41 protein-coding genes, 1 tRNA gene and 1 pseudogene are annotated in these 52058 nt (G+C 67.9%); 19 read left to right on the forward strand and 24 right to left on the reverse strand.

Annotation, left to right across the window (positions count from 1 at the left end; genetic code table 11):
- The first annotated feature begins 263 nt into the window (after positions 1 to 263).
- The gene (locus ACZ43N_RS32820) at positions 264 to 1451 is read left to right on the forward strand and encodes a PTS fructose transporter subunit IIC (protein ID WP_468102690.1); all 1188 of its coding nucleotides are present in this window, start codon (positions 264 to 266) and stop codon (positions 1449 to 1451) included.
- 1272 nt (positions 1452 to 2723) lie between these two features.
- On the opposite strand, the gene ACZ43N_RS32825 is transcribed toward ACZ43N_RS32820, so the two are convergent.
- Positions 2724 to 5237 carry a serine/threonine-protein kinase gene (locus tag ACZ43N_RS32825; protein ID WP_468102691.1) on the reverse strand — a complete coding sequence of 838 codons (2514 nt, stop codon included), beginning with the start codon at positions 5235 to 5237 and terminating at the stop codon, positions 2724 to 2726.
- A gap of 388 nt (positions 5238 to 5625) precedes the next feature.
- Between ACZ43N_RS32825 and ACZ43N_RS32830 the strand changes: the two genes are divergently transcribed.
- Positions 5626 to 7143, forward strand: coding sequence for an AAA family ATPase (locus ACZ43N_RS32830; RefSeq protein WP_468102692.1), 1518 nt, complete (start codon positions 5626 to 5628; stop codon positions 7141 to 7143).
- Positions 7144 to 7621: 478 nt separating this feature from the next.
- Here the strand turns inward: ACZ43N_RS32830 and ACZ43N_RS32835 are convergent, their stop codons facing one another.
- The 13 genes from ACZ43N_RS32835 to ACZ43N_RS32895 all read right to left on the reverse strand — a co-directional run bounded on the left by ACZ43N_RS32835 (position 7622) and on the right by ACZ43N_RS32895 (position 17320).
- On the reverse strand, positions 7622 to 9028 hold the full coding sequence (locus ACZ43N_RS32835; protein ID WP_468102693.1) for a tyrosine-type recombinase/integrase: 1407 nt from the start codon (positions 9026 to 9028) through the stop codon (positions 7622 to 7624).
- Positions 9025 to 9195, reverse strand: a complete 171-nt coding sequence (locus ACZ43N_RS32840; protein ID WP_468102787.1) for a helix-turn-helix transcriptional regulator — start codon at positions 9193 to 9195, stop codon at positions 9025 to 9027. The genes ACZ43N_RS32835 and ACZ43N_RS32840 overlap by 4 nt, the downstream gene beginning before the upstream one ends.
- A complete protein-coding gene (locus ACZ43N_RS32845; RefSeq protein ID WP_468102694.1) occupies positions 9195 to 10562 on the reverse strand; it encodes a replication initiator in 1368 nt (455 codons plus the stop codon). The genes ACZ43N_RS32840 and ACZ43N_RS32845 overlap by 1 nt, the downstream gene beginning before the upstream one ends.
- A gap of 102 nt (positions 10563 to 10664) precedes the next feature.
- Entirely contained in the window at positions 10665 to 10976 is a 312-nt protein-coding gene (locus tag ACZ43N_RS32850; RefSeq protein ID WP_468102695.1) for a SpdD-like protein, read from the reverse strand.
- Between the two features lie 19 nt (positions 10977 to 10995).
- Entirely contained in the window at positions 10996 to 11151 is a 156-nt protein-coding gene (locus ACZ43N_RS32855) for a hypothetical protein (protein ID WP_123541968.1), read from the reverse strand.
- 16 nt (positions 11152 to 11167) lie between these two features.
- Complete coding sequence (locus ACZ43N_RS32860; protein ID WP_159773066.1) at positions 11168 to 11347, reverse strand: mobile element transfer protein; 180 nt, start codon at positions 11345 to 11347, stop codon at positions 11168 to 11170.
- A 12-nt stretch (positions 11348 to 11359) separates the two neighbouring features.
- Positions 11360 to 12079 (reverse strand): DUF2637 domain-containing protein, encoded by a 720-nt coding sequence (locus tag ACZ43N_RS32865; RefSeq protein WP_468102788.1) that lies wholly within the window; start codon positions 12077 to 12079, stop codon positions 11360 to 11362.
- An 88-nt stretch (positions 12080 to 12167) separates the two neighbouring features.
- Positions 12168 to 13499, reverse strand: a complete 1332-nt coding sequence (locus tag ACZ43N_RS32870) for an FtsK/SpoIIIE domain-containing protein (protein ID WP_468102789.1) — start codon at positions 13497 to 13499, stop codon at positions 12168 to 12170.
- Between the two features lie 65 nt (positions 13500 to 13564).
- Entirely contained in the window at positions 13565 to 13912 is a 348-nt protein-coding gene (locus ACZ43N_RS32875) for an SCO3933 family regulatory protein (protein ID WP_055517769.1), read from the reverse strand.
- Positions 13913 to 14117: 205 nt separating this feature from the next.
- Entirely contained in the window at positions 14118 to 14939 is an 822-nt protein-coding gene (locus ACZ43N_RS32880) for a protein phosphatase 2C domain-containing protein (RefSeq protein WP_468102696.1), read from the reverse strand.
- Positions 14936 to 15796: a sigma factor-like helix-turn-helix DNA-binding protein gene (locus ACZ43N_RS32885; RefSeq protein WP_468102697.1), complete on the reverse strand. Its 861-nt coding sequence runs from the start codon at positions 15794 to 15796 to the stop codon at positions 14936 to 14938. The genes ACZ43N_RS32880 and ACZ43N_RS32885 overlap by 4 nt, the downstream gene beginning before the upstream one ends.
- A gap of 175 nt (positions 15797 to 15971) precedes the next feature.
- Positions 15972 to 16367, reverse strand: coding sequence for an ATP-binding protein (locus ACZ43N_RS32890; RefSeq protein ID WP_468102698.1), 396 nt, complete (start codon positions 16365 to 16367; stop codon positions 15972 to 15974).
- Between the two features lie 98 nt (positions 16368 to 16465).
- Positions 16466 to 17320 carry a helix-turn-helix domain-containing protein gene (locus tag ACZ43N_RS32895; RefSeq protein WP_468102699.1) on the reverse strand — a complete coding sequence of 285 codons (855 nt, stop codon included), beginning with the start codon at positions 17318 to 17320 and terminating at the stop codon, positions 16466 to 16468.
- A 635-nt stretch (positions 17321 to 17955) separates the two neighbouring features.
- Between ACZ43N_RS32895 and ACZ43N_RS32900 the strand changes: the two genes are divergently transcribed.
- The 4 genes and pseudogenes from ACZ43N_RS32900 to ACZ43N_RS32915 all read left to right on the forward strand — a co-directional run bounded on the left by ACZ43N_RS32900 (position 17956) and on the right by ACZ43N_RS32915 (position 22255).
- Positions 17956 to 19752: a hypothetical protein gene (locus ACZ43N_RS32900; protein WP_468102700.1), complete on the forward strand. Its 1797-nt coding sequence runs from the start codon at positions 17956 to 17958 to the stop codon at positions 19750 to 19752.
- A 98-nt stretch (positions 19753 to 19850) separates the two neighbouring features.
- The gene (locus ACZ43N_RS32905) at positions 19851 to 20165 is read left to right on the forward strand and encodes a hypothetical protein (protein ID WP_468102701.1); all 315 of its coding nucleotides are present in this window, start codon (positions 19851 to 19853) and stop codon (positions 20163 to 20165) included.
- Positions 20166 to 20885: 720 nt separating this feature from the next.
- Positions 20886 to 21375: pseudogene (locus ACZ43N_RS32910) on the forward strand (DUF4265 domain-containing protein).
- Positions 21376 to 21619: 244 nt separating this feature from the next.
- A complete protein-coding gene (locus tag ACZ43N_RS32915) occupies positions 21620 to 22255 on the forward strand; it encodes a hypothetical protein (RefSeq protein WP_468102702.1) in 636 nt (211 codons plus the stop codon).
- 285 nt (positions 22256 to 22540) lie between these two features.
- Here ACZ43N_RS32915 and ACZ43N_RS32920 read toward each other — a convergent pair whose 3' ends face one another.
- From ACZ43N_RS32920 to ACZ43N_RS32940, 5 genes are read right to left on the reverse strand one after another with little or no spacing between them, the layout of a single operon-like run.
- Complete coding sequence (locus tag ACZ43N_RS32920; RefSeq protein ID WP_468102703.1) at positions 22541 to 23311, reverse strand: DUF6339 family protein; 771 nt, start codon at positions 23309 to 23311, stop codon at positions 22541 to 22543.
- Positions 23308 to 24228, reverse strand: coding sequence for a hypothetical protein (locus ACZ43N_RS32925; RefSeq protein WP_468102704.1), 921 nt, complete (start codon positions 24226 to 24228; stop codon positions 23308 to 23310). Before ACZ43N_RS32925 ends, ACZ43N_RS32920 begins: the two co-directional genes overlap by 4 nt.
- Positions 24228 to 26066: a hypothetical protein gene (locus ACZ43N_RS32930; RefSeq protein WP_468102705.1), complete on the reverse strand. Its 1839-nt coding sequence runs from the start codon at positions 26064 to 26066 to the stop codon at positions 24228 to 24230. Before ACZ43N_RS32930 ends, ACZ43N_RS32925 begins: the two co-directional genes overlap by 1 nt.
- Positions 26063 to 27079, reverse strand: a complete 1017-nt coding sequence (locus tag ACZ43N_RS32935; protein WP_468102706.1) for a PD-(D/E)XK motif protein — start codon at positions 27077 to 27079, stop codon at positions 26063 to 26065. Before ACZ43N_RS32935 ends, ACZ43N_RS32930 begins: the two co-directional genes overlap by 4 nt.
- Complete coding sequence (locus tag ACZ43N_RS32940; RefSeq protein ID WP_468102707.1) at positions 27076 to 29658, reverse strand: Z1 domain-containing protein; 2583 nt, start codon at positions 29656 to 29658, stop codon at positions 27076 to 27078. Before ACZ43N_RS32940 ends, ACZ43N_RS32935 begins: the two co-directional genes overlap by 4 nt.
- 354 nt (positions 29659 to 30012) lie before the next feature.
- On the opposite strand from ACZ43N_RS32940, the gene ACZ43N_RS32945 reads away from it, so the two are divergent.
- The 6 genes from ACZ43N_RS32945 to ACZ43N_RS32970 all read left to right on the forward strand — a co-directional run bounded on the left by ACZ43N_RS32945 (position 30013) and on the right by ACZ43N_RS32970 (position 38076).
- Positions 30013 to 31050, forward strand: coding sequence for a hypothetical protein (locus ACZ43N_RS32945; protein WP_468102708.1), 1038 nt, complete (start codon positions 30013 to 30015; stop codon positions 31048 to 31050).
- Between the two features lie 866 nt (positions 31051 to 31916).
- A complete protein-coding gene (locus ACZ43N_RS32950; protein WP_468102709.1) occupies positions 31917 to 35021 on the forward strand; it encodes a restriction endonuclease in 3105 nt (1034 codons plus the stop codon).
- Positions 35022 to 35303: 282 nt separating this feature from the next.
- Entirely contained in the window at positions 35304 to 36605 is a 1302-nt protein-coding gene (locus ACZ43N_RS32955) for a restriction endonuclease (protein WP_468102710.1), read from the forward strand.
- Positions 36606 to 36662: 57 nt separating this feature from the next.
- Positions 36663 to 36740, forward strand: a tRNA-Arg gene (locus tag ACZ43N_RS32960).
- 662 nt (positions 36741 to 37402) lie between these two features.
- Entirely contained in the window at positions 37403 to 37666 is a 264-nt protein-coding gene (locus tag ACZ43N_RS32965) for a CopG family transcriptional regulator (RefSeq protein ID WP_468102711.1), read from the forward strand.
- Positions 37663 to 38076 (forward strand): DNA-binding protein, encoded by a 414-nt coding sequence (locus tag ACZ43N_RS32970; RefSeq protein WP_468102712.1) that lies wholly within the window; start codon positions 37663 to 37665, stop codon positions 38074 to 38076. Before ACZ43N_RS32965 ends, ACZ43N_RS32970 begins: the two co-directional genes overlap by 4 nt.
- Before the next feature lie 442 nt (positions 38077 to 38518).
- Here ACZ43N_RS32970 and ACZ43N_RS32975 read toward each other — a convergent pair whose 3' ends face one another.
- On the reverse strand, positions 38519 to 38941 hold the full coding sequence (locus tag ACZ43N_RS32975; protein ID WP_468102713.1) for a hypothetical protein: 423 nt from the start codon (positions 38939 to 38941) through the stop codon (positions 38519 to 38521).
- Between the two features lie 441 nt (positions 38942 to 39382).
- Between ACZ43N_RS32975 and ACZ43N_RS32980 the strand changes: the two genes are divergently transcribed.
- The 5 genes from ACZ43N_RS32980 to ACZ43N_RS33000 all read left to right on the forward strand — a co-directional run bounded on the left by ACZ43N_RS32980 (position 39383) and on the right by ACZ43N_RS33000 (position 44253).
- Entirely contained in the window at positions 39383 to 39784 is a 402-nt protein-coding gene (locus tag ACZ43N_RS32980) for a hypothetical protein (protein ID WP_468102714.1), read from the forward strand.
- Positions 39785 to 40193: 409 nt separating this feature from the next.
- Positions 40194 to 40943: a ZIP family metal transporter gene (locus ACZ43N_RS32985; protein ID WP_468102715.1), complete on the forward strand. Its 750-nt coding sequence runs from the start codon at positions 40194 to 40196 to the stop codon at positions 40941 to 40943.
- Positions 40944 to 41140: 197 nt separating this feature from the next.
- Positions 41141 to 41950: a molybdate ABC transporter substrate-binding protein gene (modA, locus tag ACZ43N_RS32990; protein ID WP_468102790.1), complete on the forward strand. Its 810-nt coding sequence runs from the start codon at positions 41141 to 41143 to the stop codon at positions 41948 to 41950.
- Positions 41947 to 42822, forward strand: a complete 876-nt coding sequence (locus ACZ43N_RS32995; protein WP_468102716.1) for an ABC transporter permease — start codon at positions 41947 to 41949, stop codon at positions 42820 to 42822. Before modA ends, ACZ43N_RS32995 begins: the two co-directional genes overlap by 4 nt.
- A gap of 78 nt (positions 42823 to 42900) precedes the next feature.
- Entirely contained in the window at positions 42901 to 44253 is a 1353-nt protein-coding gene (locus tag ACZ43N_RS33000; protein ID WP_468102717.1) for an ATP-binding cassette domain-containing protein, read from the forward strand.
- A gap of 138 nt (positions 44254 to 44391) precedes the next feature.
- Here the strand turns inward: ACZ43N_RS33000 and ACZ43N_RS33005 are convergent, their stop codons facing one another.
- The gene (locus ACZ43N_RS33005) at positions 44392 to 44769 is read right to left on the reverse strand and encodes a (2Fe-2S) ferredoxin domain-containing protein (protein ID WP_468102791.1); all 378 of its coding nucleotides are present in this window, start codon (positions 44767 to 44769) and stop codon (positions 44392 to 44394) included.
- Between the two features lie 114 nt (positions 44770 to 44883).
- A complete protein-coding gene (locus ACZ43N_RS33010; protein ID WP_468102718.1) occupies positions 44884 to 47901 on the reverse strand; it encodes an ATP-binding SpoIIE family protein phosphatase in 3018 nt (1005 codons plus the stop codon).
- A 324-nt stretch (positions 47902 to 48225) separates the two neighbouring features.
- Here ACZ43N_RS33010 and ACZ43N_RS33015 point away from each other — a divergent pair, with 324 nt between their 5' ends.
- Positions 48226 to 49308 carry a lysylphosphatidylglycerol synthase transmembrane domain-containing protein gene (locus ACZ43N_RS33015; protein WP_468102719.1) on the forward strand — a complete coding sequence of 361 codons (1083 nt, stop codon included), beginning with the start codon at positions 48226 to 48228 and terminating at the stop codon, positions 49306 to 49308.
- Positions 49309 to 49525: 217 nt separating this feature from the next.
- On the opposite strand, the gene ku is transcribed toward ACZ43N_RS33015, so the two are convergent.
- Positions 49526 to 50569: a non-homologous end joining protein Ku gene (ku, locus tag ACZ43N_RS33020; protein ID WP_468102720.1), complete on the reverse strand. Its 1044-nt coding sequence runs from the start codon at positions 50567 to 50569 to the stop codon at positions 49526 to 49528.
- A gap of 133 nt (positions 50570 to 50702) precedes the next feature.
- Here ku and ligD point away from each other — a divergent pair, with 133 nt between their 5' ends.
- Complete coding sequence (ligD, locus tag ACZ43N_RS33025; RefSeq protein ID WP_468102721.1) at positions 50703 to 51584, forward strand: non-homologous end-joining DNA ligase; 882 nt, start codon at positions 50703 to 50705, stop codon at positions 51582 to 51584.
- A gap of 144 nt (positions 51585 to 51728) precedes the next feature.
- Here ligD and ACZ43N_RS33030 read toward each other — a convergent pair whose 3' ends face one another.
- Positions 51729 to 51971 (reverse strand): hypothetical protein, encoded by a 243-nt coding sequence (locus tag ACZ43N_RS33030; protein ID WP_468102722.1) that lies wholly within the window; start codon positions 51969 to 51971, stop codon positions 51729 to 51731.
- Positions 51972 to 52058 lie beyond the last annotated feature (87 nt).

Here is a 52058-nt window from a genome sequence, read left to right on the forward strand (position 1 = left end):
GACTTTGGGGGGGGTGGGGGGGAGCCCACGGAAAACGCCCCGGAAGGCTTCGCCGGCGGTCTTTGGGGGGTGTTGCCCCCCCCCTGGGCTCCCGACACCGACACCAGGGCATGCTTCGAGAAGAGGCCACCCCCACCCGCACGGCTGCGCCCGCCCCGCTCTCACGGCGGGGCGGGCCGCGGATGCCGACCTCACACCGGCCCATCGCATCGATCCCCCCACCGCCCCGTCCCGGGGGCGGAGCGCACACCTGGAGCTTCACCTTGTCTCATCCCCGTAACCGCACCACCGACCCGGCTGCCCCCATGGACGGGGGTGACGTGCGGGGCCGACACGCCGGCAACCGACTCAGCAGGTGTCTGGTATCCGGCACCCCGTACCTCGGCGCCCTCATCGCGCTCGCCGCCGGGCTGATCGTCCTCAGCTTCGCCATCAGCGGCCCTGACGTCAGCGAGTGGGCCCCGTCGGCCCTGCAGAACGGCGACTGGACGCAGTCCCAGAAGTGGGCCGCGATACTGTACAGCACCGGTCTCACCACGATGATGTCCCTCCCGCCGGTCATCGCGGCCTACGTCGCGTACAGCACGGCAGACCGCTCGGCGGCCGTCCCCGGCTTCCTCGGCGGCGTCGCCGTCGTCATCATCGAGGGCGGCATCCTGGGCGGTGTGATCGCCGGCGTGACGGCCGGTGCGGCCGTCCTGGCTCTGAAGCGGATCCCCGTCACGCGGGCGCTGCAGGCCACCACCACCGTGCTGTTCCCGCTGCTGGCCACCGTGGTCACGGCGTTCGTGACCTTCGCGGTCGTCGGGTCGCTGCTCAACTCCCTGACACAGTGGCTGTACAGCGAAATGACCACGCTGGAATTCCAGAGCACCCTCATCGTCGGCCTGATCCTCGGCCTGATGGCCTGCTCCGACCTCGGAGGGCTGATCACCAAGACGGCATTCGCCTTCGGCGCGGTGCAACTGAGCGATCCCGACCCGTCGAAGTTCACCCCGCACAACATGACCGTCATGGCCGCCATCATGGCCGCCGGCATGGTGCCCCCGCTGGCCATGACCCTCGCCACCCTGGTGCGCCGCAACCTGTTCACCGAGGCCGAGCGGCGTTACGGCAAAGTCTCCTGGCTGTTCGGCGCGGCCTTCATCCCCGAGGGCGCTGCCCCCTTCGCCCTCGCCGACCCGCTGCGGGTGATCCCGGCCTCCATGGCGGGCGGTGCCGTCACCGGCGCCCTGGTCATGCAGCTCGGCAGCACGGTCAGTTACCCGAGGGGCGGTGTCTTCGCCGCTGGTCAACTCGGCGAGCCGCTGTTGTTCGCCGCCGCCGTGGCCGCAGGCGTCCTCACCACCGCCGCCCTCACCATCGGCCTCAAGAGCCTGCGCCGCGCCGCCCCGGTCACGGCCCCGAAGGGCACCTCAGGCGCCCGGCAGGCCGTACCCGTCTCCGGCTGACCGATCGCTCCGCGCCCAGGGCCCGGCCGACCTCATGCCGCACAGCGGCAGTCGGCCGGGCTCGCGTGTCACTGGTGCCGAGCCGTGGTCCACGGGCGCCATGGATCGTCGACGCGGCGTTGGACGCCGACTCGCGCACCTACGCGACCGGACCGCGCACCCCGGTACGGTGTCCGCAAGTGGTGGGCCGGCCGCCGGCCTGCTCGCCGCGAAGCTGCCCTACGCGTTGCGGCGCCACCTGGCCGCCAGGGAGCCATGACGAGCGATCTGGCGCTGCGCAACCCACGGAGACCGTGTCACCGTGCAGCTCCGGGGCACGCCGCTGTCGGACGCGGACGGCAGGATCCACCGGACCGTCACCCCGGCGGCGGTGACGTACATCTCCGGGCGGACCGATGCGAGGAGGCGGAGCTTGTGGGACCGCAAGCTCGCGCAGCTCCCGTTGCCCGTGGCTGTCGCGACAGTGAGGCACGGTTCGTCACCTGCAACCAGGCCATGAGCCGTGCCATGAGGCTGACGCCGGACCAGGCGACCGCCACGCGGTGGCCCGCTGGGACATCCCTCTTCCCCCCCACGCTGAGAACGGTCCGCCGCGTCGCGGTCCGGCCCTGAACGGTCCCCCAGAAGTGGGGCGCGCCCCGCGCCGCCCGACACGGCTCCCCCGCGCTCGGCTGCGCTCGCCCCAGCTGAAAGGTGGAATTCGTCCCGAGTTCCAGTGCCACCCGCCGTGCCCTCGGAGACCGACCCGGTCCTGCACCCCCGCGACATCGCCGCCGGGGTGCGGTCCAGTACCTGCCAGCCAGCGAGCGCCTCCTGCAGCGCGCCGATGTCCTCGCCGTCTGGCGCAGCCAGCGGATGCCCGGCCGCCAGCCGGCCGAGGCAGTCGCGCACCTGGCCCTCGTGCAGCAGCATTTGGTGGTCTGCGCGGCCCAGGTCCACTGCGGACAGGACCCCCAGAAGGGTGGTGCTTTCTCGGCCGCCGCGAAGTAGAACAGCCGCAGCCGGTCCTCCAGGGCGAAGGCGTTGATGCCGATGGCGCCGTCGAGACGGGGTGGCGCCTGCGGCGTGCCAGCAAGGTCGGACACGGAACAGAGCTCCTTGGAACGCCGCCCGGGAACGTTGTCTGCTCACACGGCGCACCCGTCGCGGGCTTCAGCGGCCCCACCTTGCCGCACACGTGGGCTCCGCTGCCCATCACCTGGAACCCCTTGGCACAGAGCATCGAGGAAGCCGCGAGCCACCGGCCGCTGCGGACGCGACCGGTGACCTGGTTCAGCGACGCTTCTTGCCCTCCTGGTGATTACGACCGCCACCCTTACGCCGCGCGGCCGACTGCGCTTGGCGTACCTGTGCCAGGTACGCCTTCTCGCACTCGTCGTACGCCAGCGCGGCGGGTCGGGCGATCTCCTCGTCCGGATGGTCCGACAGCAGCTGAAGGGCATGCGATGCGGTGGCAGGGTCGGCACGGGCGACATCCGACACCAGCGCGGACGCACCGCCCGGCCAACCGGTGGCCATCTGCTCGAACCCCTCGTGCAGGGCGCCGAGTTCAGGAGTGGGAAGGCCGCCGTCCGCTCCTTCCGGCGGCGTCTCGTCGTCCTCCGGGATCTCGCCGAGGGCGAAGGACGCACGCCAGGCCGGGGCCGCGAGGGCGTGGAGCCGGTCCAGCCTCCACAGCAGCCGGGACGAGAGGGGCACGGCCTCTTCCTCGACCGCCTCCCCCGCCGCCCGCAGCACCTCGGCGGCCCAGGCGCCGAGCACCGGGTCACCGACATACCCGGCGAGCAGCCCGGGCGGGGCGTCCGGCAGGGTTTGCGCCACCAGCCTGCGGTGCCCCAGCAGATCCACGGACAATGGGGGTCCCCCCGCTCGAGCAGAGCCGAGAGTGGGGGAGGGTGCCGCCAGTGCCGCCAGCAGCCTCGGCCAGCGCGCCTCGGGCCCCTCGCCGCCCGCAACCCACTGGCGCAGTACCCGGTGGGCGGCGGGATCGTCCCACTGCTGCGCGGCGGGGACCAGCCGTGCGGCCTCCATCGCGATCACCGCCTCCACGGTGGGGAAGCGCTCCGCCACGCTCGACGGTGTCCACCGCTGCTCCTCCCTGTCACCTGCGGCGGACCCGTCTGTCTCCCGCGCCGACTCCCCGGTACACGGTGGCCAGCCGCCGCCGTACGCCAGGAGCAGCGCCTCGCGAAGCACCGCAGCGGCCAGCGGGGTCAGCCCGTACGCGTCGCCGCGCCGCCACACCACACCGGCCGCGGCCAGCAGATCCAGGCGGCCGGCCAGCCGCCGAGCCTCCGGCGCCAGCTCGGCGGAGTCCCGTTCGTCCAACGGGCCCAGCTGCAGCAGTCGTTCGAGCTCGGGCAGCGACGGCAGGCGGTACGCCTCCGCCGTGTACCCGGACTCCTCCGACTCCGTGGAGTCCCCGGGTCCGCGCACCGGCGCGGCGAGTGACGCCTCCGGCGCTACCACCCAGTCGGCCGCCACAGCCGCATCCCGCGCCACCGACCGGGTCTCGCCCGCCGCGCAATGGAGTGCCACCAGATCGCCCAGGATCTCGCCCTCGAAGTCCTCCCCGAGGTCCGGATCCGTGCCCAGCCGCGCGCACAGCTCCACCAGGGCGCGCACCGCGAGAGCCGCCAGTTCGCCCGCGTTCCGCTCACGCCATGCCTCCAGGGACGGCCCGGGCAGCGGCCTGCCTTCCTCGTCCAGGACGAGAAAACCGGTCGCGAGCGCGAAGTCGACCCCCTCCGCGTCGGCGTCCGCGGGCGGGGACGCGGCGAGCTGCGCGGCGGGCGCGAGCAACCCGCTGCCGCACAGCACGGACACGAAGCCGTCCCGGTTTGTGGGTAGCGGGTGCGGCGGTGCGAAGGGTTCCTCCCCCCGCAGCATGTCGTACTGTTCGACCACCTTGCCCACCGCGGTGTACAGCGCCATGTCGTCCGGACGCGGACCCGGAGCGGGAAGTGCCGCCGTCGGCAGTTCGGCCGGCCCGAGCGACCAGCGGCGGGCCACGCGCAACCCGGCTTTCGTGACCGCCTCGGTCCACTCGTCCACTCCATCGGCATCCATCAGACGCGCCACCTGCTCTGAGCCCAGCAGGTCCGGCACCCATGGCGCCTCATCCGACTCGGCCAGACACAGGGCGAGGCGCTGCCCCAGCACCATCGCGGCCACCGCCTGCCGCTCCATCGCCAGTCCGCGCCGGTAGGGGCCGAGCGCCCACGCCGCCGGGCCTGCGCGCAGGGAGCCCGCGTCCGACTCCGGGGTCTCCGTCGCGTCGGGCAGGGACAGCAGCCCGGCACGCTCCGCGTACGGCAACCGCGCCAGTTCCCCCAACTCGCCGCGCACCGCCTGCGCGTCCCGAACGTCGACACCGCGCGACCGCAGCAGGCCGCCCCAGAAGCGAGGGAGCGTCAACTCACGCGGGTCGCACATCACCCGCAGGTGCTCCTCGGCGCACTTGTCGATCGCCTCGCGCAACCGCGCGTGCCGCTTGGTGTTGAGCCGCCCGTCCGCTCTGGTGCGGTCCGCCAGCACGCGCAGTACCGCGAGTGCCGCGCCCTCCTCGCCCGGTGTGACGGACAAGAACTGTGGCAGCGCCTCGAGCAGCACGGCCCGTACCAGATCGGGGGTGGCCTCGGGCAGCCCGTCGCGTACCTTGGCGCCGCTCAGGGCTAGCAGGTACACGACCGCGTCCGCGGCCACTGGATCAAGACGTTCGCCATGCTCCGTGCCCCAGGAGAGAAGAGCGCAGACGGCCAGACCGGATTCCGCTTCGTGTGTCACCCGAACACCGTACAGAGCCGTCCACGGCGTGGACTCGCTCCTGTCCGTCGCAGACTGATCGCGGAACGTCAGCCTTCGGGCCTTCTCCGGAGCGGGAGCGTGCAAGAACTCCGCAGTCCGCTTCGGGCTGCCGTGGTCCGGCGTGCCGCATCGCGACAGCCCTCGGGCTGAAGCCCACCCTCTCCACGACGACAGTGGCCTCGGCAAATTCGCCTCGATCACAGGCAGCCCACCCTGCGGGTCGTAGCGGAGCCGGACGGACACGGCCGTCGCTCGGGAAGACCATGTGTGCGGGTCACCCGCAGCGTGGCACTGCGGGTGGAGAGGAGAGTTAAGCTTGACCCATACTAATATTGTTCAGGTATACCTGAACAGAAATGGGAAAGACGTGGGTGAACAGATCGACAAGCCGGGGCGGCTGCTGGACCGCGATCACGAGTGGGCACTCCTGAACGATTTTCTCGCCGATCCAGCCACCGAGCTGCGACTGGCCGTCGTCTCGGGGCGCCGGAGAAACGGGAAGTCGTTCCTGCTGGAGGCACTCGCTGAAGCGGTGGGCGGGCTGTACCTGACCGCTGTGCAGGAGGAAGGCCGGGTTCCCGCGCTGCACCGGTTCACCGAGACGATCGCCGCGCACGCGGGTGTGCGGCCCGGGGCGATGCGACTGGACGACTGGCGGGATGTGCTCACCGCCGCGCTGGATGTGGTGAACCGGGCCTCGGGGGCGCCGCTGATCGTCATCGACGAGCTGCCGTACCTGCTGCAGCACTCCCCGGAGATCCCCGGATTCCTGCAACTGCTCTACGACCAGTCGCAGTCCGGCAAGGCACCAGGCGGCCGGATCGTGCTGTGCGGCTCGGCGATGAGCGTGATGTCCGAGTTGCTGTCCGGGACCAAGCCGCTACGCGGCCGAGCCGTTCTGGACCTGCGCCTGCCGGCCTTCGACTACCGCACCGCCCGCACCCACTGGGGGATCGCGGACCCGGCGGTGGCACTGCAGGTCGACTCCGTGCTGGGCGGCGCCCCCGGCTATCGGCCGCTGGCCGCTGGGCGACCCCCGCAGAGTGAGGCCGAGTTCGCCCCCTGGGTGGAACGCACCCTGCTGGACCCGGGGCGGGCCCTGTACTCCCGGGTGGAGGCGGAGTTCCTGCTGCGCGAGGACCCGCGGATCACCCACCGCACGCTGTACTACGACGTACTGTCCGCGGTCGCCCGGGGCGCCTCGACCCCGGCGAAGGTCGGCTCGATGCTGGAACGGTCCCGCTCCGCCATGGTCGCCCCGCTGGAGGTGCTCGAGTCCACCGGCTACGTCCGCAAGGAGCAGGACCTGCTCAAGGCGCGGCACCCGGCCATCAGCGTGGCGGACCCGGTGATCCGCTTCAACCAGCTGATCACACTGCCCATGGTGGACCTGGTGGAACGGCGGCACGGTGCCCAGGTGTGGCAGTCGTCCCGACCGACGTACCACTCGAAGATCCTCGGCCCGCATTTCGAGGAGACCGCGCGCGAATGGGCCCGCTCCTTCGCCATCGACGAGACGGGGCTGTCCCTCGGCGCGGTAGGCACGGCGGAGATCGCCGACCCGACCGCCCGGACCAAACACGAGGTCGACCTACTCGCCATCGCCCCCGGCGAGCGCCCTCAAAACCCGCGAGCCGCCATCGCCCTGATCGGTGAGGCCAAGGCCACCGTTCAACCCCGAGGACTCAAGGACCTCGAGCGCCTCGAACACATCCGGACCCTCCTCGCCGACCAGGGGCACCGGCCCGATGACGCGACCCTCGTCCTGTTCTCCCTGCACGGTTTCCATCCCGATGTCATCGACGCCGCCGGTCACCGCCGTGATGTCCTGCTGGTCGACATCAGCGCGCTGTACGGCGACGGACCCATCCACGGCCTGACATGACATGAGCCGGGGTTGCGTGACTCACGGGGGCGCCATGGGCCCAGCCCTGGTGGCCGACCGGGGCGGGATCGACGCTGACCGGAACGCGAAAGCGCGGCCGCCGTCCCGAATGGGACATTTCATTGCCGCGGGACATACGCGGGACGGCGGGGCTGACATTTCGTCAGACAACTCGCTGACCTGTGAAAACTTTTGGGAACCGTCCGGCCTCCGGAGCCGTGTGCGCAGGTTCGAATCCTGCCGGGGGCACCTTGCATGAGGTGCCCAAAGACCCCGTCACCAGCGGAAACGCTGAGGCCGGGGTCTTCGTGTTTGTGCAGCCGTGTGCCGCTCGGAGCGGCTGTATGTCGGACGCTGTGGACTATGTGTGGACTGGCCGCAGGCCAGGAATCCGCAGGTCAGCCCTGGAAAACGCCGAGGCCCCCGGACGGGAGTCCAGGGGCCATCATGCCGCAGGTGTGCGTGAGGAGTGCGTGAATCAGAGCCCGGCGCCGGTCCGGTCCTCCTGGCCGTCATCCTCGCCGAGAAGTTCGGCGATCCGCCGATTGGCGACGTCCTGCCGACCGTCGAGGCACTTGGCGTACCGGCTCAGGAGCACTTCGACGCTGTTGCCCGCGCGCTCCGCGACCTCGGTGGGGTCCACGCCAGCGTTGAGCCAGGAGGAGAGCGCAGCGTGCCGCAGGTCGTACGGCCGAGCGGCCAACGGCGAGGCCACCTGCTCCGGCGTGAGCGCCAGGTGTCGAGCCTCGTCCCAGACGCGCCAATAGGTGGTGGAGGCGACCACTCCCCCGCGCTCGTTGGCGAACATTCGCCCGTCCTTGGCAGTGCCGAACTCCTCGATGTGAGCGAGGAGCATACGGACGAGGTGAGGCGGGATTGGGACGATGCGGGTTTCGTTCGCGGGGCGGTTCTTGAGACCCCGGTTGTCGTGCACTTCCCCGGTGCCGGTCCAGCGCTTTCCGACGGTCGGGCGCGTTTTCGCAAGGATCAGAGAACCCCACCCCGTTTCCGGCAACGTGCAGTCCGGGCGGCGCAGGGCCACGGCTTCCGCCGGCCGGAGCCCACCAAAGTACATGCAGGCGAAGAGCGCGACGAGGCGGCGCCCACGGGCCCGGCGATAGCCACCCACGTACGAGACGGCAGTGAGGAGGTCTCGGGCTTGCTGAGGGTTCACCACCACCCGGCGGTCTACTTCCTTGGTGACCTTAGGCAGTTTCCACTTCACCAGCGTGACGGGGTTCTCGGGCAGCTCCCCCAGTTCGACCGCGTAGGCGAGGGCGTTGAAGAGGACTGCTCGCTTGCGCCGCACCGTCTCGGCAGCCGCCGGTTCCCCGGAAAGCCTGAGCTTGAGCGAGTCGAGGACGCGACGGATGTCCGCCGGATTCTTGAGCGTGGCCAGTGGCAGCGAGGCTTTGGCCACCCACCGAAGAGCGTTCGCGATGTCCACCGGAGCCTCGTCCTCGTCCCCGGCCTGGACTACGAAGGCCCAGCCGCGCAGAGCACGCCGCAAGATGTCGTCGGCCGGGCGCCCAGGCCGATCGCCCAGAAGTTCCGTCGTGACGAGGGTCATGGTCTCGTTCAGACTGTCGCGGGAGTTCGGAGCGGCGTGCGGCCACTTCATGGCGACGTACGCCCGCGCGAAGTCGTACCAGGTGCGGGATTCCTTGGCAGGCGCCATGGAGTCCGGCAGACCGGTTTCCGTGTCGAACGCCTCGCCCTTCTGAGCAGCCCGTAGAAGCTGCGCGCGAAAGTTGTCGGCGAGCGCCTTCGTCCGGAAGGTCTCGGAGAACGGCGGAGCATCACCGACCTTCCATCGGACGTCGTAGGACGGCGTTTTGTACGGGCGCTTCCGGATGCCCCACACCTTGACGTCATGCGACTTCACGCCGCCTCCCCGAGCCCATGGAGCCACGCGATGAAGTCGCTGCGCCACACGCGGAGTTCGCCGTTCGGAAGCTTGATCGCTTCCGGAGCCTGACCCAGTTCACGCCAGCGGTAGAAGGTGCGGCGGGAGACTCCGCCCAGCTCGGAGAGGATCTGTGGGACGGTCATCAGTTCGTCTCGTCGGCGATCCACGCCGAGTCTCCTTCCGTGTCGGGGGTGGCGTCGGGCCGACGTGAGGTCGCGAACCAGGTCTCAGCAACAGTCAGACCAGTGCCGGCGAAGCGCCAGTGCGAGAGGACGAGGACGGTGTCCGGGTCGGGCAGGGGGTGGCCTGCTTCGGCGGCGCGGGCGCGGGTGAGTGCTTCGTTGTGGTCGGCGCGTTCCTGGCGGAGGGCGCCGAGGGTGACGGAGTAGGCGCGGGACTTGGTGGAGAAGTGGCCGCGGAAGCCGAGCATGTGGGCCCACTTGCGTAGGCGCAGGGCTTCGAGTTCGGGGAGGGCGCCGAGGTGCCAGCAGGTGAGGATGAGTTGTCGGGCGTGGTCGGTGACCTGGGTGCCGATGAGGTCGGTGATCGGGTTGCGGATGGGGCGGTCGAGGGTGCCGGCGGTCTCGGCGCCCTTGGTGGCGTACTTGGCGATGTACGCGGCGACGGCGCGGCTGGAGAGTTCCGAGGTCCCCGCGAAGTCCGCTGAGCGGATGGGGCGGATGTCGAGCTGTTTGCCGAAGCGGAAGGCGTAGGGGCGTCCGCCGAGTAGGGGGCCGGGGGTCTCGGCGAGGCGGGCCGCCGTGCGGATGGCGTCGGTGAGGAGTTCGGTCGTGGCCCAGGGCGGTGGGGCGTCCTCGGCACCTTCCGGGCCGTCGAGGCGGATCACGGCGTGGAAGTGGACGGCGCCACGCCGCTGGTACTCGGCAACCTTGGCGTAGGAGACCTTGACGCTGTGGCGCAGCGCCGTGCGGGTGATGCCCGCTCGTGAGGCGAGTTGTTGGCGCAGGTAGGTGGTGAAGCGGGCCCAGAGTGCACCGGCGTGTGCGTTCCACAGGACGGCCGCGCGGTAGTCGTACCGGTCCGGGTCGAGTGGCGTACCCAGGGCGGGATCATCCTCCGGGTGGGCCCGGCCGCAGCGGCAGCGGCCGCCGGTCGGGCGGTTGTGGACGGGGCCGAAGGAGGGGGCGGTGAAGGTGGCGAAGACGCGGGGGTGTTGGGCGACGGCCGGGCCGATGCCCTTGCCGCCGCTCAGGCCAGCTGTGACGAGGTGGAAGGTGTCCTTGCGGTACACCTCGGCGCAGGCGGCGCATCTGGTAGCCCGGCGGTTGTTGCAGCGGATGAGGAGCTGTCCGGCCGGAAGGTCGGTGTCGGTGATCTCCCGGACGATTTCGCCCGTTGCGGCGTGGACGTCGAGCCGGTGGCCCTCCATCCGTACGGGCCGCTCACAGCCGCCCAGGCGCTGGATCTGCCGGGCGTAGGCGCCGAGGTCGCCGTAGCGGGCGAGGGCGGCCAGGTGGCGGATGGCTCCGAGGGGAGCCGGGGGACGCATCTGCGGGTTCCTCCTTGCAGGGGTTGCAGGTCTGGCGCACCCGATCCGTCTGTCGAGGGGGCTAGACAGTGTGGGTAGGGCCGGGCGCTTGGAGTTGTCGTGTCAGCGGTCGCGGCGGGTGAGGAGAGCGCGGATGACGACGGCGCACACGGCGGTCGAGGTGGCCGTGACGGCGACGGCGAGGAGCATGGAGACGAGGACGGCGCCGACGACCAGGACCACGGCGGTGCCGCCGCCGACGAGGGCGAGCGCGGTGCCGGGGGTGAGCTGGACGGCCGGACGGGAAGGCGTGGGGGTTGCGGGGGCCGGTTGCGGGGGCAGGGGGGCCGGGGTGACGTTGGTCGACTCGATGACTGCGGGCGGGGTCACCAGGCCGGTGGGCTGAGGCATGGTCGGGATCTTGGGCCGAAGCATGAGCGGGTCTCCTTCTCGGTTACTTGACGAGGGAGTTGATGACGGGGGCCAGCAGGCTGTCGGCGATGAGGTAGCCGCCGAGGAGCAGCACGGTGATGAGCCACCAGGGCGGGCGGATGAGCTTGACGCCCAGGACCCCGATGCAGAGGAGAGCGAGCCAGAGCGGTACGTCCATGAGGGGTGGTCTCCTGTCAGGCCGAGCAGCGGTGGGTGCGGGCGGCGAGTTCGGCGGCGGCGCGTGAGTCGTACTCGGCGGAGAAGTCGCACCGGGGCGCGGTACAGGCGGCCAGGTGGCGGTGCTTGCCGCGTTCGAGGTAGGAGGCGACGTTCACGGGGCCGATACGGCGGACGTTGCGGAAGCGGCGATGCATGGCGGTCCCTTCTCAGAGGTGAGCGGCGACGGACGCGGTCATGGACGGGGGCAAGCCGAGCCGGGCGCGTACGGCGTCGGGGTCGGCGGGGTGGCCGGTGGCCGAGCGGTGTTCGTCGGCGAGGGCCCGGACGCGGTCGACGAGAGCGGGAGGGAGAGCGACGGCGGGAACGGGCGCCGGGGGCCGAGCGGGGTTCGGGTCGGCGACGGTGGTTGGTTCGTTGGTGGTCGGCTCAGACGCGGGGTCGGTTGCCGGGAGCGCGACCGGGTCGGGCATGTCGACGGCAGTCGGGGCGGAGCGGGATTCCTCGTGCGGGTCGGTCGTCGACGAGGCCGGGTCCTCGGGCGCTTCCTGGGGGTGGTGTGGTGTGTGGGCGAGGAGCGTGCCGCCGAAGAAGGCGACGGCCGGCCAGCCCGCAACCATGACGCGGAGCCAGGCGGGGACGTGGTCGAGGTCGAGGAGCCCGGCGGTGGCGACGTTGGCGCCGAGGGAGGCGGTCAGGGCGACCAGGAACCACAGCCGCGGGCCCCCAGCCCCCAGGCCCGCTCGCTGTGCCTGCCGCATCCGGCGCCAGGCGGCGACCAGTAGCAGGTCGACGCTGACGGGGTAGGCCCACGCCTTCCAGCCGCCCTGTCCGGCGGCTTCGGCGAGGTCGTGCAGGTGGGAGAAGGACAGGGCACCGGCGATGACGGCCTGGACGATCACGGCGTCGACCCGCAGGCGCTTGACCATGGCGGTCATCGGGTTTCCTTCCGGTTTTTGGCATGGGAAAGGTAGGGGCGTGGCGCGAGGCGGTCGCGCCGACCGGGTGAGGAAGGGGCTACTCGGTCACCGGCTGGGCGGTGGGAACGGCAGCGGTGGCAGAGGACGGGACGGCGGACTCCACGGCGACGGCGGGCCGGAAGGAGTCGAGTCGGGGCAGGTCCGGCATCAGGGCGGCGGTGTCGCGGCAGACGGCCGCCGCCTCGGCGAGGGTGAAGTGTGGTGCGCGGACGCGGGACCAGCCGCCGGAGGAGTCACCGACGACGGCGACGCCGGGGCGTTCAGCCGGGATGGCAGTAGCGGCGAGGGCCGCCTCTGGAGAGATGTCGGCGAGTGCCATGTTTGCCGAGGCTTCGTCGTTGACTCGGTGGCAGACGCGGCCGGTCAGCTGCGCACGGAGCATGGTGGCGCCCTTGCCGAGTTCGGAGCCGAAACGCTGCCCGCACACCTCCAGGTAGATGCCGGCCGCACGCCCGAGCTGGGCGAGGCGAATGAGCTTGGTGACCATGGCGTCTCGTCGCTTCTCGTCGTCCCGGTTCGCGGCGAGGAAGAGTTCCGCCACTTCGTCGACGACGACCACGACCGGAACCGGCCGTACGGCTTCCGGCAGCCCCCACACGTCCGAGGTGAGCACGGCATCCGGACCGGCCCCGCTGCCGGCACCGCTCCGGAGCCCGATGAGCCGGAACCGTGCCTCCATCTCGTCCACCAGCGCGTCCAGGAGTTCGTCAGCCCGGTCGGGCGTGTCGGCGAGCGCGGACAACCGTGGTGCGAACGGGGCGAGTTCCACGCCCCATTTGCAGTCGATGCCGACGAGTACGACCGACTGCCGGGCCAGACCGCACAGCAGATTGCGCAGGTAGACGGACTTGCCGGACTGCGTGGCGCCGAGGATCAGTTCATGCGGCACGGTGCGGAAGTCCCGTACGTGCCACTCACCGTCTTCCCGCAGCGCCAGCGGCAGGCAGAGCGGATCGGACCCCGGCCGACGCCGGGCCGGCCTGACCTCGGCGAGCACGTCCCAGCCGACCAGCCGCAGTTCGAGCCGCCCCGGCTTTGTGGTGCGGACATACACGGCATGGACGCCCCAGGCGTGCCGCAGCCGGTCGGCGGAGGCCATGAAGTCCTCGGGAGCCTGACCCGCCGCCATGCGCAGCCGCATCACGAGGCCGGACCCGGTCGGCAGCGGGAACGACCGCCGAGGCGGTACCGGAGCGGCCTGGCGCCCGATCATCCGGGCGGTGGCCCGACGGACGGCCGAAGCTGGGACCGTCAGACCACACGCGTCCATCGTGTCCCGGTACGACACGAGCACCCGCAGCACGGCGACCGGATAGCCGATGAGCCACCAGAACACGACCGGCACACGACGGCGTATGACCAGCAGCATGCCCAGGACCAGTAGGACCGGCAGCAGAATCGACAGCGGAACCCGGAATCCCTCGGCCACGGCGATCAACCCTGAACCGGAGCCGGGGCGTTGACCATGACGGCGTCGGCCCGGTAGGCGATGCCGTGCCGGGCACGCCCGCCGAACTCGCTCTCCCAGGGCCGGGCGACCAGACCGGACAGGATGACCGGGGCGCCCATGACCAGCCCGTCACCGATGCCCTGCTCGGGAACGGTCACCTTGATCATGTCCGAACCACCGGCGGCGATGAACACCAACTCCACCGTCATGAGCCGCTGGTTGGTCACCGGGTCAACGGCCACCTCACCGGTCTGCCGGTCCCTCACCTTGACCTCCGGCAGCTTGGTGATGAGCAGCGTCGCGGCCGAGGTGTCCACGGGGATGACACGCATTGTCTGTACCTCACAGGGTCGTTGGCGCACTCTCGATGAGCAGCACCATTCCAACTGGATACCCCCCTAGACAGCGCAAGGGAGGGTCGCCCCCACCTGAACTGTCTAGGGGGGTGTACAGCTAAGGTAAACGACCGCCGCTCGAACTGTCTAGGGGGGTATACGAGTTGGGTCGCGGACTCACGGCTCGCGCGAGTTGAGTGCGTCAGTCCAGGGCCCAGTGGAGGGCGGTCGCGTCGTCGCGAGCCTTGCCGCGCGGCCAACGTCGGCCCTCTGGGTCGTCGGCCTCGGCTTCCCGTACGCGGCGGATCAGCTCATCCGGCCCCGACGAGTCGAGGACGGACAACACCTCGCACCAGTCGGCGAGTTCGAACCGGTCGACGAGTCGCGTTGCACCGTCGCTCAGCAGCGTCACGGATGCCAGCGAGTCCAACGGCACCGTTCCGGTCAGAGCCTGCTCGGCCGCCCGTGGATCGGGGCCGGCGATCCAGAAGCCGCCCGGCCGGTTACGGAGCCCTGTCAGGGCATCCCTGTACTCGGCGAGTGCGGCAGTGTGTTCTGGCGATCCGGTGGGCAGTTGGTCGACGGCCCCGCGCAGCCGCTTGCCGACCTCGTCCAGGCGCCGATCGGTGACGACGGTCGTACGACCGTCGCTGTCTGCCAGCAGCAGGGAGGAGTCGCCGAGAACGAGGTACTCAAGAACTTCCCCGCCGAGCCGCGCGGCGACGACCGTACTGGTGGGACTGGCCCGGTAGGCGAGGTCGCAATTGTCCTCGTGCAGGGACCGGACGAGACTGATCGAGTCGGCGAGGCAGTCGGCGAGCGGCCGGGCGGGACACGCAGTCATGCCGCGCAGCAGCAGAGCGCCGAGGGTCGTGGAGAACCAGGCGACGCCGTGCGTGCATCCGGTCTCGGCCCCGCCCACACCGGCACCGTCGAGGACAACGGCCGCGCCGGGGGCAGCAGCGGCGAAGTCCTCGTTCTCGCGGTCGATTTCGGCGGGCAGTGTGGCGAGGGAGAACCTCACCCCGCCACCCCCGTCACCTCTTCGTCGTGCCTGTAGAGGGGGCAGAGCAGTTCGGCGGACTGCGGTTCGCTGGTTTCTGGGTCGTACTCGACGCCGACCAGCGTGGAGAACCGGCGGTCACCGACCTGGCCCCACAGCGCGTTCAGGTCGTTGGCGAGCAGATGCACGACGCCGAGAGAGCCCTGAGTGTGGATGCCGGCGATGGCGAGCAGCGAGCCGTTGCCGTCCGGGCGCGGCAGCCGGCCGAGGTATCCGACGTCGTAAGGCCGGGCAGGGTTGCTGTCCTGGCCCGACCGGTACACGGTGCCGGTGTGCCGGTCGACCACTGTCCAGGGCCCGTCTTCCGCGCGCTCCCAGCTCAGAACGGGGTCTTGCGCGTAGGTGTCCCACATCTCCTGAGACATGCGCGGCCCACAGACGACGACCAGGCCGTCCCGATTGAGGTCGATCTCTCCACCGACCGACACATGCTCCGAGGCGACTTCGAGCCCGTATGTCCGCGCGAGGTCTTCCAGCCGCTTGCCGGAGCTGACGTCGTCCATGGCGACGACCGTCCGCCCGTGCTCGTCATCACGCCGCAGAGGCGTAGCGACGACGACGGAGCCCCGGCCGAGGAAGGCCCCTTCCGGCGCCGGGCCGGTGTGCCGGATCTGGTGAATGCGCCCGCGGCTCAGGCCCGCCTTTTCGGCGATCTGCGCGTACGACAGCCCTTGCGCGTGCAGGTCCTGGACCACGCGTCGACGGAAGCGAGCCAGTTCGGTCACCTCCTGCTGTGCATCAGCCAACCGGGTCGTGACCTCGCGCAACAGCCGGTACGGATCGTCAATCGCCATGATCCGCTGCAACTCGTCCGACATGACTTCACCTCCTAGCACTAACCAGGAGTCTAGGGCCCTAGACGGAATGGGCGGGAGACGGCGTCCCGTACTTACGCCGACCACGTAGAACCGCGACCGTCTGCCTGGCACACCCCGAGGGCTCACCCGTCGCCGCCCGCGAGGCGACCAGAGACGACCGTCGAGGCAGGCGCGATCACACGCTCTCCCGCACGAGGTCCGCCCACACGGTCCGCCCGTCGGGCCAGCTCTTGATACCCCAGTCCTTGGCACACGCGGCCACCAGCGCCAGACCGCGACCACCTTCATCCCGGTCCGTCACGTCACACAGGTGAGGCTCACGTTCACCTCCCACATCGACTACCTCGATGCGTACGAGGTCACTGTCGTCGCCGAAGCTGACGACCACGACGAACCAGCCGCCGGCCGCGCCGCTCAACGAATGCCGCACAGCGTTGGTCGCAAGCTCACTGACGACCAGGACCGCGTCGTCGACCGGCCCTCGCTCCTCCAGCAGAGCAGCGACGAAGCGTCGAGCATGACCCACCTCCTCGGTCAGGCCGGGAAAGGCGCGGCACCACTTGGTACGCATGGGAGATCCCTCACTCTACGTCTAGGGGGCTAGACAGCGCAATGGCAGAGTATTCCCATGACGAAGCGGCAAGCTAGGCATTCAGAGGAATTATTCCTCTATCGAGTGAGGGTGTCTCCCAAGCTGCGGAAGTCCGCCATCGACCGCACCAGCAGCTCCCGCACCTCGTCGCCGAAGACCGCCGCTTCCTCGAAGCGATCGAACGTCTCCTCGTAGGCGGCCAGTTCGGCGGAGTCGGCCGACACACGCTCACGGTCGAAGGTCTCGACGACAACGGCCCGCTGGTCGCACAAGGTGAACCCGTGGCGAGGCAGCACAGGCACCCGCCGACGCCAGGGGATGACCCCGAGCCGCACTGTGTCCAGGCTCTCGACAGCCAGCAGCCGGTCGAGCTGGGCGAGCATCAGCGCCGGAGTCCCCGGCCAGGTACGCAACACGGCTTCGGTCAGCACGAACACCGACTCCCGCCCCGGCTCGTACAACACGCTCTGCCGCTCGATGCGGGCAGCCACCGCCCGACCGATGGCATCAGGCGTCGACTTCGGCGCACTCCCGAAGACGTGCCGGGCGTACTCCGCGGTCTGAAGTAGGGCCGGCAGCACGACGCACTGGAACGACCTCACCAGCTGTGCGGACCGAACCTCTTCATCAACTGTGCTACCGGCGCCCTGAGTTACGCCCTCTGCTTGTTGGTCGGCACCCGGAGCAGCCATCACAGCGTGCAGCAGCTCACGAACCTCACGAGCGGTCGACTCATCAAGACCGAGAGCACGCGAGAGCCGGCCGAGCACATCAACGCTCGGAACCATGCGCCCGGTCTCTACCTTGGACACGGTCGGCTGTCCTACCTCGGCACGCTGCGCCAGCACAGCACCCGTCAGCCCAGCCTCTGCCCGAAGTTCCCGAAGACGCGCACCAAGCGCCCGCATCCGCTCCCGCCGCTCACTCCCCATGCCAGGGTTCTACACCACAGGGCAGCCAGGCACAGAAAAGCCGATCACGGCCACTGTCAACCATCAGCTGGGACCGAAGCGTCAAGCATCTCCCGGGACCAGACACTGCCCCAGCCCCTCCGTGATTCAAACTTTCTCTACTGGTTCAAGGCGGCTCGCTCCGCTCCCCGCGCGCGGCCCGGCCCCCGGCCGGGCCTGCGCTCCTGTCTCCGCCCCGCTCCAGCCCGGCCGGCGCCCGTGCCGCGACGCACAGCAATCAGCCACCTGACCTCGATCCAGCGGGTTCGTTGGCGGTGCGCGTCGGTAGTGGCTCCGCTGGGCTGTTGCCTGGTGGCCTGCACCAGGTTGACCAGTGCAGCAGTCTGGCCGCGGTCACAACCGGTGCATGGAAGACAGCGACAAGCAGATAGCGGATCTCGATTATTACAGTGGGTATCAAAGTTCACCGTGACAGCCCATAAATCATTACTCTTCGTACTCGCTTTCCTTCCCAGATGCGAGTCACTCATCCCAGAGTTATCTTGACGGTGATAGGGGGCTTTGATGCCGACAGTGTGGTCCGTCAGTCGATGAGGCTCTGTGCGGCTGGCCATGCTGCGCCCCCAAAAACGCCGATACCCTGACAGGCCAACCGAGTGGTGACTTCTATGTGGGTTAATGGCATATGCATAGGGGTTAGTATTATTTTGATCCTATGCATAGTAGATCAAGTCGAGCCGATTTTTAATCCAACATTCACCGCTATAAAGCGTGGACTGAAAGGATATTACGGGCGGCATTTCAAGGGCATACTGCTTACAGTTGAAGGACTTCTAATTATCACCTCGCTGGGACTGCTCGCCGTTGCCGTCGCCGATCCAGTTGCCACTATTGTGCCTGCTCCCCCACTAGTCTGCCGTCTTGGGGCTGCCAGCGGTTTCATCGCTTCGCTTTGCGCCTTCTATTTTATTGCTCACAGACGCTTCCTCGGATTCAATCCGACAATCCCGTCGAAAACTGCCACTGCACAGGCCATTGATGAGCAGGTGCTTGGGAAGGTATTTTCAGATCTATTGCGCCGTAACTACACGGCGGAAGATGTACTGCTACTGAGCGACATTCTTCTTCATCCAGATCGCTATGTTCACCGCGCCATAGAAAATGCCTGCATAAAGGATTCATCTCTTTGTTTGCAAGTTGAGTTGCATATGAGTTTGCCTTCTGGCTGCGAGCTCATAGCTCAGAAGCCAAAGAGAACCCTTCTCCCGGTCGCGTTGACCCCGAAAGGCGAGATTCATCACAATCTATGTTTTGAGGGATATGACGGAAAATCCCTTGGAACACTTTCCACTTATGAGTCAGCGGCTCTTTCTACGCTGATTCTTTACCGCCTTTACAAACGGGCGTTCGGGGAGGAAGTGCAACCACCCGACCGTGTGATTGGCCTATTGCAGGAAACTGGGAAATGGTCCCGTTTTCACAAAAGTTTGATACTTGAAGATATCAATAGTCGGCATGCGCTCAGCGCGTCTGATCGTATCGATCTTTTGCGTTTTATCACCACTTTCTCACGATATCAGGTCCATATAGTTGAGGCACGCATCAATTCTCGCACCATCCTTAGGTACTCTCGAACTTTTCCCCTTTCTGTAATCGGCGTCGATGTTGGCAAGTACTCCCGATTGAGATTGCTTCTAGGCCTGCGGCCTGATCACTTTCGGATTCCTCTCGTGTGGCCATTTCTCACATCGAGCTACCACTTCAGGATGAATAGCGAGGTTGGCCAATACGTGAAAGACCTCTTTCTTAGTCGTTCGAAGCAGACGAGGCGGGGCGACAAGTTGGTTCCTCTTACATCAGGGGATTTTGAAGATCCAAAACCGGATATACATCTTCATTACCCCTCCGGATCCTCGTATGCGCATACCTACATTCGAGGCATGTATAAAGCGCGGCGGAAACCCAAGGACCTTGTTCTTGAGATTGGATTTGCCGAGGTTCCTCCTGGCGTACTTGGCAATGCTGTGTTCATCGCCTTTGCGATCACCTTCCTACTAACTCTGTTCACCCTTATGAAGCCCTCCACTGAGAACATGCAGGCCCTTCCTCCGATACTACTGGGATTTGCAGCGTTTGCCTCGACATGGTTGGGATTCGCTTCCGACAAAGAGAGCATGCTAAGAACGACCCTGGCTGCTCGCGCCGGCTTGCTGGGCGCTGCTCTTCTTTCGTTCGCGAGTGCCATACTGTACGTCGTGGGATTCAATTGGAATGACAAAGGAACTCAGTGTTTCAAGTTTTTGGATCCAATAACCGGGGGAGATCAACCAACAATCAGTTGGATATGGATGATACTCGTCGTTTTCGGTTACCTCCTTAGCTTTTCCCTATTGAAGCCCTTCACCGAAAGCTTTTGGCGATATAAGGATTTGGCCAAAGAGGGTGTACTGTAAAAAGCCCACTCAGCAAGTGCAATAGGGGCTCTAGGAGGGGAAAGATCTCATTACCGTCGGTCGACTTTTTCAATAAGTGTAGAAGGGGGTGGGAGGGGATGAGTGAAAAAGACAAGAAGAGCGTGCAAGAGCAAGTTCTGAAGAATCGACTCAAGGCATTTCAGGATGCTTACGAACTGCCGCTCGATTATCCACCATCCGGCGATCTACCCACAGCAGGAGCGTCTACCAATTCACTTTGGGACATGACAGATGCCGAACATCAAAGAGAACGCAATCTGGTTTCGCGAAGTATTTCTGAGCTTGCCGCTAGGTATGGCAGTCATCTGTCAACCCAGGAGGCCGTTGATAGTGAGGCTCAGGATATCGCAGACTCTGCATATCCCCTGCAGGAAAAGGGACGTGACATGTAAGGCATCTTACATCCTTCCTCGGTCTTGCCTCGTATAATTCACCCACAGTGCTGCGTGCACCCGCAGCCCTAATGGGTAGGTGCCACCTTCCGCTTGGGCTCGTGCCGCTATACGTAGATCGTGAAGAGTGTCCCGCGCAGCCGTGGCGTCATCCAAATCGGCGCCATCTGGCCCCTGGCCGTTCTCTATAGCGCGCAAGACACCATTCGCCCGTTCGACACGTGCAGCTCGCAGGAGGACAGCATCAGTTCCCTCACGGACACGCGCGGCCAGCTCCGCTACATGCACAGGGCCTTCCAACTCGACTACTGAGTACGAAACTGGACAGCACGACTCGCAGCCATACCAGCATTTTTCAGCCCCTCAAAGTCCTCATGCGGCTCGGCCTTAGCAACCAGGCCAGAAGCAGCCGTGGTGGCCTCATGCACGCTCGATGCGAACGCCGCCCACGCCTCACGTCGCAAGGTATGGCGCCAGCTTCCCAAGCTGAAGGCTCGCACCGTCGTCGCGGGCCGGCCGTCGCGGCTTGCTCTGGTCGACGCACCAATAGCGTGGCTGAGGCCGGCGGGGGTGCAGCGAGGCACACGCTCGCGTGATCCGGCTGGCGTCCCCGCCGTCGTGGCTGACTGTCGTCGGCTGAGGCCCAGACGAACGCGTATTGGCTTGAGTAGACGTCACCCACCTGCAGCCAGCTCGGCAGGGCTATGCATCCTGGGCACCATGACGAACCCCGAGGGCCCGTACGTGAAGGTGCACTTCCGGCTTGAGGTCGAGGACGACTGGCTTCCGGCGTCGGTGGAGAGTCTGTGGGCGGTCGACCAGGGCGATGGCAGCGCGCGGCTCGACAACATCCCCTGGTTCGTCCGAGGCATCGCCTGCGGGGACATCGTGGCCATCGAGCCCGACGAGGAAGGCGTGCGATGGGCCGGCGAGGTGGTTCGGCGTTCGGAGAACTGCACCATCCGCCTCATTGTGATCCGGGACGGCGGCTCGGGAGCCGCACGGCAGAGCGTGATCAACGCGTTTCACGAACTTGGAGTCAGCGGCGACGGTATAGAGCGGTTCGGCATGGGTGGGCGCCCTAGACGTCCCACCCACGGCCGATCTCTCCAAAGTACAGAAGCTGCTCAACCATGGCGTGGCCAAGGAGTGGTGGGACATGGAAGAGGTGTGCATCACCGCTCAGTGGCGGGCTGCCTCCGTCGGCTGAGGCCGTTCATGTAATCCACGGCTGGGCCGTCCCTGGGCCGTCCGAGGCCGCTCATCAGTGGCCAATGACGACCAACGACGACCACCAGGCGCACGGCCCCACCGCCCCCGACCAGCAAAAACCCAGCTCCCCAAGATCCCCGACAACACCCAGGGCAAGAAGACAGGGCCGCGCTGCTTTGAGGTGACCGCGCCAGGGCTGCGTTTCGTGCATATCCATTCACCTTTGGGTAGCTTCTTGGCCTGTGCAGTTGAATGTTGTGGTCCCATTGGTGGTTACCGTCGTTGTGGCCGCCACGGGTTACGTTGCGACCTACCTGACAAGTCTGCGTCTGACGCGCCGTAAAGATCATCTGGACCGGGTCAACCGCCAACTCAGCGAGCTCTACGGTCCGCTCTATGCGCAGTCTGAGGCCCTGAACCAGGCCTGGGAGACGTTCGATGCCCGCTATAGGACGAAGTGGGTTCGGTCGGTCCCCGCCACCGCGGAGTGGGCCGCCACCTGGCGCTTATGGATGTCAACGGTATTCATGCCGCTCAACCGACGCATGGTCGAGACGATCGTCACGCATGCCGACTTGCTAATTGAAAACACGATCCACGACTCCCTCAAGGAGCTGTGCGCGCATGTGGCCTGCTATGAACCCATCGTCGCCCGCTGGCAGGAAGACGGGTTCGACTCCGTCCAGTACGACGATCATGTATCGATCGCCGGCAACTTTCAGGACGCGAAGTTGTCCAAGTACCTACAGGATTCCTTCGAGTCACTGAAGGCCCAACAGAGCTCGCTACTCGATCGGCTGCAAAAAGGCCGACCAGAAGCGTCGGTGACCGACCCAGGGAGAGCTGGGGCTCAGCAGGCTGCTGACATCCATACCTGACATCAACGGCTACGAACGGGGGCGTACGCCAGCGTCTCCGTGCAATCGCCGCACCAGTTGCCTACCGCAGCCGGAGCGGGCTCGGATCGAACTCCTAAAGCGGTGCTCACTATTGTGGGGCTCCACGTCGCCGATTCCCCCATACGTCCCCCAGAGGGAACTAGGACCGACGGATTGGAGTGGTCAGAGGACTCAAGTCGGCCCACAGTAAGTCTGCCGACAGTGCTCCCTTGAGCAGTTCAGAGGATTGGGCACCGATGTCGCAGTGGTTTTTGGCGGGTGGTGTCAGGGGTGAGTGCTGGCGTGTTGGAGAGCTTGGATGGATTGGGTGATGAGGGTGTGGATTCTGTTTTGGATGACGGTTTCATCGAGGGAGGTGAAGGAGGTGTAGGGCAGGAGGCGGCGTAGGCGTTTGGTGGTGTCGCGGACGATGGCGCGGCGGGGGACCGGCAGGGTGGTGAGGTAGGGGGCGGTTAGTTCGCGGGCGAGGGCGCGGGCGAGGGGTGGTGTGCCGCCGATGGTGCGGCGTTCGAAGATCTGGTTGAGGTCAGACTCGGTGAGTCGGTCGAGCAGGTCGTAGTGGGTGGCGCCGTCGCGGGTCTCGGCGAGGGCATGGGCCTGCCACCACAGGCGGGCGAGGGTGTGACGGACGAGGCCGGTCCCGATCCAGCGTTCGGGGGTGCGGGTACCGAACCGCCAGGCGGTGACGTCGGGGACGAGGCAGGTGGCGAGGTAGGTCCACATGTCGCCTTGGCCGGCCTCGGCGGGGGTGATGTCCATCGTGGTGTGCAGGGCTTTAGCCGCGGCGCGGTCGAAGAGGATCTTGTTGTGGTCAGCGGGCGGGGTCGGCTGACCGGCGCGCCGTGCACAGTCGCGCAGGGTGTCGGCGAGATGGTCGAGGTGGGCTGGGGTAACGGGGGTGCCGCCGGTGGTGCCGTAGAAAGCGGTGGCGGAGTGGCCAGCGTGGTTCTTGATGTCCTGTGGGGTCAGAGTCGTGTAGTGGGCCAGGAGCGTCGTGGCCTCGGCGGGGGTGATCCGTGGATACAGCAGGCTCATGGCGTCTCCCGGCGCATTTGATGCTGGCGGCGCAGGGCGCCCTGCAGGGCAGCGGCGAAAACGGTGGGTTCGGCCTCGCGCCAGGTAGCCACGGTTTGCAGTGACGCGCCGTGGAACAGATTGGAGACCAATACCGTCAGGCTTTCGGCCAGGCTGCCAGGTTCGTCAGCCGCGTCGGTGACGGCGTCGCGCCAGGCGGGGCGCAGGCAAGCTTCCACCAGTTGGCGGGCGACGTCGTCGTACATCGTCTCGAGCAGACGGCGCTGCGTCGAGGTGGGGGCTGCTGCTCGGGTGGCGGCGGTGACCAGTTCGGTGTCGGTCCGGTTGAGGTAGAGGCGGATGCCGCCGGCGACAGGGACGGCGGGGTCGTCGGGCAGGCCCAGCGCCCATCGGGCGTCCTCGTCGAAGCCGTGCAGCGCGAAGTCGATCACAGAGATCGGGAAGCGGGAGGCGCCGCCCTCCAGGCGGACTTCTGCGCTCTGCTCGCACAGGATCTCCCCGGCGTGGCGGGGGGTGAAGGGGGGCGCCGCCTCGGGGCGGGGGACGTCGTCGGCGAGCACAAGGCGTGTGTGGATCACGAGGGTGCCGCCGAGGTCGGTGCCCGACAGTTTGATCTGCACGGTCAGGGTCGTCGCGTCGACCACGAGGCGGCGGAACGCCGATCCCGTGTAGTGCGCGGCTGAGGAGTGCCAGTCGACGACTAGGGCGAGCGGGGTGTCGGCGGGCAACCTGCAGTCGGCCAGCGCCCGCGGGTGGTCGACGGTGACGTGACGGGAAAGGGCGAGGTCGGCCTGGGGGTCCCAGTCCGGCAGCAGCGCGGGCAGCTCTCGGGTGCCCTCGGTGTCGTCGATCTGCCAGGGTCCGCACGTCAGGACCTGGGGGGCGGGCTGCAGGAAGGGCATGACGTCGTGTGCCATCAGCGGGCACCTTCCTGCACGAAGTGGGCGCTGATGCGGACTCGCGTGGCAGCGCCCGCGACGGGGCGCACCATCACGAGCCAGTCGCGTCGGTCGGCAGCGGTGAGGGTCAGAACGTCGCCCTCGCGCATCTCCGCCGCGTCGAGGCTGCGGAAGCCGAGCACCTCCGGGCCGATCGCGCCGGCCGGTGGATCGTTCTCGCTGCCGTGGTCCAGGGCCACTGAAGCCATCGCCAGGACGCGGATGGGTGCGGCGGCCGAGGAGACGGTGATATCGGTGATGACGTAGAAGGCGCCGTCGATCTCGACGAGTCGGGGCGGGGTGAGGGTGCGCAGTAGACTGCCCGTTCCCCCGCCCCCTGGCCGCCCTGGGGCGGGGGGCGGATGGTCGGCGCCCTGGCCGCTGCCGGTGGGCACCAGGGAAGCGAAGCGATGGGACAGGGCGCCCAACGGCGGTTGGGGGCCCGCGGCCGACACCCGTTCGGGTTCGGCGAGGGCGTACTCGCGCATGCGGTTGTCGATCGTGCGCAGCGCCGAGCGCACCAGCTTCCTGGCGTCTGGGTCGGGCATGTTCTTGGGCACCCAGGCGTCGTGGGTGGGCGGTTCGGCGGCAGCGAAGGCGTCGTCCACGCCCACCGCGGTGCGGAAGACCGCGCCGTAGGAGACGTCGGTGTCGGGGAGTTGGGGGCCCGGTCTGTAGTGCACCACGAGGCCCGCCTGCCGCATCAGGGCGCAGTGGTGCATGGGCCCCTCGGATGGGGCGGCTACGTCCGTCCAGTGAGGGCGCACCGGTGTCATGAACGCCTCGAGGGCGAAGCGGCCGAGGTCGACGGCGGGATTCCTGCTGCGCACGTGACGCCCGTCGGTGTGGGCGCTGCGATGGGCGCGGATGAACGGTTGCAGCCGGGGGACCCGGTCCGGGTCGGGCAGGTCCAGCGGCCGGCCATCGACGCTGACGCGGCAGCGCATGCGCGGGGCGCCCGGGGCGTTGTCGATCATCACGGGCCACAGTTCCCAGAGCATGGCGGAGCCAAGGAATTGGGCGGCTTCCTCCATCGTGCGGGGGCGCTCGGGTTCGTCAGCCTCCACGGTGGTGTTTGAGCCGAGCCGGGCACCCACGATCACGATGTCGGTGCCCAGTTCGTCGCCAGCGCGTTCCGGCAGACCCAGGGCGTCGGCGACGGCGTCGGCATCTTCGTCCAGCAGCGGGTCGGGGATGTTGTCCCCGGCGATGCGTCCCCACCAGTGGCGGCCGGTGTAACGGCGCTCGGCGTGGTCGAAGCCTGTTCCCAGCGCAGCGGCGATCAGGCGGGTCTGGACGCGGTCCTGCCACCGGCATCGGGTGCGCACCAGGACGGTGCCGGCCGCGCTGGTGGTAAACAGCACGCCTTTGCCGAATCCGTATGTCCCTCCGCTGTGCGCGCGGCGGTTGGTGCGGCCGATGTCGCGGACCAGTCCCACGAAGTCTGTACTGCCGTGGTACACGCGGTCGCCCCGCAGTGGGCCGCCCAGACCGCCGGTGCCGCGGTCGCTGATGGTCATCAGCACGGTGTCGGGGTCGTGCAGCACTGCGGCCAGGCCCAGCGACGTGTCGTCGCCGAACACCGGCAACAGGGCATCGATCCAGGGCGCTAGACCGGTCTTGCCCGGTCGGGCGAGCGCTAGATCGAAACCGACCTCCCCGGTGCCCAGTCGGGCGTCCCACGTGTTCTGCGCGGCCTCCCGCACCAGGACCTGCAGGGGATCCAGGTCGGGGCGGCCGAGCTGTTTGCGGATGCCCTCCGCGTCGGAGGCCCCCTCCGGGGCGGAAGGCTGGGCCCACCACACGGGAGCATTCATGGCGTCGACCGTCCCTGGAGCTGGGCCACGACCTGTTCGTGGTCGAAGGCGTCGGGCAGTCGGTCAGCCACGTCCAGGGTGTAGTGGACGGCGTCGATGCCGGGCGCCAGGGGGCCGCGCAGGTCGGCCGGTGTCAGTGCGGGGAAGGCGGCGTCGACGGCGAGCCCGAGCAGCTGAGGCTGGCCGTAGCGCGCGCCAGCGTATAGATCCGCGTCCGCCGTGCTGTATCCGGCCTTGGCCAATTGCTCGATCACGCCGCGGGAGTCGGCGGCCGCGGCCACCACACGCTCGGCGAGCTCGGGCAGCGACGTGCCGGACGCGTCCTCAACCAGGCGGACCAGGACCAGCGTCAACCGGCCACCGGGCGGAAGGGCCAGCTGGTCCAGACCGTGGATCTCCACGGTGGAGCCGCCCCGACCCAGCGTCTTGACCTCCACATCCCAGGTGCCGGGCAGGCGGAAGTCGTGGGGCAGCCGGTCGGGCCCGGTCCAGATCTGGGTGGGCCGCAGGAATGCATCGCCGTGCAGGACGTGCTCCAGCACGGTCAACTCTCCGAACAAACCGCGCTGTTCGGAGGTCGCCAGCCGCCCTCCGCGGCCCTGGAACATCTCCCGCCAGGCGTCCAGGGTCTGCCGGCAGGTCTGCGCGGGAGCGCCGCCGTCCTCGGCCAGGCGCTGCAGGACCTCGCTGACCACGTCGTCGAAGAGGTCGCCCAGGTCCGTGCGGTGGCACACCAGGTCCGCGTAGTGCTGCACCCGGCCCTCGACCCGCAGACTGTCCCGCTTGAGCCGCACGTGGGCCGAGCGCAGGTCCTCGTGCACCTCCTCCGGGCGGGCGACGGGCAGCAGCAAATGGCGATCCCCCCGGGCGTCCAGCCCCACCTGCACCTCGCCCGCCGTCACGGCCAGGCCGATCGGCGCCATCGTCATGTGCTCGCCGGCTATCCGCCTCGCCCCCACCACCGGCCAGGTGAACCGCAGCTCGCGCCGCCAGTCGGTGTCCGCGCCGCTCATGCGTCGTCCGCCTCGTCGTCGAGGGCGTTGGCCTGGTCGTCGTACTCCGCGTCATCGACCGCCTGGTGATCGACGCCCACCTGCACGTACCGGTTGGGGACCGTGTCCTTGGAGTTGCCGGGGAAAACGAAGGCGGCGCCGACGACGTGCTCTACGGCCTGAAGCGGCCGACGGGTGTCCCGGTTGGCCTCGTCGGGCGGGGAGTCCTTGGCGATCGGATACAGCAGGAGCAGACCCCGATCCTGGAAGTCCGGGTGGTCGTTGCGCAGCGCCACGAGGCCCGCCTCGGACCGGCGCCGTGCCTCGGCCGCGGGCACGTCCATGTCGACGACCCGGTGCTCCTTCGTCATCAGCGTCTTAATGTCGGCCTTCACACCGCCGCTATCCTTCAACTTGGACCGGTTGATGGTGCCGACCCGCACTCGCTCGTCGAGCTCCACCACGTGCCGGGCGTCCGCGGCGGGGCCGCCCATGACGGCGACGGTCCAACTGAGCAGGCTCTGCGGCGAACGCCGGTTCTCGGTCTCAATGTAGGCGCGGATCAGACGCGGCTCGAGGTCCGGCGAGTCCTCGTGCACCCGATAGCTATCCAGGAAGTGCAGGACGTGACGCACGTCCACGTCACGCAAAAGCACCTCCCCGGAGCCGCGGTCGTCCAGCGCCGCGCCGTCGCGGAGCGCGTCGCCGACCAGGGTGCGAGCCGCGCGCAGGTTGCCGGCCAGCCACTCCCGCTCGTCCTCGGGGAAGTAACGGGTCTGCACCCGGCGACCGCCGTAGGAGGCGTATGCCGTCCGGGCCCGCCCCATCTTCGCCGTCACGTTCAGCACCGGGTGCGTGCGGATGCGCACCCCCACCTCGCCGGGCGGGATGTCGTCCTCCTCATAACGCCTGATGTCCAGGCGAATTTCGTGCTCGACCGTCGCCAGATGCCGGAAGTACTCCTTGAGCTGCTGCGTCATCCAGATCCGGGGCAGGTCCTCGTAGCCGGGACGGAACCCGAACCAGCGGCCCATCTGCAGCAGCGTGTCGTAGGTGCGGGCCGAACGGACGAAGAAGCTCACCACCAGCCCCTCGAGCGTCAAGCCCCGCGAGAGGGTGTTGCCACCCACCGCAATCGCCACCACCGGCTCGGGCCCGGAGTAGTCCAACCGGTCGCGGCTGCGGTGGTTGTCGAGGACCACATCGGTCTGCGCCACGATGCCGGGCAGGTGCTCGCGCAGTTCGTCGAAGGGGACGAAACGATTGCCGAATTGAGCGGCGGGAACCTTGCGGCTCTCCTCCTCCCACTGCTGGCGCAACCCTCCCACCACATCCTCGTCGTCCTGCTCCAGGGCGTCGACCATGGCCTGGCGCATCCGCTTCAGCGGCTCCCGGTAGGCCTCGTGCACCACCGTCTGCATGCTGGGATGCACGAGCATGGTGGAGTGCTCGTGGTCCCCGCGGCAGCGGCGGGCCGCGGTGGCCAGCCAGAAGTAGTGCACCGCCGCGGTCAGTTCGTCGGTCATGGTCGGGACGAAGCCAGCGGTGTCTGCCCGCCGGCGAGGCCGCAGCCGGTCGACCGTGGCGGTGGGAACGATGCGGATCATGTCGTGGCCGTCGAGATCACTGCCCATCGCCTCGCCCTCGACCGCCTCCCGGCCGAAGATCTTCTCGGCGCCGAAGTACCCGTCCGGCTGGGGCAGGCTGAGGATGAACGTCTCCGGGTACAGATCACCGGCCGAGGGGTCGATGAGGACGTTGGCGAAGGGGGTGGCGGTGTAGCCCAGGTAGGTCCGCTTGTCGAACAGGTCGAGCAACTGGCGGATCTGCGGATTGATGATGGGGGTGTCCACGCTCGCCTGGTCGGCCTCGTCGTCGACGATCAGCACCGGCAGGTCGGCGAACGTCCCGGCCTTGACCGCAGGCCTGAGCCACTCGATCAACCGCTGCAGCCGTTTGTGGTTCTTCTTCACCACGCACAGAGTCACCCCGGTGCCGCTTTGATGCAGATACGCGGCCGCCTTGGAGTTCTGCTCCTCAAAGTCCGCCTCTGCGGACGTCAGGGTGAACCACCCGTCGTCCTTGCGGGCCAACAGTTGCTCGGCCAACCGCTCCTGGGTCTGCCGGCGCAACCCGTTGTGAATGCCGGACAGCACGATGATCAACCGGTACCCCACGTCGGCTGCCTTCGCGATCACCGCCGTGTAGTTCGTCGTCTTGCCCGACTGCACGTGCCCGACGACCAGGCCCTTCGTCAAGAACGTCGCGTGCGAGGGGTCGTTGGTGTACGCGATGATCTTCGAGGAGGCCTCGTCCAGCACCTCCAGGCGATCCGTGGGCCAGCCGTCCTGTCGCAGGAACTCGGCGTACGGCACCCAATAGGGATCATCCGCCAACGGCCCCGGGTACCAGGGCTTCATCCCTGGCGCGGCAAGGATCTTCGGCGGGTATCCCACCCGGACCGATTCCGCACGCCTTTGGAACTCCCGGACGTAGCCCTCGATCTCGTCCGGGTCGAACCGCTTCTGGAACTTGAGCACCGTCTGCTCCAGACCATTGCGCTGAGCCTGAGCTGCAAAGACGTCGAAGAAGTCATCCACGGATCAGACTCTAGGGCAACCTGCTGACACACATGCGTACTTGGGGGGCTCCAGGGACTCGGGGCTGTTTCCCGCAGAGGACGGCCCCTGGGTCGGTGCGTTCCATGCGCCGTGGCGTCCGTCCGGGCCAAGGGTTGGTAGGGGCAAGTGGTGAGGGGGTGTGAAGGCGGTGCTATCGGCTCCTCGCCCGTCAGTACGAGGAAACGTCGATGAGCTGGCCGAGTTCCCGCAGCCGTTCATTGAGGTCTGACAGGCACGACCGCCCCGACCGGCTGGGCCTGTTCGAAGGGTGGCTGCCGCCCCGTTTCAAAACCCAGTTTGAGAAGGCCGTGGTCCCCTGCCAGGCTAAGTTGCGTGACCGAGAGCGCCTTCTACTCCGACCGTGCGGGACTTGGTAAGGCACGCGTCAGCGAGACCATCTCCGCCGAAACGTGGGCTGGACTGACCGCACTGATCGAGCAGCGTATTGACGACGGCTCACTCGCGCGGGCCTTTCCCCTATACGCCTGCCCTGACGACCCCGGCCGCAACACTGTCACCGGTACGGACGAGGAGAAGTTCCTCCGTTCCCTCACAGCCCATGTTCCTGACCTGGTCGAACCCTCCGTGGCGCCTGATCCAGGTCAGGACGGCAAGCCCGCGGAGACTGCTGCCGGCTGGCCCTCCGCAGAGTCCCACGCGGCGCAGCCCCCGAGATCCCCGCTGGATCCCGACAAGGTACCTGACACGGCTACCGCACTGGATCTAATTGACTTCGTTGCCCTCCATATCGACCAGCCGACCCACCGTTCATCCCATAAGTGGAACTTTGATCACACCCACTACTCCTTCCAGCAGCACGACTATTTCTATGACACCGAGCTGACGCCAGGACAGGAACAACTGCGGCACGACATCGATCTGCTCTTCGCGAGGAACGGCATCGCATACACGGTCGGTGAGGATTTGCGTGTCCGGCGCCTCGGACCGCCTGAGGTGCGTCCGTTGATCTCCAACTTCAGACCCTCGACCGGCGACCCCCAGCTAGACAGCAAGCTCAAGGACGCCATGGAGCGCTTCTTCTCCAGAGATTCGGCCGACCGGCAGGACGCTCTTGAGAAGCTCTGGGACGCTTTCGAACGGCTCAAGACGCTGGAACTTGGCGGCGGCACTCTCAAGAAGTCATCAGTCAGTCAACTGCTCACAAGCGCCGCCTCCGGCTCTGAGCCGTTCCGCGAGCTGCTAGAAGCGGAGTTCAAGACTCTGACGGCGATCGGCAACGGTTTCACCATCCGGCATCACGAGCACGACAAGGAGGACGTTCCTACGGACGCCGCTATCGACTATCTCTTCGTGCGGCTTGTCTCTGCTATCTCCCTTGTCCTTCGCCATACGGGACGCATGGCCTCATGACTGCCATGCGACTGTCACGACGACAGGCGCCCTGCTGCGCTCGCTCGATGAGTGAACTTCCCCCATGTGTCCCCCGACAACCTCGATTGCAGGCACAACTCCACCTCGCAGGTGATGGGCGGAGCCCGCTGTAAATCTGCTGACTCACCCTGAACTTCTCTTGAAGGGCTGATGCATATGGGCCCTCCGGAACCGCTGCAGTACAGCAGCGAAGTACAGCAACCCCGAGACCGCAGTGCGACCGCCAACACCCCACAACGACCCATTGACCAGCTCACCTGACCACAATGACCACGGAGCCGAGACTTCGGGACGAAGAGGTCATCACCCAAGGTCTCACCACTACGCTTCCGCCGGCGCGACTTGCTCTGGACGACGGCATGGCAGCGTGGCTGAGGCGGGTAGGGGTGCAGCGAGGCACACGCGGTCGACGCGCCCTCCGTCGTGGCTGACTGTCGTCGGCTGAGGTTCGTGCCACAACCGTGCCAGCTCCAACCCGAGGGCGATGAAGTGCCGTCAGCCTGGAGAGCGCGGAAGACGCTCAGCGCCCCCCATGATCTCGGCGGCCGACGGTAGCTCCGTCATCTCGGGGTCGGCCTCGATCCGCCCCTTCACCGCATCTGCCTCGCACGCCGTGGAAACCCGCAAAACGCTCGAAGGAGCCTGAGCATGGCTTGCCCCGGCCGTGCGACTGTCAGTCTGCGTTGCTCCGGGACGGGAGGTGCAGACGATCGGCCCTGGCTGCATGTGACCAGTCGGGCCCCCGCCCGGCCTGGTACCTGACATCCTTACTCGAGCGACTGACGAGGCACAGAGTACGGACGATGACGCTTGGGGGGCGTATGCGCGACGACACTGTCGTTGTCATGGCAGCCGACAATAATCTGCGCGGCGACCTTTTCAGTAGATTGATGTGCGATCTGTTCCATGCCCTGGGGTACGAAGACTTTCGACTCGACGTCAACCGTACTGGTCGCGAGATCGATATCAAGGGACGTCACCGCACAGAGCCACGAGAGCTGCTGGCCGAATGTAAGGCGACCAACCGGCCCATCGGAGGAGCAGACGTCAATAAGTTTGCTGGCGCAGTACAGGTTGAGGCGACTCGAACCCCGTTCACGGTAACTCCATATTTTATTTCTCTGTCCGGCTTCACTGCCCCGGCTCTGGAACAAGAGAGCGAAGCAGGAAATAGGATATCGCTACTCAGTGGGGCCGATATAGCGTCAGAGCTCGTCAGAGGTAGGGTAATCGCTTCCAAAGAGCAAGCGATATTTGCTGCGCGGGACGCAGCAAGGGAGATGCCTCCCGGGACCGTGCTGACCAATCGCGCCTTGCTGGTGGCACATGACATTGGCTGGCTTTGGGCTTTTTTCTTCGCCAGAGAAGGTGAGGAAACCCATTACACACTGATCCATGCAGACGGCCACGGGCTGGCTAGCAATCTCGCCAACAGGGTAAAGCAGGATGACCAAGCTTATACCGGTATCTTCGACGGCCTTACACACCTGTCTTCCGCCAGCGATGTAGCTCCGTCGACCGAGGCGACCGAAGTCGCCACCCATTACCGGAACTATCTGCTGCGCGAATTCGGTGCAATCACCCTAGAGGGCCTCCCGGTCGACCGCGAAGTGGGATCTCGCAGGTTCGATTTGGAGTCGCTCTATGTCCCACAACACTTGCACTACTCCGCAGGAATGGATGCAGCCACCGGTTTAGACTCAGAGAGTCGAGACCAGTCACCCTCCAAGATGCGCCCCTGGTCTTCACGGAGAGATCCGGTGTCGCGAATGTTGAAGGGGTCCAAGCACGTAGCAATTCTTGCACCTCCCGGCAGCGGCAAAACTACTCTCTTGAAGCGGCTTGCCACGGCATACGCTGACCCGCAAAGACACGGGGAAGTGGATGACCATCTGCCACGACAGGACTTCTTTCCAGTCTTCTTGCGCTGTCGCCAGCTAGGATCTCAAGTTCGGGATCCAATCGTAAAAACGCTCGGTCGGCTGATCGAGCAGGCTGAGCGTCCAGAAATGGTGAAGGCGTTTGAGGAGCTTGTGCGCTCTAAACTGGAATCAGGAGATGCTCTCATCCTGATCGATGGGTTGGATGAGATCAACGATGAGAGCGATCGCATCGCCTTCTCGTGTCAACTGCGTACGTTCATCGGGACGTACCCAATGGTACGGGTCATAACAACTTCCCGCGAAGCTGGTTTTCGAGCTGTTGCAGGTGCGGTTGCCCCTGTCTGCTCGCTGTATAAAATCGCTGACCTCTCTGATCACGATATCTTGCGACTGTGCAATTCATGGCAACGAGAGGTTCTTGGCGGGCAAAGCGGAGAGTCGAAAAGACTTGCCGAAGAAACCTATGTATCGATCGTGCGCAACCCGCGAGTCCGCGAGCTGGCCATCAACCCTCTTCTGCTCACAACTCTTCTGCTTGTGAAACGCTGGCTCGGAGAGATTCCTACGAAGCGTAGCGTCCTGTACGGCAAGGCAATTGAAGTACTCCTCATGACCTGGAACACTGCGGGGCATGAACCAATCGACCCAGAAGAGGCGATCCCACAGCTAGCTTTCGCAGCATTCTCCATGCTGACCCTCAAGAAGCAGTCAGTGTCGGCAAGGGAATTGCGTGACATGTTCAATAAAGCACGTCGCGAGCTACCCGAGATTCTTGGATTCGCTAGAATTTCCGCCGCCAAATTCATCGAGCGAGTCGAGGAGCGGAGCAGTCTGGTAATTCGGAATGGCAGTGTACTCGAAGACGGCCAAATGAGACCTCTTTACGAGTTCAAGCACCTTACTTTCCAAGAGTACTTGGCCGCCCTTGCGGCGGTCGAGTCGTGGCACCCCGACCGTGATCGATGCGATGACGTCCTTCAGGTGATCGAACCCTATCTGAATGATTCCTCCTGGACCGAAGTGATTCCGCTGGCGACCGTGATGGGAGGAATCCGGCACGCGAAAGAAATAGTCCGGAAGATGGTCGACCTACTGAAAGAGACCGATCCGGTCTCGGGCATGGGTGGCTTCGCAGACGGTGAAGGGTATGACGATATATGGGAATCGCCACTGTACGCGAATCTACTTCATTGCATAAGCGACGGGGCCCCTATCCCACCTGTGCTGGCACAGGAAGCGCTGGACACTCTTATAACACATTCCGATGACGGAGATGGTGTCGCTCGCGCACTCTCCTCAAGCAAATTTTCTGAACTGCTCGCGGATGTCGCATGGGAAGGCTTTAGCCGATTTGACGAGAACGGCCACAAGTACGCTTCCGTCCTTGCGGAAATCAACGATCGGGTAATCTACTCAGGCGATGACATTGAATCCATCATCACGGATCTCCAAAGTCCCGATGTGCGGACCCGATCCATGGCGGCTTTCAGCGCCATGCAAGCTTGCTTTCACGCCCGACCGTCCTCTAGTCCAGCCACCGCGGAACAGGCGCGCAATCGTAGCGTGGCGAGGAAAATGGCAAACTTGCTCAAGCCGCACCTGAGTCAGTCTATTATAGGCGAATTGACCAGAGAAGAGACATTGCCCTTGGCTTGGGCTCTATCCTGGGCAGTTTCATGCTGCCACTTGTCGCGGACGGAAGTCAGAGACCTGCTCGCGGCGCTGGTGGAGAAATTCTTGAGCAGCCAAGACGAGCTGACCGGTGAATTCCTTCTATGGGCTATTGGTGACCTACCACCGGAAGGGGTCAGATTCGATCGCGAGGAGTTCTCCCCCTCGCCTGAATTGATGGCTTTCGTCAGCAGTGCAGTCGATCTACAAGGCGATCTTGACGACCAGGTAATCGCATGCAAGAAAGCTGCCATAAAGGTTTCTTACTTTGCTCGGGATTTCTTTACGGATGAAGAGGTCTTGATGTATCTGGCTGACCTGGAGCGGGATGGGTTCAGCGACAATGCCTGGGCGAAGTCCCTTCGGAAAGCAGTCAATTGGCCTACGCTTTTTTGATGCGCCTGCCGAGATTCCATCAAGCAGCGGATCCAGACGGCGCCGCTGGTGGGGTGTCGGGCACAGGACGTCGTAACGCAGAGGCCCCCGGACCGCGGTCAGGGGTCACTATGCCGCAGTTGCGCCTGTCGAGGGTCTGCCAAGGTCACGCTAGGTCGCCGCGTGACGGTGCCGCAGCGCCGTCACCTGTCCCTCATCGCCCCATCCAACTCGTCTCGTTGTCGGTGGGAACCGCTACCTTCGCCTCAGACTTGTCGTCCGGGAGTCGTTACAGGGGGATGCATGGGTGGGCAGTTGCGGGCTGGCCAGGTCTATCGGTACGCCACCGGGAAGGATCCAGGGCCTGCCGAGCTGGAGGGGTACCCCAACTTCCATCATGTGACCCATTCCCCCGGCCTGCCACGAGCTCTGCTGGAGGCTGGCATCAACGGCATGCGGAAGGTACCCGCTCCGAGCGGGGGACGGCGGCCGGTGATCCTTGTGCGGTCAAGCCCCTGGAAGGCCGGTTCCGAACAGACGCCCTGGCACGACGTCTTCGACATGGACAACGGGCACGTCCGCTACTTCGGTGACCACAAGGCCACCACAACTGTCGAGCCGGGCAAGACCATCGGAAATGCCGCCCTGCTCGAAGCCTTCGCAGGGCACCAGGGGCACACGCCTGAGGAGCGGGCCAGCGCCGTCCCCCTGCTGCTCTTCCGAGCGGTGTCACGCAGCGGGAAAGTCAAGGGGCACGTCGAGTTCTGCGGATTGGGCATCATCGAACGGGCCGAACGGCAGGTGCAGTGGGGCGGCAGCGACCACACCACATTTACCAACTACGTGTACGACATCGCCCTGCTCGACCTCACCGACGAGGATGACAAGGTCTCTTGGGAGTGGATCGACTCCCGCAGGAACACGGATCTGTGCGACGCAGAGACACTCGCACTGGCTCCACGGGCGTGGCGGGAGTGGGTCAAGAACGGCAGCTCGGAGCTTCCGCGGCTTCGCCGGCGGGTTGCACGGGCCAAGGTGACCAAGGTGCCTGAGCAGCGGCCGAAGCCGGGAACGTCCGAGGCTAAGGACCTGGAGCTGATCTACAAGTACTTTGACGGGCGCAAACACGACTTCGAGGCCGTGGCCTCCGCGGTCGCAGCGCGCGTTCTGCGTGGTGCCGGGAAGAGTTATGTCGAAGGGTGGCTGACCCAGCGGTCCGGTGATGGAGGGGCTGACTTCGTCGGAAGGCTCGACGTCGGCAGCGGACTGGCTGGCACCAGCCTCGTCGTTCTCGGTCAGGCGAAGTGCGTCCGGCTCGACCACGTGGTTTCCGCCGACCAGATCGCTCGTGTCGTGGCTCGTCTCCGCCGCGGCTGGATCGGCGTCTACGTCACGACCGGGGCGTACTCCGTACCGGCGCAGACCGAGATGGTCGAGGACCAATACCCGATCGTTCTCGTCAACGGGCTGGACCTGGCGCGGGAGCTCAGGAGCATGGCCCGGGACGATCACGGTGGTGACCTAGAAGCCTGCATCGAGCACATACTGCGGGTCCGCGAGACCGCGGTCACTAACCGCCGGCCGGAGGAAATCCTGCTGGAGTAGGCGCCCAGGTGGCGCGGCCTATTTGTGGACTGGGCGGTCTCGTCCAGCCCACCACAGGCCGTTGAGCTGCCGCTACGCCGCTAGCTCACGAGGCCTCCGGAGCCGTGTGCGCAGGTTCGAATCCTGCCGGGGGCACTCCGGATCAAGACGCTGAGCTGCACAAATGCAGGTCAGCGCCTTTCTTTTGCATGCCAGAACTGCAACGGCCGACTTGGCCGTGATCGCCCGACACCCCGGGACGCTGACCGAGGGAGGAGGAGTACGAGCCGGAGCCACCGCGGGGGCTGCTCAGCGCTCTCGGCTTCGGACGGCGCGGCTACGACGCCGAGGTCGAAGCCGCCCGCAAGCGGTTCGACAGAGCACTGCGAGACCATGCGCGCGACGAAAAGAAGCGTGTCGAGGAGCTGGAAAGGGCTCGCGCCCAACGCGACGAGCGCAACCAGGAAGAAGCCACCCGGGTCGCGGCATGGAATACCGACCTGGAACAGCGCCGAAGCACGTACCGGGGGACAGAGACGTGGAGGCCGTCGGGTGGTTCGCCGACAAGGTCTTGGCCGCCTCGGTGTACCCGCACGGCTTCCCCAAGGCCCCGTGAGTCCGCCACATCCGAGGGGAGGGCAAGATCCCGGGCTTCCCTCTCTGACCAGGGGACGCTTTGGCCTCAGGGGTGCAGTGGGGCCGGCATCCTCGCTGTGCATGCCAGGTGACGCACGAGTCGACAGAGCGAGCCACAGGGGATCTCTCTGCGAGGTGGGACTCCGACACCTACAGGGAGGATGAGCGGTAGGATGAGTGGCATGAGTGAGCCTACCGGCAAGTATTCCATCACCATGCCGCGCGACATCGCCGAAGCCGCGAAGGCCCGCAGCGGCCCCTCCGGGCTGTCCGCCTACGTGGCCGCCGCCGTGGCCCGTCAGATCGAACGCGACAATCTGAACGAGCTCATCCAGGTCGCCGAGGCCGAACACGGGCCCGTCACGGACGAGGAGATCCAGACTCTCCGCGACCAGCTCCACCAGGCCCGACAGCAGCAGACACAGGGCGGGGCGAACGCCGCGTGACCCGGTCTCCCGCCGTCCCCGGCGGCACCCTCGTCCTGGACAGCGAAGGGCTGGCCAAGGCCGTACTACGCGATCGCACAGTCACCGGCTGGCTCGCCCTCGCACGCGCCGACGACCTGCGAGTGATCACCTCTGCGGCAACCCTCGTCGAGGTGGTCCACCCCCGAATCAACCGGCCAGCCCTGGAGTGGACGTTGTCCCGCCTTGTCGTCGAACCGGTCACCGAGTCGATCGCCCGCCACGCCGCCGCTCTCCTCGCCGAAGCCGGCCTGCACGGCCACAAATACGCTATCGACGCCATGCTCAGCGCCACCGCTCTCGCTGCCCCCAACCCAGTCACGATCCTGACCTCCGATCCGGAGGATCTCACCGCCCTCTGCAGCGGACACGCCACCGTCATCAAGGTTTGACCAGCACCCAAAAGCAGATGTCGAACAAGACAGCCACTGCTCCAACTCGGAGGGAACCTGTCCGACCAACGCCGCCTCGTCCGGATGGATTTGGGGCTCCGCCGCGCATCGACCGAGACTCCACGCAAAACGCTCGGCCGCGAAGCAGAGTTTCAGGCCCACGTCGGAGTACGTGTGGCACACGACATCCCAGCACGCGTCATGCTCGCGCACGGCCGCAGGGATGCCTCCGAGTGCAGCAGACGCCTCGTCGGAAGTCATTCCAAACCGCAGTGGACCCACGCTCACGCACGGATCGAAGGTCCACTGCTGCCGTTCACTGTCCGGCAAGACGTCCCACAGGCTCATGCGCCGCAGCCCATGACGAGGCGTTCGGCCAGGGTTCAGGCCCCGGCTCAACGCGATCGCCTGATCGACTGATCGCCTGCTCGACCGGAAGCTCCTAGTCTGCAGTGACCCCCCAGTAGCCGATTTGCGCGGGCCTGCCGTCGCGGTAGAGCACTGTGCAGTTCCCCTGGGCTCGGCCCGGGAACTCCAACCGCTCGGAATCCAGAGCGGCGTCCCACTCCTCGTAGGTGGGCCGGCCATGAGGAGCCCACGCACGCACCTCATCGTGGGTCAGCGGTCGCATGAACGGACCGTCGTCGGTGTCCGCGGCCTCGATCATGAGGGGGAAGTCCAGGACGGTTCCTGTGCCACCGGTGAAGATGTACTCGTGCCACTCCGGGTCGCGCCACAGTTCCTCGACGGACCGGCCCTCGAAGCCGTGGTTGTCCCGCGCCAGCTCGTCTTCCTGAGCCTGCCGGAACGCGGCCGCCAGATCACGCTGATACGGGCCCGTCTGGGTCCATCCGTTGCCGCCCATCCGCGTCCCCTCTCCATTTCGAACTGCTTACTCAAGGCGGAGCGTAGGAGACAGCACTGACATTGATGCTGACACCAGGTTCCGGTGGTCGTGGCGGCCCATTCAGTTGAGGTCCGGGCGACCTCCGGTTGTGGGCGCGGTGTTGATCCTGCCGGGGCCGTCCTGTGAGGCGTCTCAAGGCGCCGTGGCCGGCTAGTCGCTGCATTCCGGTGTGCGTTTGTGCAGCCGCGTCTTGTTCGGAGTTGCCGGGTGTCGGAGCGGGCGGACGGTCTGGCTGTCCAGGGAAGGAATCGGCGCTTCTGACGGGATCACGCTTGTGGGGGCTCGCCCTCCTGGTCGGCGTCTTCGCCCAAGAGTGCGATCCGGTGCACGTGTTCTTGATGTGGGCCGCTTGACTGGCGCCGCGTCTGGACTCGGAACCCGCTGCTACATTCGTCCGCCATGCGTTCACGTGAGTACGATCTCGACTTCCGTGACCGGGCCGGGCGACTGCGGGCCTGGGGGATCGGGCTGCTGGTCGTGGCGACGCTTCAATGGGGGTGGTGTGCCCTGTTGCTCGTCACGCCCTACACGGTCGACGAGAAGCCCGACGATCCTTACCCCGCGGAGTGCGAGTCGCGGTTGTTCACCGATCGCGGTACCGCCAACGATGGAGTGCATCGGGGGGATTGGTGTCAGAACGAGCGTGACTGGCCCGAAGCCCTGGCTGTGCTCGGACTGTCCGTGCCGGTGTCGGTCGCTGGTGTGGCGCTCTTCACCGGCGGCAGTGTGAGCATCCGGATGAGCGCCCACGCCGAGGCGATGCGCGAACTGGACAAGTACGGCGACGCACGGAACGCGTAGCCTCCCCGGGGCAGCCGACCGGGGGTTCGAGTGCATCGAGGGGAGCAGGGCGTTTCGTGCCCCCTGCTTCGCGGCCGGCTCCGGTCCATCCACCCGTGCGTGGCGGCAAGGGTCTGTCGTTTGGATCACGTCGGCTGCCGGACCGGTGCCGTTGGACTGCCGGGCGGCCGCGGGGCGTGGTGCGTGCACGTGCGAGGCGCCGGAGGGCGTCCATGCGGAGCATGGGCAGCCGACGACAACGCCCAGGTGTGCACACCACGCCCCGCGGGCCCAGGCCTGATCCGAACGACGCCCCTGCAACACCTGCTTCTCTTTTCTTCGGCCGGCACGGGAATTGGCGTACCCGTCGGTGTGGGGCCGTGGTCGCTTGCCGACCTTGTCCGCGGGTGGAGCGGGTACACGGGGCGGCATGGCTGATGTCGTGATGGCTGGGTTTTGGGGGCTGGTGGCGGGGGCCGCGCTGTTGTTGGGGGCCCTGGTGGGGTTTGGCGTGCGTGTGCCGCAGAAGGTGATCGCGAGTGTGATGGCCTTCGGGGCCGGGGTGCTGATCTCGGCGGTCTCCTTCGAGTTGGTCGGAGAGGCTTACGAGGAGGCCGGACTCGCCCCTGCTGCCGTTGGCGCGCTGGTGGGGGCGCTCGCCTATACCGGGGGGAATGTGTGGCTCGCCCGCCGTGGTGCGCGGCATCGGAAGCGCTCCGGTGACGCGCAGCCGTCCGAGGCCGAGCAGGGTGGGTCCGGGATGGCTCTGGCGTTGGGTGCGTTGCTGGACGGGGTGCCCGAGTCCGCGGTGATCGGGGTGAGCCTGCTGGACGGTGGTGCCGTCAGTCTTGTGACCGTGGCGGCGGTGTTCATCAGCAACGTTCCGGAAGGGCTGTCCAGTTCGGCGGGGATGAAGAAGGCCGGCCGTGGTCGTGGCTATGTCTTCGGGGTGTGGGGGGCGATCGCTGCCGCCGGCATGGTCTCGGCGGTTCTCGGTTACACGGTGGTCGGTTCCTTTTCGCCCGCCGTGATCGCCGGTGTGACCGCGGTGGCCGCGGGGGCGATCCTCGCGATGGTCGCCGACACCATGATTCCCGAGGCGTTCGAGGACGCCCATCTGGCTATCGGGCTGATCACTGTGAGTGGGTTTCTGGTTTCCTTCGCCCTCTCTCACGTTTGAGCTCGGCGCGGGAGAGATGGGTCGAGAGCGCACATGCCAGGGGCTGGGGGAAGAATGAGCGGCTTGTGCGATGGCGTCTTGGCCTTTGTGCTCGCAGGTGCGGCAGAATGGGTGGGTGGGTGTGGTGGTCGGGTCGGGCTGAGGAGTCGGAGGATCTTCGCGGTCCCCCGGTGACGGCTGGGAGGAGTGGCGGCGTGGTGACGCGTTCTTCGGGGCGGGGCGGGGCGGCTCGATGGGGGGCCCTTGTCGTCGGGGTTGTGGTGGCGGCGAGTGGGTGTTCCTCGGGGGACGGCTCCGGTGGGGGCGGGGCCTCCTCGGCGGCGGGTGAGGTGTCCGGGGATGTGACCGTGTTCGCCGCTGCCTCGTTGAAGGAGAGCTTCACGGAGTTGGGGAAGCGGTTCGAGAAGGCGCATCCCGGGGTCGAGGTGACCTTCAGCTTCGGAGGTAGTGACGCGCTGGCCGCGAGCATCACCGGCGGGGCCCCGGCGGATGTGTTCGCCTCGGCCAGCCCCAAGACCATGAAGATCGTGACGGATGCCGGGGATGCCGCCGGGACGCCCGAGACGTTCGTGCGGAACGAGCTGGAGATCGCCACGCTGCCGGGCAATCCGGACGGGATCACCTCCTTGAAGGACCTCACCAAGGGCGGGCTGAAGGTCGTCCTGTGTGACGAGGAGGTGCCATGTGGTGCCGCCGCGCGGAAGGCGCTCGACGCCAGTGGGCTCCGGCTCACTCCCGTGTCCTATGAGCAGGACGTCAAGGCCGCCCTCACCAAGGTCGAGCTGAAGGAGGCGGACGCCGCGGTCGTCTACGAGACGGATGTGCTCGCCGCGGGTGACAAGGTGGAGGGCGTGGAGTTTCCCGAAGCCGCAGACGCCGTCAACGACTATCCGATCGCCCTCCTCAGGGAGGCCCCCAACGCGAAGGCCGCCAAGGCGTTCATCGCGTTGGTGCGGTCCGCCGAGGGGCAGGGCGTCCTGAACGACGCCGGGTTCCTGAAGCCGTGACCGCGGACTCGGTCCACGACTCGGGTGCCGGGTCCCGCCGCGGCTCGGGCGGCTTCCGGTACAGGCGTGGTCAGGCGGCGATCTCACCGCGGCGCAGTCCCGTACCCGTTCCGTTGCTCGTGCCGGCGCTCGTCGGGCTGGCCTTTCTGGTTCTGCCGTTGGTCGCCCTGCTCGTACGGACTCCCTGGGCGGACCTGCCCGATCAGCTGACCAGTCCCGAGGTGTGGCAGGCGCTCCGGTTGTCGCTGCTCTGCGCCTCGGCTGCCACCGTCGTGAGTCTCGTGCTCGGGGTGCCCCTGGCGTGGTTGCTCGCTCGGGTCGAGTTCCCCGGGCGGGGGTTCGTGCGGGCGCTGGTCACCCTCCCGCTGGTGCTGCCACCGGTGGTGGGCGGTGTGGCCCTGTTGATGGCGTTCGGGCGCAACGGGGTCGCCGGACAGTGGCTGGAGTCGTGGTTCGGGATCAGTCTGCCCTTCACCACCGCGGGGGTCGTGGTCGCCGAGGCGTTCGTGGCCATGCCCTTTCTCGTCATCAGTGTCGAGGGAACCCTGCGGGCCGCCGACCCTCGGTACGAGGAGGCCGCGACCACACTCGGGGCCTCCCGGTTCACCGCGTTCCGGCGGGTGACGCTGCCGTTGATCGCGCCGGGGGTCGCGGCCGGCGCGGTTCTCGCGTGGGCACGGGCGCTGGGCGAGTTCGGTGCGACGATCACCTTCGCCGGTAACTTTCCCGGGCGTACCCAGACGATGCCGCTCGCCGTCTACCTCGCCCTCCAGAGCGATCCCGAGGCCGCTATCGTCCTCAGCCTCGTCCTGCTGGCCGTGTCCGTCGCTGTCCTCGCGGGGCTGCGCGACCGTTGGATGAGTGCCTCATGAGGGGGCCGAGAGAAAGAGGGCGGCCGGCGGAAGGACGGGCTGCAAAGGCCGGGGTCTGCGAAGGCGTGGGAAGGGCTCATGACTGACGGCGGCGGCTTCGGCCGGAGCGGGGAGAGCGGGAGCGCGGAGAGCGGGAGCACGGAGAGCGGGAGCACGGAGAACCGGAGCACGGAGAGCCAGAGCACGGAGAACCGGAGCACGGAGAACCAGAGCACGGAGAACCAGAGCACGGAGAACCGGAGCACGGAGAGCCAGAGCACGGAGAACCGGAGCACGGAGAGCCAGAGCACGGAGAACCGGAGCACGGAGAACCGGAGCACGGAGAACCGGAGCGGGGCCGCAGCCCCGGGCCTCGGCGAGGACGGGCGCTACCCGGCGTCCCTTGATCGCGGTGAAGGGCTGGATGCCCGGCTCGTCGTGCGGCGTGGGCGGTTCCGGCTCGATGTCGGGCTGCGGGTCGTGCCCGGGGAGGTCGTCGCTCTGCTCGGGCCCAACGGGGCCGGAAAGACCACCGCGTTGCGGGCTCTGGCGGGGCTCGTACCGCTCGCGGACGGGTATCTGCGGCTCGACGGTGCCGCGTTGGAGCGTACGCCGCCCGAGTCCCGTCCGGTCGGGGTCGTCTTCCAGGACTATCTGCTCTTTCCGCATCTGACCGCCCTCGACAACGTCGCCTTCGGGCCGCGTTGTCAGGGGGCCTCCAAGGCCGAGGCTCGGGCACGGGCCGCCGAGTGGCTGGGGCGGATGGGGCTCGCCGAGCACGCCGGGGCCAAGCCCCGCCGGCTCTCCGGCGGCCAGGCCCAGCGGGTCGCCCTCGCCCGGGCGCTCGCCACCTCCCCCCGACTGCTGCTCCTCGACGAACCCCTCGCCGCACTCGACGCCCGCACCCGTCTCGACGTGCGCGCCCAGCTCCGACGGCATCTGGCGGACTTCGAGGCCGTCGCCGTGCTCGTCACCCATGACCCGCTCGACGCGATGGTGCTGGCCGACCGGCTCGTCGTCATCGAGGACGGACACGTGGTGCAGGAGGGGACGCCGGGCGACATCGCCCGGCATCCGCGTACGGACTACATCGCCCACCTCGTTGGCCTGAACCTCTACAAGGGCGTGGCCGAACGGCACACCGTGCGGCTCGACGGCGGACCCGCGATCACCACCACCGAGGACCTCACCGGGCCGGTCTTCGTCACCTTCCCGCCGAGCGCGGTGACGCTCTACGGCGAGCGCCCCGCCGGCGTCAGCGCGCGCAACCTGTGGCGCTGCGAGGTCGCCGGGCTGGAGACCCACGGCGACCAGATCCGCGCCGACCTCACCGGGGAACTCCCCCTCGCGGCGGACATCACCACGGTCGCCGCCGCCGAACTCGGCCTCCACACCGGTGCGGAGGTCTGGGCGGCGGTCAAGGCGACGCAGACGCACGCCTATCCGGCCTGAGTCACGGCCAGACCGTAGCGGTGGGCAGGCACGGGGCGGGCGGGAGGGCGGACGTTCGGCCGGTGCTGTGCCCGCGGGGCCTGTCGCGGGGGGCGGTAAGGGCGGGCGGCGGGGTGGGTGCGCCGGGGGCGCGCCCCGTCAGACGGTTCCCCGTCGGTGGGGCGGGGTGAAGACGTACAGGTCGAGGATGGGGGGCATGGGGGCGAGGCCGGGACCGCCCGCTCTCACCCACTCGACTATGTCCTCGGTCGCGTCGGGGTCGTTGACGAGGCCGAGCCAGACCGGGCGGGCGCCGGTGGCACGGCCCGCGGCGGAGGGCTGGACTACGACGACGTTGGCCTGGTCGCAGACGTCCAGGCAGGTGGAGATGCGGGTGGGGACGGTCTGCCGGAGTCGGGTGGTCTGGGCCTCGTGGTCGACACCGGGAAGTTTCGGGGTGCCGCAGCAGCAGTCCCGGCAGACGACGACCCGGCTGGGGGCCGGGGCCGTGCCGGCCGGCGCGTCGGGGGGTGACATGGGTGGCGGGAGCCTCCGGGGTGTCACGAACATGCCCAGATGATCTTCATGGGGCCGAGTCTACTTCCCCCTCCCGGACCTGCCCGGGGCCGCCGCCGGTGCCGGCGGCGGATGTCACGGCAGTGGCTGTTCGGTCCAGATGATCTTGCCCTCGGGGGTGTAGCGGGTGCCCCAGCGTTCGGCGAGCCGGGCGACGAGGAAGAGGCCCCGGCCGCCCTCGTCCTCGGTGCGGGCGCGGCGCAGCCGGGGTGAGGTGCCGCTGCCGTCGTACACCTCGCAGATCAGGGCGCGGTCGCGCAGGAGCCGGAGCTGGACGGGACCGGTGGCGTGGCGGATGGCGTTGGTGACCAGTTCGCTGGCGATGAGTTCCGTGGTGAAGGCCAGGTCGTCCAGGCCCCAGGCAGTCAACTGTTCGACGACGGCGACGCGGGCCCGAGAGACGACCGCCGGGTCGCTGGGCAGGTCCCACTGGGCGATCCGTTCGTCGTCCAGGGCGTGCGTACGGGCGACGAGCAGGGCCACGTCGTCGCTCGGCCGGGTCGGCAGCAGCGCGTCGAGAACCGCCTCGCAGGTGTCCTCCGGGGCCCGGTCGGCACCGGTCAGGACGGCACGGAGCTGGTCCAGGCCGGTGTCGATGTCCCGGTGCCGGTCCTCGACCAGGCCGTCGGTGTAGAGGACCAGCAGGCTGCCCTCGGCGAGTTCCAGCTCGACCGTCTCGAACGGCATGCCGCCGAGGCCGAGCGGCGGCCCGGACGGCAGGTCGACGAAGTCCACATGACCGTCGGGGCCGACGATGGCGGGCAGGGGATGCCCGGCGCGGGTGAGGGTGCAGTGCCGGGAGACCGGGTCGTAGACGGCGTAGAGGCAGGTCGCGCCGATGATGCCGGAGTCCTGGTGGGTGTTCTCCACCGCCCAGCCCTCGCCCCGGTCGAGGCGGCCGACCAGGTCGTCGAGGTGGGTGAGGAGGTCGTCCGGGGGCAGGTCCAGGGAGCAGAAGTTGTGGACGGCGGTGCGCAGCCGGCCCATGGTCGCGGCGGCGTGCAGGCCGTGGCCGACGACGTCCCCGACGACCAGGGCGACCCGGGCGCCGGAGAGCGGGATGACGTCGAACCAGTCGCCGCCGACGCCCGCCTGCGCGGGCAGATAGCGGTACGCGACCTCGACCGCGCTCTGCTCGGGGCGCCCCCGGGGCAGCAGGCTGCGCTGGAGGGCGAGGGCGGTGTTGTGCTCGCGGGTGTAGCGCCGGGCGTTGTCGATGCAGATCGCGGCGCGGCCGACCAGTTCCTGGGCCAGCGACAGGTCGTCGTCCTCGAACGGGGCGGGCTGCTGCGACCGGTAGAAGCTGACGACGCCGAGGGTCGTGCCCCGGGCCCGCAGCGGCACGGTGATCAGGGAGTGGATGCCCGCGGCGAGTGCCCGTTCGAGGCGTACCGGGTCCTGGGCGAGCCAGCCACCTGCCTCGGCCAGGACGGGTTCGAGCACCGACCGGCCGGTCTCCCAGCTGCGGGCCTGGGGGGTGGAGGCGACGTACTGGACGCGGTCGCCGGCCTCGTACAGATGCGAGTCACGGTGTACGGCGCCCAGTGCGACCCGGCGCAGCGACATGCCCTTCCCCAGGGGGCCGGGCTCGTCGCCCAGCAGGACGGACTCGGGCAGGTCCACGGCGGCGAAGTCGGCGAACCTCGGCACCGTCACCTCCGTCAGCTCCTCGGCGGTACGGGTGACGTCCAGCGTCGTACCGATCCGCGTCCCGGCGTCGTGCAGCAGTTCCAGCCGACGGCGCGCGAGCACCGCCAGCCGGCCCACACCGGGTTCGCCGACGAGCAGCAGCCAGGCGTCGGCGACCGGGTCCGCGACGGCCTCGGGGGTCGCGGACCCGGCGTGACCGTCGGTGCCGGGCGACGGTGTGGGGGCGGGCCGCACGGGCCGCACGGGCCACGTCGTCGCTGCCGTGGGCCGCCACGTGGGCCGGGCGAACGCGCGCAGGACGACGGTGGGGCGGGCGGGTGCCGGCGGGGCGGGCGGCTGTGCGGCGGGCAACGCCCCGGGGGTCGCGGCAGGAGGGGTCGGCACGGTCGTCGTCCGCGGCGGGGTCGGCCCTGTCGGTGTCACCGGCGAGGTGGGCGGGGCGGGCCCCGTCGGCGTCCCCGGCGCCGATGCCGTCCCCGGCGCCGATGCCGTGGGCTCCATATGCCGCAGGTGGGGGCCGCCCAGGATGCGGGCCTCGACGACCACGCCGGTCTCGCCCGACGCACCCATGATCGGGCGGCGGAGGAGGGTGGCGACGCGGCCGCCGGTGAGGGCCACCTGGTCGAGGGTGAGGTGGGGGGAGGCGATGAGTTCCTCCGCCTTCTGCCGGAGGGCGGCCAGCTCGACACGGCCGAGGGTCTCGGCGTCGTGGCCGTGCGGCCCCCGCGGCCAGGCGGAACCGTCGGGCTGGCGGGGCCACGCCTCGGTGGGTGGTGCGCCCCGCGCGGCCCGGCGGTACGCGGCGAGCAGGGCCCGCTCCCGGTCGGTGGCCTGTTCCAGGAGGCGGGCCTCGATGTCGTGGGCGGCCTCGCGGACGAGGCCCAGCATGGCGGGGTCCCCGTCGTCACGGAGGCAGGTGAGGTCGAGGACGGCCTCGATGCGGCCGCTGAGCGGATTGCGGACCGGAGCCCCGGCACAGGCGAACGGGGAGAGGCAGTCGGCGAAGTGTTCGCGGCCGAGGACGTACACGGGTCCGCGCTCGGCGAGAGCGGTGCCGACGCCGTTGGTGCCCGCGGCGGCCTCGGAGGCGCAGAAGCCGGGGGCGAAGTTGACCTCGTCGAGAAGGCTGAGGAGCCGGCGGTCGCCGCCGTGCCGCTGGGCCACCCGGGCCTGGCCGTCGCAGAGCACGATGGTCATGCTCACGTGGGCGAGGGACGTGGTGAGCTGGGACAGCACCGGGTCGGCCGCGCGGAGGAAAGGGTCCTCCATGGTGAGGTCGGGCGCGTACGGGATCAGCAGCCGGTCCGGCTCGAGCCCCGCGGCACGGCAGCGCTTCCAGGAGTCGAGCACCGAGTCGCGCACGTCCGCGTCGACCCGCCCACCGGCGAGGAAACGCTCGTGCGCGTCGACGAGACCGCCGATGTCGTCCCAGGCGACGGACAAACGGGATCACTTCCCTCGCGAGGAGGCCTCTCCGTCGCTCGCCGCCACTCGGTGCGCGCCCCGGGGACACCTGCCAAGCGCTACAACCCTAGACCTCGCGTGACACGAATCACAACATCGTTCGCACAAGGGTACGGGAGAATACAAAACGCCTGTACGGACGCCTGACGGTGGCTCCGACGGTGGTGGGAATTCGGTTCCTCCACACGTGAGCGTCACATCCGAAGGGAACGCTCCTGTCATCCCCATCGTTCTTGTCACGCCTTGCCTCCGCCGGTCCGGTCTCCGTCCGCCCGGCGGCGACACGGAAGGACGACGTGCCCTTTGTATCCGCTTCCGCTCGACGCGCCGCCCCCCGCGCGGCCCGCCGCCAGTGACCCCGAGCCGCCCTGTTCCACGCTCACTCTCCCCACCGGTCTCCGGAGCCGCCTCCCCAGCGGCCTCCGTCGGCTCGTTCCCACCCGCTCCGCCGCCACCGCCCGCCGGTTGCGACTCACGCTCACCCTGCTGCCGCTGTTGCTGCTCGGTGTGTGGGCCGCGGTCGACTGGCGCACGGTGTACGACGGCGCCGCCCGGCTGGTCTCGGCCGATCCGCGGTGGCTGCTGGCCGGGGTCCTCTTCACGGCCCTGTGCTCGGTGTCCGCGGCGTTCGTACGGCAGGGCGCGGTGCCCGAGCGGCTGCCGCCGGGGCAACTGCTCGCGACCCAGTTCGCGGCGGGCGCCGCGGGCCACGCACTGCCGGGCAACATCGGCGCGCACGCGGTCGTCCTGCGCTTCCTGCGCGGCCAGGGCATACCCCTGCCCCGGATCACGGCCTCGCTCGCCCTGTACTCGGCGGTCAAACCGGTCGCCAAGACGCTGGTGATCCTCGCGTTCCTGGTCGCCTTCCCCGGCACCCTCAGACTCACCGAACTGCTCCCGAGGGGCGAGACGCTGGCCCTGGCCGGTGCGATCGCCGGTGTCAGCATGGCCGCCGTGGTCACCCTGATCACGACCGTACGGCCGCTGCGGCAGCCCCTCATCGGGGGGCTGCGGACCGCTCTGACCGACACGCGGCTCGTGCACAGCCGGCCCGTCCGGGCCCTCGCGCTGTGGGGCGGGGCCGCCGCGTTCCCCTTGTGCCAGGGCGCCGTCGTCGCCTCCGTCGGGACCTCCCTCGGGCTGCCGCTGTCCTGGACTCAGATGATCTTCGCCTACCTCGTCGCCAGCACCGCCGCCGGTGCGGTGCCCGCGCCGGGCGGGCTCGGCCCCATGGATGCGGCCCTCGTCTTCACCCTCGTCGCCTTCGGAGCGCCCGCGACGGTCGCCACGACCACGGTCATCGGCTACCGCGTCCTGACGGTATGGCTGCCGCTGCTGCCCGGGACGCTGGTGCTCTCGGCGCTGGTCCGGGCGAAGGTGCTCTGAGGGAACCGGGGAAGAGCTGACCTGGAAAGGGGCAGCCGCCGGAACGGACAGAAGCGGCAGGAGGCACTCGACAGCGGGAAAGCGGGGAGCCGGCAAGCGGGCGCCGGGCGACGGACGGCGGTCAGCGGGAACCGGACCGCGGTCGCCCGGCGCCGGACGGCCGGACGGCCGGACACCGACCCGGCATCGGAACCGGAGCAGCCCTGGGCGGAGCGCCTCAGGCCGGGCGCTTGCGGGGGGTCGTCTTCTTCGCCGGGGTCTTCTTCGCGGCGCTCTTCGTCGATGCGGACTTCTTCGCCGTGGACTTCTTCGCCGTCGTCTTCTTGGCGCTCTGAGCGCTCTGAGCGCTCTGACTCTGGGACGACTTGGACGTGGACTTCCTGGCGGAGGCGGCCGACGGCGCCGACTTCTTCGCGGTGGCCGTGGACTTCTTCCCTGCGGGTTGCTTGGGGGTGCGCATGGGGGTCACGCCGGCGACGTCCTCGCCCCGGGACTCCTTGGCGGCGCGAACGCTGCTCTCCAGGGCCGCCATGAGGTCGAGGACCTTGCCGCCGGTGTCCGGGACGGGCGCGGTCGGCGGCTCCTCGCCGGAGGCCTTCGCGGCGATGAGTTCCTCGACGGCCTCGCGGTAGTCGTCATGGAGCTCGGCGAAGTCGACCTCGCCGAGCGTCTCCATGAGCGCGTCGGCCAGATCGAGTTCCTTGTCGCGGACGGTGACGTTCGCGTCGGGCGCGACCCCCTCGGTCGTACGGATCTCGTCGGGCCAGAGCAGACCGTGCATGGCGAGGACGTCCTCCACCACCCGGAGCATCCCGAGCCGCTCGCGCCCCCGGAGCGCGAACTTGCAGATGGCGACCTTGCCGCTGCGCTTGAGCGCCTCCCGCAGCAGGGTGTACGGCTTGGCCGCCGGCACGCCGTTGGGCGCCAGGTAGTACGCGGCGTCCACCTGGAGCGGATCGACCTTCTCGGCCGGTACGAAGCCCTCGATCTCGATGGTCTTGGCGGTCGGGATCGGCAGCGACGCGAGATCCTCGTCCGTGATCGGGATCATCGTGCCGTCGGCGTCCTCGTACGCCTTGCCGATCTCCCCCTGCGTCACCTCGCGCTCCTCCAGCTCGCACACCTTGCGGTAGCGGATGCGGCCGCCGTCCTCCGTGTGGATCTGCCGGAAGGAGACGGAGTGGCTCTCGGTGGCGTTCACGAGCTTGATCGGGATGCTGACCAGGCCGAAGGAGATGGCGCCGTTCCAGATGGATCGCACGAGCAGCACACACCTTCCGGATGGGTTCTGCCGAGTCATCCACACCGTATCCCCGGCCGGTCTCCCTCGCCCGCCGACGGTCACCCATCCGCGCCCCGGGCACTTTGTCCTGGTTTCATGTCATTCTCATTGCATGACGCCGATCACCGAGGTGGAGGGCCACAGGGTCGCCCTGTCGAATCTGGAGAAGGTCCTCCACCCGGCGACCGGCTTCACCAAAGGCGAACTCCTGCACTACTACGCCACCACGGCGGACGCCCTCCTCCCCCATCTGCGGGACCGGCCCGTCTCGTTCCTCCGTTACCCGGACGGCCCCGGCGGCCAGCTCTTCTTCGCCAAGAACGTGCCGCCGGGCACCCCCGGGTGGGTCACGACCGCCGAGGTGAAGCGGATGGAGGGGCCGGCCCGGATGGTGCTGGTCCAGGACCTGGCCAGCCTGATGTGGGCGTCGAACCTCGTGACCGAGTTCCACACACCGCAGTGGACCGTCGGCTCGCCCGACGAGGCCGACCGGATCGTGTTCGACCTGGATCCGGGGCCGCCCGCGACCGTCGTGGAGTGCTGCGAGGTCGCCTGCTGGCTGCGGGAGCGGCTGGCGGCCGACGGTATCGAGGTGCACGCGAAGACGTCCGGGTCGAAGGGACTGCATCTGCTGGCAGCGGTGCGCGGGGCGTCGTCCGAGCGGGTGACGGAGTACGCCAAGGAGCTGGCCGTGGAGGCCGAGACGGCGATGCCCCGACGGGTCGTCCACCGGATGACGCGCAGCCTGCGCCCCGGGAAGGTGTTCGTGGACTGGAGCCAGAACGCCGCCCGGAAGACCACTGCCGCCCCCTACACCCTGCGGGCCCGCACCGAGCCCACGGTCTCGGCACCGGTCACCTGGACCGAGGTCGAGGAGTGCGCCTCCCCCGGGCAACTGGTCTTCCGGGCGCCGGACATCGCCCCCCGCCTCCAGGACTACGGCGACCTGCTCGCCCCCCTCCTCGACCCGGCCGCCGCCCACCCGCTGCCCTGAGGCGCTTGCCCGGCGCCACCACGGACCAGCCAGCCGCGGCCCTGCCCTCGGCGCGCACACCGGGGTCCGAGGCGACGCATCCACCCGAGGCCCGCGGCTTCCGTCGATCGGCCTCGCCCTGGCGGAGCGGCGGCTCATCGGGGTTTACGGCGCCTCCGCCGCACCCGCCCCGGCGACGGCCGCGCGCCGGGTGCCGCTGACCACTGCCCCGGGGCCGGAGCAGCGGATCGAGACCGCGTACGCCACGTCGCTCCCGACGCTCCCCACCGGCCCGCCGGGGATCACTGCGGCCCGCCTCACCGAACGCTGCGTCCGCCTCGCCGAGCGAGCCGGCCGGGCCGCCGCCTCCGCCACGGCGAGGAGGCCGCCGCGCGTCGGCTCCAGCACCGCTAGCACCGCCCGCGCAGCCGCCCGGTTCCCTCCACGTCACGGCCGCGAACCCCGCACGGGATTCGACTCAGCCGCCGGCTACGA

This window comes from Streptomyces sp. NPDC030814 (genome assembly GCF_055572155.1).

What these genes read in the sequence shown, in the direction of transcription:
- ACZ43N_RS32975 (WP_468102713.1), bottom strand. Translation starts at nt 38,941, where the DNA reads ATGGGCGGCAACGGATGGACCCAGACGGGCCCGTATCAGCGTGATCTG.
- ACZ43N_RS32980 (WP_468102714.1), top strand. Translation starts at nt 39,383, where the DNA reads ATGCGTTCACGTGAGTACGATCTCGACTTCCGTGACCGGGCCGGGCGA.
- ACZ43N_RS32855 (WP_123541968.1), bottom strand. Translation starts at nt 11,151, where the DNA reads ATGGACGTACCGCTCTGGCTCGCTCTCCTCTGCATCGGGGTCCTGGGC.
- ACZ43N_RS32955 (WP_468102710.1), top strand. Translation starts at nt 35,304, where the DNA reads ATGGGTGGGCAGTTGCGGGCTGGCCAGGTCTATCGGTACGCCACCGGG.
- ACZ43N_RS32840 (WP_468102787.1), bottom strand. Translation starts at nt 9,195, where the DNA reads ATGACCGTCCCACAGATCCTCTCCGAGCTGGGCGGAGTCTCCCGCCGC.
- ACZ43N_RS32965 (WP_468102711.1), top strand. Translation starts at nt 37,403, where the DNA reads ATGAGTGAGCCTACCGGCAAGTATTCCATCACCATGCCGCGCGACATC.
- ACZ43N_RS32865 (WP_468102788.1), bottom strand. Translation starts at nt 12,079, where the DNA reads ATGGTCAAGCGCCTGCGGGTCGACGCCGTGATCGTCCAGGCCGTCATC.
- ACZ43N_RS32930 (WP_468102705.1), bottom strand. Translation starts at nt 26,066, where the DNA reads ATGAATGCTCCCGTGTGGTGGGCCCAGCCTTCCGCCCCGGAGGGGGCC.
- ACZ43N_RS32890 (WP_468102698.1), bottom strand. Translation starts at nt 16,367, where the DNA reads ATGCGTACCAAGTGGTGCCGCGCCTTTCCCGGCCTGACCGAGGAGGTG.
- ligD (WP_468102721.1), top strand. Translation starts at nt 50,703, where the DNA reads ATGACGCCGATCACCGAGGTGGAGGGCCACAGGGTCGCCCTGTCGAAT.
- ACZ43N_RS32935 (WP_468102706.1), bottom strand. Translation starts at nt 27,079, where the DNA reads ATGAGCGGCGCGGACACCGACTGGCGGCGCGAGCTGCGGTTCACCTGG.
- ACZ43N_RS32950 (WP_468102709.1), top strand. Translation starts at nt 31,917, where the DNA reads ATGGCAGCCGACAATAATCTGCGCGGCGACCTTTTCAGTAGATTGATG.
- ACZ43N_RS33005 (WP_468102791.1), bottom strand. Translation starts at nt 44,769, where the DNA reads ATGTCACCCCCCGACGCGCCGGCCGGCACGGCCCCGGCCCCCAGCCGG.
- ACZ43N_RS32885 (WP_468102697.1), bottom strand. Translation starts at nt 15,796, where the DNA reads ATGTCGGACGAGTTGCAGCGGATCATGGCGATTGACGATCCGTACCGG.
- ACZ43N_RS32870 (WP_468102789.1), bottom strand. Translation starts at nt 13,499, where the DNA reads ATGCTGCTGGTCATACGCCGTCGTGTGCCGGTCGTGTTCTGGTGGCTC.
- ACZ43N_RS32925 (WP_468102704.1), bottom strand. Translation starts at nt 24,228, where the DNA reads ATGGCACACGACGTCATGCCCTTCCTGCAGCCCGCCCCCCAGGTCCTG.
- ACZ43N_RS32895 (WP_468102699.1), bottom strand. Translation starts at nt 17,320, where the DNA reads ATGGGGAGTGAGCGGCGGGAGCGGATGCGGGCGCTTGGTGCGCGTCTT.
- ACZ43N_RS33000 (WP_468102717.1), top strand. Translation starts at nt 42,901, where the DNA reads ATGACTGACGGCGGCGGCTTCGGCCGGAGCGGGGAGAGCGGGAGCGCG.
- ACZ43N_RS32985 (WP_468102715.1), top strand. Translation starts at nt 40,194, where the DNA reads ATGGCTGATGTCGTGATGGCTGGGTTTTGGGGGCTGGTGGCGGGGGCC.
- ACZ43N_RS32905 (WP_468102701.1), top strand. Translation starts at nt 19,851, where the DNA reads ATGAGTGAAAAAGACAAGAAGAGCGTGCAAGAGCAAGTTCTGAAGAAT.
- ACZ43N_RS32845 (WP_468102694.1), bottom strand. Translation starts at nt 10,562, where the DNA reads ATGCGTCCCCCGGCTCCCCTCGGAGCCATCCGCCACCTGGCCGCCCTC.
- ACZ43N_RS32850 (WP_468102695.1), bottom strand. Translation starts at nt 10,976, where the DNA reads ATGCTTCGGCCCAAGATCCCGACCATGCCTCAGCCCACCGGCCTGGTG.
- ACZ43N_RS32920 (WP_468102703.1), bottom strand. Translation starts at nt 23,311, where the DNA reads ATGAGCCTGCTGTATCCACGGATCACCCCCGCCGAGGCCACGACGCTC.
- ACZ43N_RS32860 (WP_159773066.1), bottom strand. Translation starts at nt 11,347, where the DNA reads ATGCATCGCCGCTTCCGCAACGTCCGCCGTATCGGCCCCGTGAACGTC.
- ACZ43N_RS32875 (WP_055517769.1), bottom strand. Translation starts at nt 13,912, where the DNA reads ATGCGTGTCATCCCCGTGGACACCTCGGCCGCGACGCTGCTCATCACC.